Source organism: Microcystis aeruginosa NIES-4325, from assembly GCF_008974145.1.
GTDB classification, from domain to species: domain Bacteria; phylum Cyanobacteriota; class Cyanobacteriia; order Cyanobacteriales; family Microcystaceae; genus Microcystis; species Microcystis aeruginosa_G.
On record NZ_BJKP01000027.1, the window covers coordinates 1 to 48,730 of the forward strand.

Consider the following 48,730-nt stretch of genomic DNA (forward strand, 5'->3'; position numbering starts at 1 on the left):
CGCTTGCTTTGGTTTAACCTGAGCAGCTTAGCTTTTGCTGCGCTTTTTTCCGGCTTGAGATTTTGAGTTTTACGGCAACTGCTTGAGTTTTTTTGAATTACCCCTTGACAATCAAGACAGTCGCTACGTTCTTCATAATTCATAATTCATAATTCCCAGTTCCCACTTCCCAGTTCCCACTTCCCAGTTTTCTAGGGGTATTCGTGAGAGAGGAAGGGTAAAGGGATTAATTCTCCTGTTGCCTCGCCGATTTGTACTTTTAAACCCTCTCCCCCCGCTTTTGTTTTCATATAACCCAAGCCAAAATCCTCCAGCACACTGGTGAGTAAACCGACTTTTTGCGCTTCTAAAATAATCGGGGTATTACTAGGGACGGGTTGGCTGAGTTTTATGCCCCAAAGTCTTTGTTTTACGCCTTTATAGGTGTTGAGACGGGCGATAGTTTCTTGACCAATATAACAGCCCTTATCAAAGACAATCGCTCGCCATAAACCGGCCTCTAAAGGGTTATAATCTTCGGTTAATTCTCGATCGGCTGCTGGTCGGCCTTGATGGATTCTCAGGTATTCCCACACCTGCTCATCGGCGGGGGTAACGCCATTTTTAATTAAATTTTCCCAAAAGGGGCCTGCTTCGGCGGCGGCAACGATTAAAGTATATCCGGGTAGGTCTAAGCCGGTGCCGACGGCCACTCTCAGGGGGGGTTGAGAAAGGAGATAATGACTATGCTGCACCCCCGTTAAAATCTGCTCTGGAACGGCGATTTTTTGCAGGTATTGCCCGCTTTCAGTACCGATTAGGGTGAAAATGCCAAAATTATCGGTTAAGTCGCTAATTTCCACCTTATCGAAGGGGAAAATATAGCGATCGATCAATTCCAGTAAAAATTGACGACGTTGGGGAGAAACGAGGATGAGGAGGGAATCATCGCTGGCGTAAACTGTGACAAAATCGAGGGTACGACCGGTAGAGTTAAGGAAAATTGTCTCACAACCCTGACCCGGTTTCAGGCGATCGATAGCGTTACTGGTTTGATTGTGAAGAAAACGCAGTCGATCCTGGCCTTTTAATTCTAATAAACCCCAATCGGAGCGATCGATTAAAATTGTTTGGGATGCTAAACTTTGGGGATCATTGCTGTAATCTTTCAGAAAATTAGCGGCATACGCTGCCTTGATCGTTTCTAACGCTGCTTTCATCGAAAATTTTGGTTCTGAAACCCCGTCGTAGAACGACGGCTTTACTGTTAAATATTAGCGCATTTACGAAATATATGCTAAAATGTGAGACATGGAAAAAGCCTATTCGTTTCGATTTTACCCCACACCAACACAAGAGTCGCTATTGCTGCGCACATTGGGCTGTGTAAGATTAGTTTACAACAAAGCTCTCCATGCCAGAACACAAGCTTGGTACGAAAAGCAAGAAAGAGTAGGATATGCCCAAACTTCTTCAATGCTAACCGAGTGGAAAAAACAAGAAGAATTAGACTTTCTCAACGAGGTAAGCTGTGTACCTTTACAACAAGGGTTAAGACATTTACAAACAGCTTTTACTAACTTCTTTGCTGGTCGTACTAAGTATCCTAACTTTAAGAAAAAACATCAAGGAGGAAGTGCCGAATTTACCAAGTCTGCTTTTAAATTTAAAGACAGACAAATCTATTTAGCTAAATGCACAGAACCTTTACCTATTCGATGGTCACGACAAATCCCAGAAAGCTGTGAACCAAGCACAGTAACAGTCAGATTACATCCTTCTGGACGTTGGCATATCTCAATAAGATTTGATGACCCAACGATTAAGCCTTTACCAGTAACAGATAAAGCCATCGGAATTGACTTAGGAATTAGTAGCCTAGTAATTACCAGCGATGGCGATAAAGTATCTAATCCCAAGCATTTTAACAAGCATTATCGGAGACTGCGAAAGGCACAAAAAAATCTTTCTAGAAAACAGAAAGGCTCAAAGAATCGAGAAAAGGCAAGAATCAAAGTAGCCAGGATTCACGCTCAAGTCACCGATAGCAGAAAAGACCATTTACACAAGCTAACCACTCAATTAGTTCGGGAAAACCAAACAATTGTGGTTGAGAATTTAGCCGTCAAGAATATGGTCAAAAACCCGAAATTATCTCAGGCAATATCTGACGTTAGTTGGGGAGAAATCACTCGACAATTAGCCTATAAATGCCGTTGGTACGGCAGAAATTACATCGAAATAGATAGATGGTTTCCTAGTTCTAAAAGATGTAGTAATTGTGGGCATATTGCTGAGAAAATGCCGTTAAATGTTCGAGAGTGGGACTGTCCAGACTGTGGGACTCACCATGACCGAGATATTAACGCCAGTAAAAATATTTTGGCCGCAGGGCTTGCGGTGTCAGTCTGTAGAGCGACCATAAGACCAGAACAGAGTAAATCTGTTAAGGCAGGTGCGAAAAATCCTTCGGGAAAGAAGCAGAAACCGTTCGGCTGAGCTCACGGCCGAAGCCCAAATCGTGAGGCTTGGGAATCGCCGTCCGTTTTACGGCGGTGAGGATGTCAATGGGGTAAATTAGCGAATAATTGCTTAATAATGCGCTCGGTTTTCGTTTCCAAACTCTGCCAATCTAGTTCACCGGTGGGATCGAGGAGACTGGTATCGATGGTGACGCTCTCTCCTTCATCGGTGGGATAATCGAGAAAACAGACTTGAAAACAAAGTTCCCAAATATTTACAGTAACGGAGCGATCGAGATAAGTCAAACAGAGCAGATAACTGGGATAGGGATCTTGAATTTCTGTATAAGTTCCTTTCCAGAGGGAATTTTCTAACTGTTTACGCAGATTATCCAGCACCCGAATAAATGCCGGCTGCATTAATAATTGTGCCTGTTCCCAAGCAGTAATATCTTTAAATTTTGGATTCATCTTATCAGTTATCAGTTATCAGATTTGAGTATTAAGTGATAAAGGCATTAAAAGTGCTGTTTTTTCACTGTTCACTGTTTACTGGTTACTGATAACTGATAGCTGATTTAGGCTGTTACTAGGGTTGCTTCCTTAGCTGCCATCATTTTCATCAGGTCTAACATCCGGCAGGAGTAACCCCACTCGTTATCGTACCAAGAGACGACCTTAAAGAAATTGGCATTAAGTTGAATGCCAGCTTTAGCATCAAAGATACTGGAACGGGGGTCAGTGATAAAGTCACTCGATACCACTTCCTCATCGGTATAACCCAGGATACCTTTCATCGGTCCTTCGCTGGCGGCTTTCATAGCTGCGCAAATTTCCTCGTAACTGGTGGCTTTTTCGGTTTTAAAGGTCAAATCCACCGCCGAAACGTTGGGAGTTGGCACACGGAAGGCCATACCCGTTAATTTGCCTTTTAGGGAAGGAATAACTAGGGTTACTGCTTTGGCTGCTCCCGTGGAGGAGGGGATAATATTTTGACCAGCACCGCGACCACCGCGCCAATCTTTTTTCGATGGACCATCCACGGTGGGTTGAGTGGCGGTCATCGAGTGTACTGTGGTCATTAATCCTTCCGCTAGTCCAAAGTTATCATTAATAACTTTGGTGATCGGGGCTAAACAATTGGTGGTACAACTAGCGTTAGAGACAATCAGATCTTTAGCGGGATCGTACTCATTATCGTTAACACCTAGTACAATGGTACGAATCTTGTCGGGATCTTTGGTGGGTGCGGAAATAACCACCCGTTTGGCCCCAGCTTCTAGGTGTTTTCCTGCTCCTTCGGCGGTGGTAAATAAACCGGTGGACTCGACCACATAATCGGCCCCGGTTGCACCCCAGGGCAGTTGCGCGGGGTCTTTGATGGAGTAACAGGGGATAAACTTACCATCCACGACGATGCCATCTTCTTTTGCTTCTACCGTACCCTGAAAACGTCCGTGGGTGGAGTCGTATTTGAGCAGATAGGCAATATTATCGGGGGGGACAAGATCATTTATACCAACAAACTCGAAATCAGGATTTTGGATACCCGCCCTAAAAACGAGGCGACCAATACGACCAAATCCGTTGATAGCGACTCTTACTTTTGTCATGAAAAAAACTCCTTTGCAGCTGCGATAAGCTTAGGCACGATCAAGAAAAAACAATTCGAGAATTGATTAGCCTGTAGAGAATCACCTAATATGTTAATCAGCTTTTATCGATCGCTAGATGAAGTATAGAAAGATTTTAAGTTTCAGTACTTCCAAGATAAAAAATCATCAATTTGCTACCCCAGTCGTCCCCGCCACCGGCATCGAGAAAACCTGATTAGGCCTTTGCCGACAAACGAGAACGAGATCGTATAGCCTTTTGGGAAAAGTTGACATTAAAAAATAATGAAAAGATTTCTGAGAATTTATTGTTCCCTAAGTTAAGAAGAAATTAATATGCCTTTAAAAGCTATTTAAAAACCCCGCCAGACTGACATAAATTCCCCAAGCAGAATCAGTAAAATATAGCTTATTTTAATAGTTTTTTACGGATCAAAAGGTTAAACTCTTGATTATAGTTTGAAAACCAGCCGAGGGTTAACCCTCTCGATAATCTGGAGAAATTGTCTATCAACTCTCTTAATCTCATCGTTCATAGATATCGGAGAAATATTCATGGTATTCGCACCAGAAAGACCCTTAACAGAGCAAAATCCCCTTTCTCAAGACGAACTCTATAAAACCCATGCCTATTGGCGCGCCTGTAACTATTTAGCTGTAGGTATGATTTATCTGCGCGATAATCCCCTGCTCAAAGAACATCTTAAACCCGAACACGTTAAGTATCGTTTGCTTGGTCACTGGGGAGCAAGTCCGGCCTTAAGTTTTACCTACGTTCACCTCAACCGTTTAATCAAAAAATACGACCTCGATGTGATTTTTATGGCAGGTCCCGGCCATGGCGCGCCGGGGGTACTCGGTCCGGTTTATCTAGAAGGAACCTATTCGGAAATTTACCCCGATAAAAGTCAAGACGAGGAAGGATTACAAAAATTCTTTAAACAATTTTCTTTTCCCGGTCACATCGGTAGTCACGTCACCCCCGAAACCCCTGGTTCTATCCATGAGGGCGGCGAACTAGGTTATAGTGTTTCCCATGCCTACGGTTCTGTTTTTGACAATCCCGACCTAATTACGGCCGTGGTCGTTGGTGATGGGGAATCAGAAACCGGTCCCCTTGCTACCGCGTGGCACTCGAATAAATTCCTCAACCCGATTCGCGATGGTGCGGTACTGCCAATTTTAAACTTAAACGGTTATAAAATCGCTAATCCCACCATTCTCTCCCGTATTTCGACCCACGAGTTAGAAAGTCTCTTTGTCGGTTACGGTTACACTCCCTACATCGTCGAATGTAAGGAAGATGAAGACCTGCTGCACTGCCATCAAAAAATGGCCGCTACCCTAGAACACTGTGTCAATCAGATTCGCTCCTATCAACAGGAAGCTCGCAGCACGGGAGTGGCTAAACGTTACCCCTGGCCGATGATTATCCTGCGGTCTCCCAAGGGTTGGACGGGTCCGAAAAATGTTGATGGTCATAAAGTGGAAGGATTCTGGCGCGCTCACCAAGTCCCCATGGGTGCTATGCACGAAAACCCCGACCACTTGAGAAAATTAGAGGAGTGGATGAAAAGCTATAACCCGGAGGAATTATTTGACTATACCACGGGTCAATTTAAGCCGGAATTTAAAGAACTCGCTCCTATTGGTCATCGTCGCATGAGTGCTAATCCGCACGCTAACGGCGGTTTGCTGCGTAAAGACCTAAAAATGCCCGATTTTCGTCAGTATGCCGTAGATGTCACCCACCCGGGCCAAGTGGAAGCGGAAAACACGGGAGTGATGGGGGTATTTTTGCGGGATGTCATGCGAAATAATATGACTAATTTTCGCGTTTTTGGTCCAGATGAAACCGCTTCTAATCGTTTAGCGGCTCTCTATGAAGTGACTAAAAAAACTTGGTTAGCTGATACCTATCCAGAGGATTTAGATGGTAGTCAATTATCTCCCGATGGTCGTGTGATGGAGATGCTGAGTGAACATACTTTAGTCGGTTGGTTAGAGGGTTATTTATTATCCGGTCGTCACGGTTTATTTCACTCCTACGAAGCTTTTGCCCACGTTATCGATTCCATGTTCAACCAACACGCTAAATGGCTCGATATCTGCAAAAATCATGTGCCTTGGCGTGCTTCTGTTTCCTCTTGGAATCTGTTATTATCCTCGGTGGTTTGGCGGCAGGATCACAATGGTTTTAGTCACCAAGATCCTGGTTTTATCGATTTAGTAACCAATAAAAGTGCCGACGTGGTGCGTGTTTATCTTCCCCCCGATGGGAATTGTTTATTAAGTGTGGCTAATCACTGTCTCAAGAGCAAGGATTACACTAATATTATCGTTGCGGATAAACAGAAACACCTGCAATACTTGACCATTGAAGAAGCAATTAAACACTGCACCAAAGGTATCGGTATTTGGGATTGGGCAAGTAACGATGATGACGGAACTAATCCCGATAAACCGGATGTAATTATGGCTTGCTGTGGGGATATTGTCACTAAAGAATCTTTGGCAGCAACTGCAATTTTACGGGAGGAATTTCCTTACTTAAAAGTTCGCTTTATCAATGTGGTTGATCTGTTTAAATTACAGTCGGAAAGTGAACACACTCACGGTTTATCGGAACGGGATTTTGATAGTTTATTTACCCCTGATAAGCCAATTATCTTTAATTTTCACGGTTATCCTTGGCTGATTCATAAACTTACCTACCGTCGCAGTAATCAAGAACGTATTCATGTGCGCGGTTACAAAGAAGAAGGGAATATTAATACTCCCCTAGAATTAGCGATTCGTAACCAAGTTGATCGTTTTCATTTAGTAATTGATGTCATCGATCGCGTGCCGAAATTAGGTTCTGCTGCTGGTCATGTGAAAGAACGGATGAAAAATGCTATTATCGACAACCTCGATTATGCTTTTACCAATGGTATCGATAAGGACGAGATTACTAACTGGAAATGGCCTTATTAATTAGGCTAGAAAGTGGTTTAGGTGATGATATTTTATTAGTTTATTGATAAATTTCATCTTCCTATTCCACCTCAAGAAAATATTCTTTGAGCTTAATTAGGGTTTGCTGAAAAAGTTTGTTGGTGGGGTTAGGCTTCGGCCCTGAGCTCAGGCTTCGACGGTGAGCTCAGCCGAACCGCCGAACCGCCGAACGGAGTCAGGCTTCAGTAGTCGGTAGTCAGGAGTTTCAGGCCTTGTTGCCCTCCTTTTTAGTACCAGTGTGTGTACGACAAGAAGGATAATGGAAGACTTTTGAAGTTCCCAATCCTATGTTCTTGCACTAACATCGGATTTTAACTGGTCAAAAGCCTTATTTTAAAACCCATATTACCCACTTCAGTTTGAAGCATAAACAACTATAGGTCTTTTCAAAGAAAAAAATCTGAATAATCAAAAAAAAATACTCAACCAATCAGATATTGAAAAGAAATCGTCAAGTATCAAATATTTTTTCGGATCAAAGATTTAAACTAAGTCACAACAATTAGATGAGTAGCGACTCTCCTATAAGCAGATTACTCAATTGTTATCAACCTTGTTGCTTGGGGGAGCAGCCCATTTATGCCAGAATATAAAAGCGATCGCTAAAATTGATTATAGCGTTTCTTGTTAGTAAGAGGTACATCATCGATGTTGAAAATTTTAATCAGCAAAGGTTTAAGTGTGCCACACAGATGTGAGAACCGCTATAAATTGATTCAATATGGAGACAAGTAATTTAGCTTTACTCTCACCTCTAAGAAGAAATTAAGCCAGAGATTTAGTCAATTTGGTCAAGAATAATCGGTTAGAGGTGAGAAATCAGACCCCTAATTTCTTCCCTGCCTGAAATTTCTCAATTTCTCGGAATAAATTTGAGTACCAAAATCAGGGTAAATAGCCCAAATATAAACTTAATAAAGTTTTAATAGACATTTAAGCCCTAATAGATTAATGTTCCTTTTTTTAAAGCTGATATGCTGCCTCGCTAATCCTTTTCAGACTTGAAAACTGGCTATTCTGTCAGGGCTTGCCCGTGAGAGGGGTCAATTTTCAAGGATAATTTGTAACAGAGTGTTGAAAATTCCTTTAATCTTAGTCATGAGCGATCGCCCACCAGAACTAACTCTAGCCGACCAGGCCCCTGCCAACTACGAATGTCGCTCCTGCGGCTATGTTTACGACCCCAGCAAGGGAGATGGTAAAACCAACACTGCCGCTGGAACCCCCTTCGAGGAATTGCCAGAAACGTGGCGCTGTCCCGTGTGTGGTGTGCGTCGTTCCCAATTTATCAACATTGGAGCTAAAGATGCTCCTTCGGGATTCCAAGAAAATCTTAGCTATGGTTTTGGAGTCAACCGTCTCACTCCCGCACAAAAAAATATTTTGATTTTCGGGGCTTTAGCGCTAGGATTTGTTTTCTTTATTAGTTTATATGGTTTAAACTAACTCAAGCACTCATTATCTTTAATCCAACGGCTCTTATGAGCCTGTTACCCATCGGGTACAAACCTTAATCCCTCCCGATTCCTTGACCAATACCTCTGAACCATTGATGAGAAAACTGAAACAATTCGTAATAGTTCTAGCTGTAGCCTTTTTCTGCTTTAGCTGTAGTAGTGTGCCATCCCTGAGCAGTAGTCCTTGGCAAATCCTCACCCTCGACACTGACTCCACTTTTGCCGATATCTCCTTTACCGACGACCTGCAGCACGGTTGGTTAGTGGGAACCAAATCTACCCTCTTTGAAACCAGCGATGGGGGGAACAGTTGGCAGCAAAAAGTCCTCAACCTTGGCGACGAAAAAGTTAGCTTTAGCGCCGTCAGTTTCCACGACCAAGAGGGTTGGATTGTCGGTAAACCCTCGATTCTTCTCCATAGCGAAGACGGGGGCAGCAGCTGGTCCCGTATCCCCTTAAGTGAAAAATTACCCGGTTCTCCCTACGGAATTATCGCCCTCAACGACAAAACCGCCGAAATGGTCACGGATTTAGGTGCTATCTACCGTACCAAAGACGGGGGCAAAACTTGGCAAGCTTTAGTGGAAGGTGCTGTGGGTGTGGCCCGGACAATTGTTCGTTCCCATGATGGTAAATACGTGGCCGTTTCCGCACGCGGGAACTTTTATTCCACTTGGGAACCGGGGTCAACAGAATGGCAACCCCACAATCGTCTTTCTTCCCGCCGCTTACAAAAAGTCGGTTATGGTGAAAAAGGGGAACTGTGGGCCCTGGCCCGGGGTGGTCAACTACAATTTACTAGCCCCAATGATCTCGATACATGGGAAGATAAGGTATTCCCGGAGTTTTCCACCAGTTGGGGACTTTTAGACCTCAACTACCGCACTCCCGAAGAAATTTGGGTCGCTGGTGGTAGCGGCAATCTCTTGGTCAGTGATGACGGCGGCCAATCTTGGCAAAAAGATCGCGCGGTGGAAAGTGTCCCCTCCAATCTCTATCGAATTGTTTTTATCAATTCCGACAAGGGTTTTGTCTTGGGACAAAATGGGGTTTTACTGAAATATAATCCCCCTAGCGAACCGGCCTAAAACTTGTCTCAGGGTCAACAAAGTCTCTATTATAGAGATTGAATTTTTCAAGTCCTATCATTCCGAGGAGAACCGTCCATGTCAGGTAGTACCGGCGAACGTCCTTTTGGCGATATCGTTACCAGTATTCGTTACTGGATTATCCATAGCATCACCATCCCCATGCTCTTTATCGCAGGTTGGTTATTCGTGAGCACTGGTTTAGCTTACGATGTTTTTGGCACTCCCCGTCCCGATGAGTATTACACTCAAGAGCGTCAAGAATTGCCGATCGTTAATGATCGCTTTGAGGCCAAAAATCAAATCGAGCAGTTTAATCAGTAGTTTACTTTAATTAAGGATAAAAACAATGGCTAGTGGTAATCCCAATCAACCCATTTCTTACCCCATTTTCACCGTTCGCTGGTTGGCAGTTCATACCTTAGCTGTCCCCACTGTCTTCTTTATCGGTGCAATTGCGGCAATGCAGTTTATTCAACGCTAGGAGAACAATTATGGAAAGAACACCTAATCCGAATCGGCAAGCCGTCGAGTTAAATCGTACTTCTCTTTACCTAGGTTTACTCCTAGTTGCTGTCTTGGGAATTTTATTTTCCAGCTATTTCTTTAACTAATTAGTCCCGATTTATTGTCATCGCAATTAGGAGGTGTTATTCATGTTCGCAGAAGGTCGTATTCCTTTGTGGTTAGTCGCCACCATCGCCGGTCTAGGCGTTATAGCCGTGGTTGGTCTTTTCTTCTACGGAGCTTACGCTGGTTTAGGTTCCTCTCTGTAATTCCATTGCAGGTAATTTCCCCCGGCAAAAAGCCGCTAGTTATTTCTATAACTAGCGGTTTTTTCAATATTCGCTTAAAGGTAAAGCTCGATCGAACTTTAAAAACCCAATTCCCACTTTCCTGTACCCTTTAAACAGGATTTAGTCTCACGTTTGCAGGAGAACTAATAATTAAAAAAAGGAGTCAAAGACTTGACTCCTTTTTTTATATAGATGATTTAGCTAAAACTAAACTTCTTGTTTACGAGTGCTAAGATCACCCAATTTTTGGAATAAACCGAATTCCACTTGTTCTTCCAGATCTGGATCAACCCCGGCGAATACGTCGCGGTAGAGGGTACGAGAACCGTGCCAGATGTGACCAAAGAAGAATAGTAAAGCAAAGACAGCATGACCGAAAGTAAACCAACCTCTCGGAGAAGTGCGGAATACCCCGTCAGACTTAAGAGTTTCGGTGTCAAACTCGAAAGCTTCACCGAGTTGCGCTTTACGGGCAAATTTCTTCACATCAGCAGGATCGCTGAAGACCTGACCATCGAGAGCACCACCGTAGAAAGAAACGGTAACACCACTTTGTTCGATACTCAGTTTCGATTCCGCACGACGGAAAGGAATATCGGCGCGAACGATACCTTCCGAGTCAGTCAGGACAACGGGGAAGGTTTCAAAGAAGTTAGGCATCCGACGCACGCTCAGGACGCGACCTTCGCCATCTTTGAAAACAGGGTGTCCTAACCAAGATTTTGCGATACCGTCACCGCTATCCATGGCACCAGTACGGAATAAACCACCTTTAGCGGGGCTATTACCGACATAATCATAGAAAGCCAGTTTTTCGGGGATTGCTTGGTAAGCTTCAGCGATGGTGGCCCCATTGGCGATGCTGGCCTCCACACGACGCTCAATTTCTTCTTGGAAATAGCCCTTATCCCATTGGTAACGGGTCGGGCCAAAGAGTTCGATCGGGGTGGTAGCATTACCATACCACATGGTTCCAGCCACGACGAAAGCGGCAAAGAAAACGGCGGCGATACTGCTAGAAAGCACCGTTTCGATATTACCCATTCTCAGGGCTTTATAGAGTCTTTCGGGGGGACGAACGGTTAAATGGAATAAACCAGCGATAATCCCGACGATACCCGCAGCAATGTGGTGAGCTACCACACCTCCAGGGTTAAAGGGGTTAAAACCAGCCGGTCCCCATTCGGGAGCTACGGGCTGCACATGACCGGTTAAACCGTAGGCATCGGAAACCCACATCCCGGGACCCCAAAGGCCTGTTTGATGGAAAGCACCGAAACCAAAGCAAAGTAAACCGGATAAGAACAGGTGAATACCGAACATTTTCGGCAAATCGAGGGCAGATTCGCCCGTGCGGGGATCGACGAATAATTCTAAATCCCAGAAAACCCAGTGCCAAACGGCCGCTAGGAATAGCAGACCGGATAAGACGATATGAGCGGCGGCAACGCCTTCAAAAGACCAGAAACCGGGGTCAACACCAGTTTCGCCGGTGACGCTCCAGCCACCCCAAGAACCGGTGACACCTAAACGGGCCATGAAGGGCAGCACGAACATTCCCTGCCGCCACATCGGGTTTAATACGGGGTCACTGGGGTCAAAAATAGCAAGCTCATAGAGGGCCATGGAGCCAGCCCAACCCGCTACCAGTGCGGTGTGCATCAGGTGAACGGAAATTAAACGGCCCGGGTCGTTGAGAACGACTGTGTGTACTCGATACCAAGGTAGTCCCATTGACTACGCTCCTCCTATTGACAATTTAGTGTCCACTTAGACGCTTTTTATATTCAGGGTCAAAATATAAGCCCAACAATCTCGACTGTTAAGTGCAAGAGTTAGCCGACCTACATTATCCCTTGAAAAGTGTATCTATTCTAAAGAAGTGTAACTATTGTTAGAACAGATTTCAAGTCTTTGCGATCGATTTTCGGCCAGAAATCAGGGAGTGCCAGTGATGGGGTGATGGGGTGATGGGGTGATGGGGTGATGGGGTGTGGGGAGAATAAATAAAAATAATCTCCTGTCTCCTCTCTTCTGTCTCCTCTCTCCTGATTACTTCCTCAGCAATTCTTCGGCATTTTGCAGGATTTCGAGGACTTGTTCGGCACTAATCAAGCGTTTTAGCACCACTTGCCCGATGGTGGGGACAGTATCGGCAATTTCTGCACTCTTGGGGGCAACTTCTACCATAATCACAGCTTCTTCCACCTTATAAAGCCATAAAACCTGTTCTCCCTCTAAAATACCGATATTTAATCGCTCTATCTGCGGTGGTCGTCGCCAACTACTCGCATGGTCCCACAAACCGCCAAATTCCCACACTCGTCCTATTGTCCAACCTGCCGTTAAGAAAAAATATTTCACTTTGTTACTCAATCTAGAATCAATCTCTAGCTTTCTGGCTTAATTAGTTTTCAGCCGTCAAATTTTATCAAAAAACTGTTAACGTCCCGTTAATTTCACCACCCCAATGCCCCCAAAGTATAGACCCAAGACCGCCCCTGCTAACAGGGATTGAGTGAGAGGATCTGTGGAAGGGGTTAAAATCGCGCCCAAAATCACCGCCCCTAAAACCACGAAACGCCAACCCGATAACATCGTTTGCGAGGAAATAATGCCTAAAAAGCTCAAAATCAATTGAATAACGGGAATTTGAAAGGCGATGCCGGTACTAAACAGCAAAAGTAAGACAAATTCAAAATAGCGCTCGATCGACCAAGCTTGTTCGACCACTTCCGCCCCATAATTGACAAAAAAGTTTAAAGCGGCGGGAATCAGGGCAATATAGGCAAAAAATAAACCGGCAAAAAATAAAACACTCGATCCTAAGACTACCGGGACAATTAAACGCCGTTCGCGACGGGTTAACCCCGGCAGCACAAAGAGGATAATTTGCAAGAGAATGACCGGACTAGCCACCAGTATGCCGCTATATCCAGCTACTTTTAGGGAGACGAAAAAAAATTCTCCCGGAGCTAACTGCAAAAATTTTACCCCTTGGGCGGGAACTTCCAGCACTTGCACTAGGGGTTTAACGAAGATAAAACATCCCACCGCACCTACAGCCACGGCAATTAAACTATAAAAAATCCGGTGCCGCAACTCCTCCAAGTGGTCAAATAAGGACATTTCCACTTCTCCGGGCAACTCATCGAGGAATTCAGGGCTGTCTGGGGGTGGGGTTTTTACTTCTGTCGATGACATAGCTTTGGCTCGATCGTTCTCTACTCAAGCCTTTATCCTAGCATTGTTAACACTCCCGTTGCCTAAAGGCGTGGGGATTCTTGGGCTGAATCTTGCCTCTACTAGCAAAGCTATCGATCTTCTGGGACTCTGGGGGAGATAGAATTAATATATAGCGTTTCTGATTCACACGAGGTACATTCCCGATTCTGAACAGCTTAATCAGCAAAGGTTTAAGTGTGCCGCACAGATGCGAGAACCGCTATATATAGCCTGAAATCAACAGGTGGTATATGGTTAAGCCACGCCCAGCCGAACCAACGCTTAAATTCATTGATGACTACTGCGAAAACTATAGAGACTTATTTCCAGAAGTTAGAACTTTTGAATATTTCAAGTATCTACATCTGGGGCTAATTTCAGAGATAAAAAGGAAAACTTTACCAGCGATAGCCAAGGTAGTAGTATTGGAAGATGCCGAAGGATTAGATCACTTTTTAACCGAGACACCCTGATCAGTAGAAGAATTGAGAAATAGAAGATTGAAATTAATTCTCAATCTGATTAGGGGGGAAGAAATCATGGTAATTATCGACGAAACAGGAGATAAAAAGAAAGGTAAAACAACCGATTATGTCAAGATACAATATATTGGTAATCTCGGAAAGATTGAAAATGGAATTGTAGCAGTAACGGCTTATGGTTTATTTAGATTAATGACCTTTCCTCTAATAGCTAAAGTTTATATAGCGTTTCCTGTTCGCAAGAGGTACATTATCAATGTTGAAAAGCTTAATTATCAAAGGTTTAAGTGTGTCACACGGGCGTGAGAACCGCTATAAACCAAGAGAGAGATTAAAAGAAGGATATCAATATAAAACTAAGCCACAAATCGGGAGAGAACTAATCAAAAAACTGAAAGAAATGTGATTTAAAATCAAGCTGGTGCTGGCAGACAGTGAATATGGGGAAAGCAAGGAAAATTTGGTTAGTATCTTAAATAAAGAAAAGCTGAACTTTGTGCTTGCGATTCGGAGCAATCACGGAGTGTGGCCGCCATCAGGGCAAAGAGTAAGATACAATAAATGGCGAGAGTTTGACAGAATATTCTCAACAGGCAAGATAGAAAAAGGTAGATAAGGGAGATTATCTTTGGCAAGAAAAGAGAAATCAAATATTGACAAGTCACTAATAATAAAGAAAGCCTACCAGAGAAATCAACTTGGTACATTATGACGAAAGTACCGCAGATTAGGTATCAAGAGGTAGGCAACTTATACGGGTTAAGAAATTGGGTAGAGTACTGGTTAAAACAGAGTAAAAATGAATTGGGTTGGGCAGACTTTCGAGTAACTGACTATAGCCGAATTGAAAGATGGTGGGAAATGGTCATGAGTGCTTACTTAATGGTAAGCCTACAGTCAGAACAACTAAGTGAATCGAAAGAAGCTAATTTAGATTTGGCTAACCCAGCTAAGGAAGAAATTAAAAAACATCCTTAGTGTAATCAAGGTAAGGGGTGGAAAAATATCTTAAATAATCTACGATTATTTGTTCAACTTTTACGTTATTTCAATCTCTTAAAACCTTGGTTAGTCGTTGTTTTTAGTCCTCAAAACTTCGCTTGTTCTGTCGGTTATTTTCCCTGCTTAATAAATTAATAAATTCTCTTTTAGAGAAGGTTTTTCCACGCAATTCCTATTTCTCTTCTGCCTAGAGTTCCAGAAGAGCGGTAACTCGATCGAGGGAGAAAAGCCAAGAAGCTGCGAGAAAATTGCCGATTTCTCCCGTCCAATATTACTGCACACATCCCCCCAGATCAGGCCGTCAGTCATTCTTCAGCGAGAAACCACCTCGCTAGAGGATTCTGATTCTAGGGGGAGAGAGGGTTTAATTATCCCGTGTTTTGTCTCCTCTGGTGTCACTTGACGGATAACCTCCAAAGCTTCCTTGATCATTACCGCCATGGGAACCGCGACAATCACCCCCAGTAAACCGCCCACTCGCGCCCCCGTCAAGACCGAGACCAACACCCAAAAGGGATTTAACCCGGTAACACTGCCCAAAATCCGGGGAGCAATGCCGTTTTCGACAATTTGCTGCACCACTACAGCCACGGCTAAAACTTGCAGAGCTAAACCAATATCGCGCAAAGCTAGTAAAGCTGTCACCGTGACAATGCCTACGGTTCCCCCAAAAGGGATTAAGGCCATGGTACCAATCAAGAGGCCGAATAGGAGACCAAAAGGGACTTTAATCGATAAAAATGCCGTGACTAATCCCAGGGCCATGCAGGTAGCACAAATTACCTGGCCGACAAAGTAATTCTGAAAACTTAAGCGTAGGGTTAGGGAAAAGGGTTGTTGGACGGGTTTGGGCAACCATTGGATAATACTCCTCCAGATATCGGGACTGTGGAGAAGTAGATAAAAGGTGAGGATAATGGTTAGCAGCACATCAAGCACCCGCACCACGGTAAAAACGGTGAGATTAAGGGCTAAATTAACGCTTCTTCCCGCTAGAATCTGCAATTCTGCCCCTAAACGACTGTTAAACTGGGCGATAACACCATCGAAACTGATCGGAATTGGCAGATTCATCGTGTCGATTTTGGTATCTAGTTGCATCAGTTGGCGCTGTCCCGAGTCTAACCATTCTGGCAATCTGTTGACGAATTGCTGTGCTTGGGTGAAGACTAAAGGAACTAGGGTTATACCCACAGCCACAAAAATTAAAATCGTGATCAGGGAAACCACGATCGCAGCTAAACCCCGTTTTAATCCCTGACGTTCCAACCAAGTCACCGGATAACCCAAGAGAAAAGATAGAACGGCCGCTATCAGTAAAATAACAAATAAAGATTCAAAATAGCCAAAAATTGCCGATAATGCCCAGGCATTCAGAACTATAAGTGGTGCAGCTAGAGCAATTACCAGTAAGCGAGATAAGGAATTCAGGGATTGCCACCACGTCTGAACCCAATTGCGTTTCGGGGGAACGACTTTAACTTCCACCATGAAGCCTCTTAAAGGGTTTGTTTCAATACTTGTATTCTGACAGATCGAAGCCTAACCCGCTAACTCCAAAAGAGGAAGTGGGGTGATGGGGTGTGGGGTAGTGGAGCATTTGGCTGAAATTTCCCTAAACCCCTAAATCCCTATCACCCTATCTCCCGACTCCTAACTCCTGACTCCGCGAGAGATTAACTTGCTTGCGAGGAGACAAAACCCGATAACTCGCGAAAGCGGATCTCATCGCGGTGGGGATCGGCGCGACTAACTTGTACTTGAAAGCGATCGCCTAAAGATACCGATCGCTCAAAACGATGGGGTAATTCTAACCCCAATTCCTCCAATAAAATCAAGCCTAAATTTTCTTCTTCTCGTAGCCAGCGCAACACCAAAGCTTGCCAAACTTGATCTCCCTGTCGTCGCAAAAATTCCAAACTCCAATAACGATTAGTTTGTCGTTCCACCGAGGTGGCCTCTTGGGCCGAACTAGCGACACTATAGAGAATTTCTTGCATTCTATCCCGGGTAAAAGGCAGTTTATCGCCCCGGAGATGAGCTTTTAGTTGAAAATGGGTCAAAAGGTCAGTATAACGGCGAATTGGCGAAGTTACTTGGGAATAGGTATTCAATCCCAGACTAGCATGACGGTTAGGAATCGTCGTCATCTCACTGCGCGGCATACAGCGACGCAAGGCACAGGAACGCACGGGGCCGGCAGGTAGTAAGATTAACTCCTCATCGGGGGGTAATTCTGGTTGTGGTTGTCCGCGGAAAGGCACGGGTATCTCGTGTTGCTGACAGTAGCGACCGGCGATTTCTCCAGCTAAAATCATCATTTCCGCCACTAATTGCCGAGATGGGGATACCTCCTGCAATTCTATGATAATTTCGTCGTTATCCTTCACCTTAATCGATGATTCTGGCATTTGGATGTTAATCGATCCCTGAGATTTGCGCCATGCGTGGCGTTGTTTTGCCCAACGGTTGAGAATCCTCACTTCCGGTTCATGCTGCAGATCCAGATGTAACATTTCGTCCACATCTTCGTAGGTGAGGCGATAGGTGGGTTTAATTGTACTAGGATGGATCCGATAATCGGCGATCGCCCCCGTTTCATCGAGGATTACCCCAAAACTCAAGGCAGGACAAAGTTTACCCTGTACCAAACTCATCGGACCGGCGGCCAACTCTAGGGGAAACATGGGAACCATTCCCGTGGGAAGATAAAGACTGGTACTGCGACGACGCGCTTCTAGGTCTAATTCATCATCGGGAAGCACTAAACGGCTAGGATCGGCAATATGAATCCAGAGACGATGACCACCATCCGCGAGAATTTCTACCGATAATCCGTCATCGATTTCCTCGGTACTTTCATCGTCGATGGTATAAATTTTTTGGTGGGTTAAATCGAGACGATTGTTGACATCCGCATCCGCAGGGGGATTGAGTAAATTAAGACGCGCCACATCAAGTACCTTTTTCGAGAATTGAACAGGGTAGGAACTGCGTCGCAGGAAAAGGTTTTCGTGACTACTCCACCATTTCAAATCGACTAACAATTCAAAAGCGGCCTCGGGGGTTTGGGAACGGCCCAGCAGCGAGAGTATTTCCATGGCTGCTGGATATTTTTGTTCGGGTTGGAGGATAAATTTTTCTAGAGACTCCAGACGAATTCGATCGCTTTCTGACCATTCTACCGTTTCACCGGCCAGGGCCTGTTGGAGACGTTGGAGAAATTGGCTTTTTTCCCGTTGACGCTGTTGTTCTACCTCTAGCTGGTGTTTGATTTCCTCTACCTGATTTTCCGAGCGGGCTTCGTAACCATCCCCTTTATTTTTAAAATAAACTTTATCATCACTCAAGAGACAATGGGCTGCATAGCAAAACTGCGGACTGCGATCGGAAAAGAGAATCTCGGCCATGGTTTCGGGAGTGACTAACTGATTTTCCCCGGCTAATAATTCCCAGGCCACTTCTAAACCACTAGTATCTAGATAGGGTTGGACTTCCCGCAGAAAATTGCCAATCTCTTTATAGTTGGATGGACCTGCTTTGATAATGTAATCGAAGCGTTGGGGACGCAGTTTATGCGGGTTTCCCCCTTGATCGATGACGATCCAATCTTTTTTACCTTCTGGGCGATCGATCACCCCTAAGCGCCTTTCTCCTTGGACTCGAAATTCTACCAGCGTTCCCTTATCCACTGCTTCCCCTTACTGCCTATCTATTTTGTCTATTTTCTATCATCCTCGATCGATTACTCAATCGGCAAGAGCAATCATCAATCCCCACCCACTAGATAGGTATAACGTCGCAAACTGCGTTCATAATCCTGTAGTAGTAATTGGGATTCTTCTACAGTCATGCGATTTTCCTGCAAAGCTTGTTCACAACGAAGACGAATTCTTTCTAACAGGTCTTCCGCAGAATATTGTACATAACCTAATACTTCCGTGATCGTATCCCCTTTGACTAGATACTCGATATCGTATCCCTTGGGACTCATCTGAATATGTACCACGTTAGTATCGCCAAAAAGATTATGTAAATTGCCCATAATCTCTTGATAAGCACCCACCAGAAACATTCCTAGATAATAGGGTTCTGGAGAATGTTTACCGTTTTTGTACTCCAACGGATGCAATTCTAAAACAGATTTTACGTCCCCGCGCAAATCGATAAACTGGGCAATTTTCCCATCACTATCACAGGTTAAATCGGCGAGAATTCCTCTTTGGGTAGGTTCTCGATCGAGACGATGGATCGGCATAATTGGAAATAGTTGATCGATCGCCCAACTATCGGGAACTGACTGAAAAACCGAGAGATTGGCATAATAAATTGAGGCCATAATTTGCTCTAAGTCTTCCAAGTCATCGGGAACATAATCCTGTTGTCGGGCCACTTGCAGAATTTTGTGACAACAAGCCCAGTACAATTGTTCGGCTCTAGCTCGTTCTTTGAGACTGAGATAACCGAAATTAAACAGACTAATCGCCTCCTCTTTGAACTGTCCCGCATCGTGATAAGCTTCCTGATAATTGCGCTCATCGATACCCGTGTAGGTTTCCCAGAGATTACGGAGGATAAGATGTTCTTTCCCATTGCAGGGATCGGGGGGATTTTGGGGAACCTCACTACTTCCCAAGATATCAAAGACTAACACCGATTGATGAGAAGCGATCGCCCGGCCACTTTCACTGATGAGAATTGGGGGTGAAATCTGGGCATCTTCACAAGCTTCTTTGACCTCAGCCACGATATCATTAGCATAATTCTGCATATTGTAGTTTTTCGAGGCGTAGAAGTTAGTTTTTGAGCCATCGTAATCGACCCCTAAACCACCTCCCACATCGAGATAGGTCATATTTGCCCCTAATTTTGTTAATTCCACATAAATCTGACTAGCTTCGCGAATGGCATCCTTAATGACGCTAATAGCGGAGATTTGCGACCCGATATGATAGTGCAGCAGTTGCAGACAATCTAACATCCCCGCTTGTTCTAATTCCGTCACCACCGTTAGGATTTCCGGAACGGTTAAACCGAATTTTGCCCGGTCTCCCGTGGAACATCCCCAACGGCCCACCCCTTTTGTCCCCAGTTTCGCGCGCACTCCCAAATGAGGGGCAATTCCTAACTGACGACTGACGCGCAGGGTTAAATATAATTCTTCCAATTGTTCGATGACAATCAAAGGCCGATGACCGAGACGAGTGGTCAATAGGGCAGTTTCCAGGTATTCTTTGTCCTTATAGCCGTTACAAATTAGCAGTGGTTGTGTTTTGTCATTTTTGCCGTTTAAGGCAGGTTCTAGGGTAGCTAAAGCAATCATTAGCTCAGGTTTTGAACCAGCCTCCAGCCCAAATTGATAGGGTTTACCAAAACGCACTAAAGACTCGACGATGTGACGGTGTTGATTGCACTTGATCGGATAGACACCGCGATAGACATTGGGATAATTATAACGGGCGATCGCTCGGCTAAAACAGGCATTCAGGCGCTCGATCCGATCCTCGAGGATGTCACTAAACCGAATTAACAGGGGTAAACCGATATTCCGCCGCTTAATCGCCGAAACTAACTCGTATAAGTCCAAAGAACCGCCCCTTTCTCCTTGGGGCGAGACGGTAATATTTCCTGCGGCATTGATCGAGAAATAGGGTTCTCCCCAGCCTTGGATGCGATAGAGATTTTCGCTATCTTCGATCGACCAGTGTTTGACGGGGGCAACTTTTTCGAGGTTGTTACCGTCAGAAGGGGTCAGATCGACTGGAGATAATTGCTTTTCTTGTTTCTTAAGTTGAGTTTTACCTGCCATTGTCTATCGATCGCTCCGTGTGAGACTCCGATCTTCTATCTTAAGTCAGACTTCCTGTCTGCGACCAAGATTCCGATCATGATAGAATTTACTCCCTAGGTTCGATCTCTAGGAATAGTCATCTATATAAATTCAAGGCTATGCAGTTATTAGACTCAAAAGGACGTTTATTCGGTAAATTTAGCTTGCTTGATATCGGAGCGGCCTTAGTAATTTTATTGACAATTATCGGTATTTTTGTTGTACCAGGGACAAGTGGTAAAAGTACGATCGCTCAAGTTACCAAAGAACCCATAGAAGTGGATGTTATTGTCCGGGGTTTAAGTGTTCTCAATCCCAATGCTTTGATTAATCAATTCAATACCGAGAAGAAAACTAATATTGTTATTCGTAATCAACCGGCCGGTCAAGTGGATATAAAAAATGTTAAAGCTTTATCCAGAAATGTCTTAGTTCCGCAGCCGGATGGTAGTGTGAAAGTCCTACCCGATCCCCGCACGGAAAACTATTCTCAAGATATGATTATGACTCTCAGTGGTCAAGCGGAAGTTACCGATACTGGTGCGGTTGTGGGCGGTCAAAAGGTGAAAATTGGCACTTTAATCGAGTTAGAAGGAGATAACTATAATTTCAACACCAGTGTTATCGATGTCCGTTTACCAAAAAGGTCTTAAACAGTGATCAGTGATTCAGTAATCAGTGAACAGTGAGCAGTAAACAGTAAACAGTGAAAAGACAGTAGGAAACTTCTATTTAATAACACTGCTCACTTGAAAACTCAAATCTGATAACTGATAACTTACCCACTGATAACTGATAACTGATAACTGATAACTGATAAGAGGATTAACTGCTATTTATACACCGCCTTTAGCTCGTTTGATCGAGCAGTTACAAAAATTACCCGGAGTCGGACCAAAAAGCGCCCAACGTCTGGCCCTGTATATTCTCAAACGACCAGAACAAGATGCGATCGAATTGGCCCAAGCGATCGTAGCAGCCAAAAAACAAGTAGGATTATGTCAGGTTTGTTTTCATCTTTCGGCCGAACCGATTTGTGAAATTTGCCGCAATCCCAACCGAGAAACGGGGACTATCTGTGTGGTAGCTGACTCCAGAGATGTGATTGCTTTGGAGAAAACAAGGGAATATTCGGGCAAATATCATGTTTTAGGGGGTGTTATCTCACCTATGGATGGGATTGGACCAGATCAATTAAATATACAGTCTTTAGTCACCAGAGTCAGCCAGAAAAAAATTCAGGAAGTTATCTTGGCTGTCAGTCCCAGTGTCGAGGGGGAAACCACGACTTTGTATATCGCGGGTTTACTAAAACCCTTCACTAAAGTTACCCGTATCGCTTTCGGGTTGCCCATGGGCGGCGATCTAGAATACGCTGATGAAGTAACCTTAGCGAGAGCTTTAGAAGGTCGTCGGGAATTATAGAGCAGGATGTGGGGTTTTGATCAGGTTACTTTTTGGCGAATAATCGAGCATTTGTAGCCGGCGATACAGTTTTATAATGCGTATTATGGTTAGTCGCAGAATTTGTAGATGCAGAAATCTTTGGGGGGGAATCACGAGCAACTGCACGGGAGCAAGAGCAATCGCTTTTAAATGCTTTAAAGGCTGTTCTATAATCGCCATTTCGCCGAAACAGTCGCTGTTTCCCCAGATTTTCTAGGACAATTATTCAGCCCGACTACTCAAAGGGTTATTGAGATTGTTATTGGGAGGACGTTTAACACTATGGGATTGTAGGAGTGAGATCGCCTGTTGATACTGGGGATCATCCTTAGTTCCCAGCAAAGAAGGATCGTCGCGGAAGCGCAGCTGTTGTTCCCGGGTTAACTCGATCTGCACATCGGGTTTAATGCCTTTTTTGTAAATATTTTCGCCGTTGGGGGGATAATAACGGGCAATTGTCACCGCTAAACCAGAACCATCGGAGAGGGTGTGTACCGATTGGACGGTACTCTTGCCATAGGTCGATGTACCCACTAAAGTCGCCCGGCCATTTTCTTTCAGCGCCCCGGCGAGGATTTCGCTGGCACTCGCTGAACCTTTATTAACCAAGACTACTAGGGGTAAATCGGTAATAGCGGTGTTATTGGCACTAAATTGGCGATCTCCGCCCCGTCGATCGATGGTGCTAACGATTTTGCCCTGTTTCATCCACATGCGAGCGATATCGACACTAGCAAATAGTAACCCGCCGGGGTTGCCCCGCAGATCGAGAACATAGCCAGATACCTGTTGTTGACTTAATTCCTCGATCGCCTGTTTCATTTGTTCGGCTGCGTGGGAACTAAATTCATCTAGTTTAATATAACCAACTTTCACCCCACCTTCCTGTTTAAGGGTATAGCTAACCGACGGGATTTCGATATCTACCCGGGTCAAAGTCACTTCAAATACCCCTTGATCAGGACGGGCAAGCTGTAAACTAACGCTAGTACCCACTTCTCCCTGTAGTGCCTCCATTGCCTGTTCTAATGTCATTAAAGCGGTGGGTTTGCCGTTAATTCTAATCAGGCGATCGCCGCTTTTCACTCCCGCTTCCTTGGCGGGGGATTTTTTCACCGTATCGACAACGACCAGATCGCTAGTGCGTTTATCGAGAGCTAAACGTACCCCAATTCCCGATAATTCTCCGGAAGTTTGACTGGTGAGGACAGAAAATTCACTAGGAGTTAAAAAACGGGTATAAGTATCACCCAATTCCTTTAAAGCTTCGCGAATTGCTGTGTAAGCTTGTTGGGAATTAGTATAATTTCTGCTTAACAATTCTTGACGTTTTTTTTGCCAATCAATTTGATGAAAACTACGATCTACAAATTCATTGTTAACAATTTGCCAAACCTGGTCGATGACTGCTTTCGGGTTATCTTCTAAGGGTTTTTCCCCTTTGGCTGCGGGAGTGAGGACCATCAGGGAACTAACTGCTAGAGTAGCGATCGCACCTCCAGATAGGAGTTTCTGCACGGAAACGAACGAGGGACGCGACTGGTTCATAAAGACAAGGCCAAAATAAGATTGACGTTTCAATAAAGCCATTCAAAAAGCGAGAGCATTTTGCCTTCGAGGGAGGTGAGGAGCGGTGTTAACTACGACTTCCGTATAGATAAGGGAGTTCCTTGTCTGGCTCTAATATCCACTATAATTCTACTTCTAGAAAATCGAGTAATATCTGGCGATGAATTTTTCCTAAAGAACGAGTCTGATTAATCTTCTGGGAATAGTATTCCCCTTGACGGATGGCAGCTGGGGGTAATAAAGCTAAATCTTGCCCTTCCGTTTGCACTAATTTTTCTAATTCCAGGGTCAGGGGTACATGATAAAGATAACGGGAGAGATTATCATCGTTATAAGAGCGAAAATAGTGTAAACTAGGGACTTCGTAGTTAATTTCTTCTTTTAACTCTCGTTTTAACCCTATTTCTGGACTTTCACCCGCTTCTAAGTGACCACCAAATAAACCCCACACCCCCGGATAGAGAATCGTCGGGATGTCGTCGCGCAACTGCATTAAAAAGCGACCGTCCTGTTCTAAAATCGCCAAAGCAACAAATATCATCAGTTATCAGTTTTTTAGTTATTGGTTATCGGGAGACAGGAGATAGGAGACAGGAGATTATTTTTATTCTCTCCCCACTTCCCACTCCCCACTCCCCACTTCATAATTCATAATTCATAATTCCCACACCCACCCCCTAGTTATTTTTCCCTTTGTTTATGGGGTAAAAAGAAAGCATCGAGGGGATCTGGGATGGGTTTAACCACTGCGGGGGGTTGGGGTTTAACGGGGGTAAGGACGGGAGTTTCTGGGGGTTTTGTTGCGGTTGCGCTGGGAATTGTCACCTGTCGGGGATTTTCCAGGGGTTTAGTTGAAACTGGGGGAGAATTATTTTCTGGGGGTTTAACTTCTGAGGTGGGGGAAGGTTTAATTTCCGGGGACGGGGAAGGAGTGGGAACCGAATTAACCGCTACTGCATCCATCTGTTCTAATTCCACCACATACACTTCGTTGACGGTTTGGGAACCCTGGGGAATAGCCTCAAAGTCAATTTTGCCCTTAATGACGATTTCTTCGCCTTGACGGGGTAATTTATTGCTATTGGTGCGAATCCAAATCTTGCCGGAACCATCCCGCAAAAGATAGGCCCCTCCCGCTAAAAAAGGGGCATAATTGCTCACAGTTCCCCTAAGATAAACTAAAGCGCCTTTTGGTTTTTCCTGTAATTGCTCGATCGCTGTTAGGGGAGGATCACCGATGTAGGGAACGGCAATACCGAGGTCAGCAAGGGTACTACAACCGAATAACCCTAGCAATAATAATAGACTGCCGATGCGCCCTACACGAGTCTGAATAGACATTCTTGCTTTAACCTTAACGAGTGCTATTAGCCAATCTTTTTGACCATAGAATGGATCCGAAAGATTTTTGTTCTCGGTATTATCATAGAATGTCCGTAACTACTTGCCAAATTCTCGACGGGAAAGCCTTAGCTCAAAAAATCCAACTTGGTCTAGGAGAGCGCATCCAGACGCTAAAATCTTCAATGGGAAGACCTCCGGGGTTAGCGGTGTTGATGGTGGGGGATAATCCCGCTAGTGCTGTTTATGTCCGCAATAAGGAGAAAGCTTGTACTAAAATCGGCATGGCCTCTTTTGGTCGTCATTTTCCCACCGATACAAGTGAATCAGAAATTTTGGCGGAAATTGTCCGTCTTAATCAAGATGAGCGGGTGGACGGGATTTTAATTCAATTACCCTTACCTAAGCATTTAGATGCGGTTTCCCTTCTCTACCAAATTGACCCGAAAAAAGATGCTGATGGCTTACATCCTCTCAATTTAGGCGGTTTAGTGCGGGGTGAGGACTGTATCCGCAGTTGTACTCCTGCGGGGGTCATGGCACTGCTGAAAGAATATAATATTCCCATAGCTGGTAAGCACGCGGTGGTGCTGGGTCGCAGTATTCTAGTGGGGAAACCTTTAGCTTTAATGTTATTGGAGGAAAACGCTACGGTGACTATTGCTCACTCGCGCACAGAAAATCTGGCAGAAATAACCAGAAGTGCCGATATTTTAGTACCTGCTGTCGGTAAAGCCAATTTAATCACTAAAGATATGGTAAAACCAGGTGCGGTGGTGGTGGATGTGGGGATTAATCGCGTCGCTGACCGTTTGGTGGGCGATGTGGACTATGCTGGGGTTTTAGAAGTAGCTAGTTATCTTACTCCTGTCCCCGGGGGTGTCGGTCCGATGACGGTGGCAATGTTATTAAAAAATACGTTGTTAAGTTACGAACGCAAGTTATAAATCCTCAGCTACCAGCTATCAGCTATTCAGCGATTCTACCGATACAATTTTGTCAATCTAGCAAGTGGGGATTTTTACGGGGAAACTCTCTTTTAAAATTGGGCTTTACTTTTGATTTTATTACTCAATCCAAGCTTTTGGGGGGTTCTACCCCCCAAACCCCCCGCGCATTAGTTTTTCGGTGGGATGCTTACAGGCAGCCGCTGACGCATCTGTAATAATTTAAGCGTCACTGATAATTGCTGATTGTCGGTATTTCTGCAAATGTGAGATGCACCTACTTGATTTTTTTTAACTATGTTGGTAGAATTTTGCAAAACTGAATAGACTAGGAGCTTTTCGGTCATGATCTTTATTATCCCGATTATTCTCGGTGCGGCGGCCTTAGTTACTGCTGGCGTTGGTGTTAGTGCGGGTGCTAATGGTGTCTCCAAGCTACAAAAGGCGGAAAAAATTGGCAAAAGTGCCGAACAAAGATATAAAAAAGCCAATAAATCCCTAGAAAAAAAGTTTCAAGCTACCCAAAAATTCGCGGAAGAATACGGTCAACTGCAAATTAATGTCAAAATCAACACTATCGGCAGATTTGTTAAGTTTATTAGCAGAATTGATCAAAGAATTGGTCAAAGAATTGGTCAAAATTCTTCCCCATCCCATCAACGCTTCTTAGAAGGGTTTGAGGGATTTTCTGCCGAACAATTCAAGGAATATAAAGCAGAAGTGTTAGACGCGCAAAGTTTGGCTTTAGGGGGTTTAAAAGCAGTGAGAGGCGCCTCGGCAGCCAGTCAAGGAACCCTAGTATTAATTGGTCTTTTCGGTACTGCTAGTACAGGAACAGCAATTAGTGGACTTAGTGGGGCAGCCGCTTGGAATGCTACCCTAGCATGGTTAGGAGGTGGTTCTTTAGCTGCCGGTGGTGGTGGTATGGCTTTGGGAACAGTGGTTTTAGGAGGTATTACCGTCGGACCTGCTTTAATGATTGGTGGTTTTGTCTTAGGAGGAGAAGGGAAAAAGTCCCTAAGTAAAGCTATCGAATACGCCAAGGAAGTGGATAATAAAATAGCTCAATTAGATAAAAGTAAGGGTTTTTTAGGACAAGTTCAGCGCAGAATTAAGGAGTTACAATACCTCGTTAATAGTCTTAATAGTAGAGCTATTAATAGTTTAAATGAACTGGAGTCAGGAGCTAATTTTAATCCCCATTTAGAGGAAGATGTGGCCAAGTTTCGGGAGGTACTACTTTTAATTAAAGCCTCATCGGAAATCATGAAACTACCCATCCTAGACGAAAGGGGAAAATTAACCAAAGCAACGGAAAATCTCGAAGAAAAGTACCGCCATCTCTTAGAAAACTAATAGTAGGATGCCTGCCAGGAATAAAGAAAAACGCTCTAGAATTTAATTTAACAAATATTACCGAGTATTTCAATTAAAGTTAACTCTATTTCTGGAAAGGATTCAATAAAAATACTTTCACCTCGATAATATTTCTGAATATCCTGATAACTACCCTGCAGCGGATAGCGATAAACTTCTACACATTCTTCCTTGAGATTTATAATCCAAACCTCTTTAATATTTGCTTCTGCATAAAGAGGGATTTTAGTATAGCGATCATAATCGAGGGTAGAATCGGAAACTTCAGTAATTAAATAGATATCTTGAGGACAAGGATGGGCAGCAACATAAAAATCCGATCGAGGTATTAGTAAACTTAAATCTGGTTCTGGTTGAGAATTATTATTTAATCTAATCGGATTTTGCACCCTGAGAATAATTTTTTGTCCTAACTTTTGATAGAATAATTGTATTAATCTATCTACACTGGAAGCATGACGGGTTCCCATCGGTGACATTTTGATGATTTCTCCTCGAATTAATTCCACTTTTTCATCGGGTTTGATTATTCCCTCGGTTGCCATTTTTTCGTATTCTTCCACCGTAAATTTACGGGTAATCAGTGATAAAGACATTTTAACTAAACTCCTGCTTTTTCTTTATTCTATCTGGACAGCTTGCCAAGGGGTGACTTATCGGTATTTAAACCATTAATCGGGGGGAATAAACTAACTTTTTGGGGACTTGTACTGATTTTTTGGGAAAAATCAGCGCTTGCCATAGCGACAAAACCGCTAAATCTAACGTCTAGAAAGCTGGGGTCGGATCGAAACTGCCCCAAAAAAGCTACTATAGGTCAGTTGTCGATGTAAAAAAAAATAGCCGTTCCCATCTGGAACATTAAGTCGAGAAATTTTATGGTTAAGCGAAAACAGCCTTATAGTTTAATTTATCTGTTCAGTCTGGCGATCGGTTTAGTGATTGCGATCGCACCTAACGGACAAGCACAAACCCCCGACTCTAACAATCCCGCCAGCGATCCTAACGAATTAAAGCCCTTAAATCAAGCCGATAGTGTCCTGAGTCTTCAGGGGGGACAACGTTTAGTGGAAGAAGCGAACACTGCTATTAATGCCGCTAAATACGATGTCGCTGTGGACAAACTCAATCAAGCGCGCCGGATTTTTAACCAACTATCTAACTATCATCTGCAATTAGCTAATAGTTTCTCAGGAATTGACCCGAAAGTATTCGATTCTCAGCGTCAAAGTGCTTTAAACACGGGACAAATGCGGGATGAAGCCACCTATAAGCTTGCTTTAGTCCATAGGGCGCAAAATCAGCCAGAATTGGCGGTTCCTTTGTTAATTCAGGTGATTCAATCCCAAAACCCCACCAGTGAATTAGGACAAAAAAGCTATCAACAACTCTACGAGATGGGATTTGTCAGCACACCCATCTCCGCACCGACTCCCACATCGGCAACTCCTAGCAATCCCCCGCCAAGGCAGTAAATTTTGTCCCCATTGACGAGCTTTCGGTAACAATGGGATCAGAGTATCTTTAAATTGTTTTGAGGAGTTACGATGGTTGACTTTCGCCAAGTAGAAGCGATGATTCAAGAACAAATCCCCGATGCACAGGTGATGGTTCGGGATTTAACGGGAGGTGGCGATCATTTGGAAGCTGTGGTTATTTCTGGCGAATTTGCCGGCAAAACCCGCGTTAAACAGCATCAAATGGTTTATGGGGCTTTACAATCGGCACTGGCTACCGAAGCCATCCATGCTTTGGCATTAAAAACCTACACTCCCGAAAGTTGGGCAGCAGAAAAATAACAGTTATTAATTATCAGTTGTCAGTTGTCAGTTAATTTTTTGGCTCTCTTAGGTTTGGTGGGTAAAATGTATTCTAAGATACAGTCCTGCTGGCGGTCGCAACGCGCTCGCTACGCGAGACCGAGTGGAAGGAACCACTCCAGACACAGAGGACACAAAGATTGATCGATCCTATCTAAGTTAAACTGATCACACAAAGAATAAGAGAGCCGAAATCGGTGATCGGGGGGGTGAAGCGAAATCTAGGTAAAATCAGGGTTTTACCTACTATGAACTCAAACATATATCGGAAGCGAAAGAAGCAATTCTTCAAGCGCGGAAATTATTTCAAGCATTGGGGTTAGCCGGGTATGTTCAAAATTGCGATCAGGCAATTCGGCAATTGTAATTACACGGTCACGATCGAGTAAAAATTTGTTGCTTACCCCTTGACTTTTGCTTGTTTTAATGATAACAATTACCAGACTTGATTGCTTATCTCACCCAGTTTTAAGCCAAAAATCCTTAAAAACCGCCATAACGTTCCTCTAACCAGGGATCACCTCGTCGATGGTAGCCATTAAGTTCCCAGAAACCCAATTGCTCTCGATCGAGAAATTCTAGGCCATTAATCCATTTAGAACTTTTCCAAGCGTAGAGATGGGGGACAACTAAGCGCAGCGGCCCCCCGTGGTCGGGGGGTAAAGGTTGACCAAACAGTTGAAAAGCGAAAAAATTATCCTCGTGCAGGAATTCCTCTAGAGTGAGGTTAGTGGTATAACCCCCGTAACAGTGTTGCATGACGTGGGTAGCTTCCGGCAACAGGTCAATTAAGGTGATAAAATCCGATACCTTAACTCCCGTCCAAGTCACATCTAATTTTGACCAACGGGTGACACAGTGAAAATCCTTGGTAAATTCCGACTGCGGTAGGGCCATAAAATCCGACCAGTTAAAAGTTTTAGTCGTGCCCACCTTTCCCCAAACCTTGAATAACCATTCCTCGGTGTTGATTTGGGGAGTATCTCCGTAGGTAAGCACAGGAAAACCACTAGCGAGATATTGGCCCGGAGGAACTCTGTCCTGATCGGGAGATTCTGGTTTTTTAAAGAATTTGCCTAACATTATTTGAGACTCACGACGAACACCCTAAACAAATCTTAAAATATTAGGGAGCGAAAAGGTTTTCTCTACCTCACTCCCCACCATCAAGTTATTCCTCGTCTTCCCCTTCTTCCTCCTCTTTAGTGGGATAGACAAAGCTGTTAGAACGACCAGAAAGAACAGATTTACCCAAAGATAAGGCTTTTTGCGCTTCCCGAGCCGCTTGCTTTCTCCAGTGCGCTCTCCGTTGGTCGCGCTTGGCATTTGAGGTTTTCTTCTTGGGACAAGCCATAGTATTTTAACGATAGTTATAGACTCACAACCTTTCTATTCTACTCCCTATTTCCCTAATCGGCTCGCTCACTTGTCTGATTCCCTCGCTCACTACTAACCAAAATATTGATAAAACTTAATATTTATCATTGGCTTACCTATTTATGTTTAAAATCCTATATAGCTATGTAGTCAAGTAATTTCCATCATGGTAACTACCGTCGAACCTCCCTCCCAGAAAAAAGCTGTTCTGCGCGAAACTATCCTCACCCCGCGTTTTTATACCACCGATTTTGAGGCTGCCGCTAATTTTGACCTTTCTTTGCAAGAAACCGAAATCAAAGCCATGTTAGAGGAGATGCGGACCGATTACAACCGGCATCACTTTGAACGTCAGCAAGAATTTGAGAACTATCAAGACAATCTCGATGAAACAACGAGAAATGCCTTTATAGATTACCTAGAACGCTCCTGTATCTCCGAATTTTCTGGCTTTTTGTTATTTAAGGAACTGTCACGACAACTAAAAAGCCGTAATCCCTTGTTAGGGGAGATATTTCATCTTATGGCTAGAGATGAGGCGCGCCATGCAGGATTTCTCAATAAAGCCATGGCTGATTTTAATATTTCCCTCGATCTAGCCAAAATTACTAAAACCCGTACCTACACCTTTTTCCCCCTTGAATGGGTGTTATATACGGTCTATCTCTCCGAAAAAATCGGTTATTGGCGTTATATCCTCATTTATCGTCATTTAGAAGAACATCCAGAGTATAAATTTAATCCTCTCTTTAATTACTTCGAGAGTTGGTGTCAGGACGAAAATCGCCACGGAGATATCTTTAAAACCTTGCTGCGCGCTAAACCGCAATTGTGGAATAATTGGCGATCGAGATTATGGAGTCGTTTTTTCCTGCTTTCCGTCTTTGCTACCCATAGTTTAACTGTACGGGAGCGCTCAGACTTTTATGATGCTTTGGGAATGGATGCGATCGCTTTTGATCAAGAGGTAATTCGTCAGACTAATAATACCTCCGCCCGCGCTTTTCCCACCATTTTAAATGTGGACCATCCCCAATTTTTCCCCCGTTTAAACCGTTGTGCGGAACGTAATTTACAATTAAAAGCGATCGATGAAAGTAGCGCTCCTCAATGGCTAAAAACAGTCCGTAAGTTACCCTTACAGCTAGGTATCGTCGGGGATCTATTGCGATTGTATCTGATTAAACCCATAGATGCAGAAGCCACCAGAGAAATGGTACTTTAATCAGTTATCAGTTATCAGATTTGGGTTTTAAGTTGACAAGGGACGAATCTAAAACCTAAGAAGCAATAAACAATACATCAGTACAAATTCTCGGTTGGTTTCGTCGTGAGAAGTCAAATAACTGACTCTGGCGAAAATATTCGGGTTTATACCCGTTTTTGGTCTTTGATTAGCGGTTTTGGCCTATTAGTCTCCAGTTTAATTATCGCAGTAACATTTTAAGAAGGGGAAAAAACTGCTGCTTCATCCCTTTTCTAGTTTTAGGTACTTGCTTGGATAGTACCAGATATTTGAGCGGCAATCCCTAAAATCCTCAAGTCTCAGACCATGAAAACCGTTAATAATTAAGATATAGCGTTTCCTAAGCTAGTGAGGTACACCGATTTTTCTTCCCTTTTGCCTAAAACCCATAACTTTTGTACCTCAGCAGACTGAAAAACGCTATAGTCGCCAGATAAGTCTAGGAGTTTAGCAAAATGTCTGACGAAACCGTCACCTATTCCCTTGAATCCGTCCTTAAAGAAATTAAAGACAGCATCAAGGAAGTCAACCAGAAAATCGATAACTTGCAACAGGAAGTCAACCAGAAAATCGATACCTTGCAAAGAGATGTGAATGATTTAAAGGTAGGACAAGCTAAACTAACCGAGAAAGTCGAGGGGATGGATAAAAGACTAGAAAAAGTAGAAAATGAGCAATACACTCTAGTTAAGGCTATTTCTGACCTACAGGGTTTTCGAGGTCTGATTGTCCCTATCCTTATCGGTGCCATGAGTGCCGCTATTGGTGCAATTATCACCGTTGCTATCCGAATCCTTTTCTTCGGTAACAATCCCTAAAATCCTTAAATTTTAGCAAAATCTCATACTCTAAAAACTATTGATAACTCTAGGAGTTTAGCAAAATGTCTGACGAAACCGTCACCTATTCCCTTGAATCCGTCCTGACAAGGATTGAGAGTAAAATCGACTCCCTGGAAAAACCGATGAATGAGAAAATCGACTCCCTGGAAAAACGGATGGATGAGAGATTTGACAAGGTTGACGAGAGATTTGACAAGGTAGAAGACCGGTTGACGAAACTGGAGATAGGCCAAGCTGATTTAAAAGGAGATATTAAAGTATTAGATGAGAAAATCGAGGGTTTAACTGTACGGGTTGCTTATCAGGAGTTCACCAACCGGGGGATTCTCATCGCTTTGGTGGTCGCTGTCTTAGGAGGTGCTGCTAAACTTTTTGGTTTTTTCCCCAATCCCTAGAAGTGGCCCCTAAAAACGGCCCCCCAACTCCCCAAAAAAAATTTTTGCCAAGGGTGATAGGTTTCCTGAAACAGGTGGGTAAGTTGTTTGTAGGAAAGACAAACCACACCTACCCACCACAAGGATACTCCTATGAACTCTACTTTTAAATTCAAACTCATCCAAGCTCTCAACAAAAAGAACGGTAACAAAGGTTTCACCCTCATCGAACTCTTAGTTGTGGTTATCATCATCGGTGTACTCGCCGCTATTGCTCTCCCCAACCTCCTCGGTCAGGTAGCCAAAGGCAGACAAGCGGAAGCCCGCAACAACTTAGGTACCGTTAACCGCGCTCAACAAGCTAACCGCTTAGAAAACGCCACCTTTACCGCAGTTACTAACTTACCTGTTGTAACCACTGGTACTTACTATGGTACTGCCGCTACTGCTGGCGTTGTTGGTGGTTCTGCCAGCCAAGTTGGTACTAACCACGCCGCTATCCCTAACAGCACTTACACTAATGACATCCTAGAATACGAATCTGCTGTAGGTCAAACCGACGCTGGCGTTTATTCTGCTGTTATCTGTGAACAAACCACTAACCCTAGTAGCCCAGCCATCAGTGGGGCTGGTACTTGGTCTACTCCTGGTACTGCGGCTGCAACCGCAACTTGTCTTGGTCGTACTATACAGTAATCCCAGTCTCGAAAAGTATGCGGGTTGTGCTTGCATACTTCTCTGATAATGGCAATTTCACAACTCAACTTAATCATAACTTTAGCGGAAGGTGGCAGGGAAATATTCTCTTGCAAACCTTGCGCTTTTGGTTTTTTTGGGGAAGTGGGGAAGTGGGGAAGTGGGCAAGTGGGGGAATGGGGGAATTTCAACTGACACCCTAGCACCTTAACACCCCAACACGGAAAACATATAGGGTTTCTCACATCAATGTACCTTTTGGGAACAGGAAACGCTATAGTCAATATTGCTAGGGACTAATTATGGAATACTTTCTTTTTTTAGCAATCAAATCACCAAGAAAAAAAGCGAGAGGTTTTACCTTAATAGAATTGTTAGTAGTGGTGATTTTATTGGGAATTTTTGCTGCCCTTGCCATACCATCACTATTAGGACAAATCGTCAAAGGTAAGCAAGCAGAAGCTCGCTCAGTACTGGGAGCAATTAATCGCGCCCAACAGGGTTATCGCCTAGAAAATGCCACTTTTACCACTTTGGAGCAATTACCTGTTGCGATTAACGATGCTAAATTTTATACTTTTGTCGATAATTCTAGCGTTACTCCCAGTCCTTTTGGAGCCGCCTATCAAGCGAATGCTGTGACTGAATTTGATGACGAGATTAAAAATTATGCAGGAGCAGCCGGACAAACGGCAGCGGGGGTCTATACTGGGATTATTTGTGAGGATGAAACTCCTTTGGAAGATAATGTTTCTACCAGTAATTCCGCTGGCATTCTTAGCTGTGTTGATGGCATTAGAATTAATTAAGTAGCTGTGCAAAATTAATTTCTTGGTTAGGATAGGCAACAGGCAATAGGCAATAGGCAAAAGTAAGAAAATAAAGGAGTTTTTAAGGCAAGAGGCAACAGGCAAAAGTAAGAAAATAAAGGAGTTTTAAATGTCTGAAATCAAAGATTTTAAAGACTTAATAATCTGGCAAAAAGGAATGGATATTGCTGAAAAGTGCTATTATTTGACTAAATCTTTTTTCAGGGAAGAACTCTATGGTATGGTTCAACAGATTAGAAAAGCATCCGCATCTATTCCCGCCAACATTTCCGAAGGTTATGGGAGGCGAAGTTCAGGAGACTATGCGAGATTTCTCAACATCTCTCAAGGCTCAATTAATGAGCTTCAGACACATTTAATTCTTTGTCAAAGAGTAGGGCTTTGCGAGGAAAAACATATTAAATCAATCATTTCTCTGCTCCTAGAAGAAACCAGAATGATTTCTTCTCTTCTTAAAAAACTAAATTCTTAAAATATTTTGCCCCTTGCCCCTTGCCCCTTGCCCCTTGCCTCTTGCCTCTTGTCTCTTGCCCCTTGCCTTTTGCCTCTTGCCCATTCCCAACTTTTATTTTTCATAAAGTTATTGACTTTTGTTTAAATCTATGCTAGGCGCAAAAAAGTCTCTCAATCTATCCTTACTTAAAACTCTTGGTTTAGTCGCCATTATCGGTGGACTAATCATGGCTATTGTGGAAATGCAACAGGAAAAGGTGAAAACCTTGACCAAAGAAAAGTTATTAGAGAGGAATTATGCTCAAGAATCTCGCCTAGAAAATGCTCAGGTTGAGTTATTAAAAAATATACCTTCCTTTGGCTTTGACAATATGTTAGCCAATTGGTCAATGTTACAGTTTATACAATACTATGGAGATGTGGATGCTCGCCGGGAAACTGGTTACGGTTTAAGTCCCGATTTTATGGAGATTGTCACCAAAAATGACCCGAAATTTGTCCGCGCCTATTTGATGATGTCCGTGGCTTCTTCCGTGAATGCTGGCAAACCCGAAAGAACCATTGAAGTGATGAATAAGGGTTTATCAAAACTCACTCCTGATGTCACCGATGCCTATTTTATTTGGTTATATAAAGGAGTGGATGAACTATTATTTTTAGGTGATATTCCCGCAGCAAAAAAATCTAATCAAATGGCCGCTGATTGGGCGAAAATTGCCGGTAATGAATTTATCGAAAAATCCGCTAGGGGAACAGTAAAATTTTTAGAAACTAATCCCGATAGTCGCGCCCCTAGAGTCGGTGCCTGGATGTTAGTCTGGCTGAATAGCAAAGAAGCAGAAACCCGCAGGTTAGCTAAGGAAAATATCGAAAAATTGGGTGGTAAATTGGTTGTGATTAATGATAATCAAGTGATGGCAATTCCCCCCAAAGATTAGGGTTTGACCTATTTTTACTCCTCCCAAAACTTATGATTTAATAAGCCATCAATATCCTTAGTAAAGGGACAAACATCGGGAAAATTAGAGTCTGGATAATCCTCTTTCACCGCTTCTAAAGCTTCTCGATAACATTCCTCTAAAATCTCTATCATAAACCTTTTCAAACTAGGAGAATACTTAAATTCCTTCTTCAACTCCTTGCGAAAATTTCTAATTTCAATTTCCCACCCCCGATAACAATCGGGAAGAGCCACATAACAACGTTTTAATAAATGTTCTAATAAACGAGTTAAAAAATTATCGACCGCTTTGCGTTGACTTTTTCCCAAAGATTCCACCTCCTCGATCAAATTATCTAAATCAACCCGGGATAAATCCCCAGATTTTAATTGCTTGACCGTTTCCTCTATCCACAAAGCAAAATCTTGATCATACAGATTTTTTACCTTGGCTACAGTCATAATTTTGACCTCCTCTGTTGACTAATTACCTTCATTTTACCGAAACTTCACCAACTCAGACTAAATCTGGTTATTAAAAACTGATTATTTATTCCCCTTTTTGCATGAGTGCATGAGTAGAAAACGGGTTTCTCGGAGAAACCCGTTTTCTGTGCGTTACTCAACGGATTTATAGCGGTTCTCGCATCTGTGCGGTACAGCTAAACCTTTGCTGATTAAGCTGTTCAGGATTGTAAATGTACCTTTTGTGAATTAGAAACGCTATAGTATGATTACCTATTCTCCCTATCCCAAGAGTGCCTCTCCTCAACGGATTTAGTATCAAAGTTTAACTTTCCCAAAACTTATGATTTAATAAGCCATCAATATCCTTAGTAAAGGGACAAACATCGGGAAAATTAGCATCATATTTAATTCGCATATTTTCCACTGCTTCCTGATAACAATCATTGCAAATATCGGTTAAAAAACTGCATAAGCTAGGAGAATCTTTAAGAATATCTTTTAACTTAAATTGACAGCGTTTAATTGTTACTTCCCAACCTCGATAACATTCGGACAAAGGAAGATAACGCCGTTTTAAAGCGTGTTCAAATAATGTAATTAAACGGTTTTTCAGTTCTCTTTTGTCCCGTCTTCCCAAAGATTCCACCTCCTCGATCAAATTCTCTAAATCAACCCGGGATAAATCCCCAGATTTTAATTGTTTGACTGTCTTCTCTATCCACAAAGCAAAATCTTGATCATACAGATTTTTTACCTTGGCTACAGTCATAATTTTGACCTCCTCTGTTGACTAATTACCTTCATTTTACCGAAACTTCGCCAATTCATACTAAATCTGGTTATTAAAAACTGATTATTTATTACCCTTTTTGCATGAGTGCATGAGTAGAAAACGGGTTTCTGGGAGAAACCCGTTTTCTGTGCGTTACTCAACGGATTTATGGGATGCACCCAAAACCCGACAACTAACAAGCGACAAACTGCACCGATCGAGGGATAATGTAACCTTGATATTGACAATGGCGACTATGAAAATTTTAATTATGGGTGGAACCCGATTTATCGGTGTTTCTTTGACTAAAGTATTAGTAGAACAGGGTCATGAGGTGGTATTATTCAATCGTGGCAATAAACCCGCTCCGGTTGCTGGAGTACGACAGATTTATGGCGATCGCACTGACCCAGTGCAACTGAAAGAAAAGCTTAAAAATGAAGATTTTGAGGCAATTTTCGATAATAATGGCAGAGAATTAAGGGATACTCTGCCCCTCGTCGAGATTTTTGGCGACAGAATCGGGCATTTTATCTATGTTAGCTCGGCGGGGGTTTATTTAAAATCTGACCAAATGCCCCATAAGGAAGGGGATAAACTAGATCCCAAAAGTCGCCACAAGGGAAAATACGAAACAGAAAACTATTTAAGCGAGATGGGTTTACCCTGGACTTCCATCCGTCCGGTTTATATCTACGGACCGGGCAACTATAATGACCTAGAAGCTTGGTTTTTTGACCGTTTGGTTCGTAATCGTCCTATTCCTATACCTGGTCATGGGGAACATTTTACCCAATTTGGTCACGTTGTCGATCTAGCTAAGTCTATGGCCGCAGTATTGGGTAATTCTCAGGCTATTGGTCAAGTGTATAATATCTCAGGCGATCGCTATGTAACTTTTAACGGTTTAGCGAAAGCTTGCGCGGCAGCGATGGGAAAAAATGCCGATGAAATCGAGATTGTTAACTATAACCCCAAAAAATTTGACTTCGGCAAAAAGAAACCTTTCCCCCTGCGGGTTCAACATTTCTACGCTGATATTAATAAAGCCATCCGTGAGTTAAACTGGCAGCCCGAATATGATCTGGTCAGTGGTTTAACAGACTCCTTCCAGAATGATTATCTCGCTTCCGGTCGCGATCAGCAAGAAATAGACTTGGCGATCGATGACCAGATCTTGGCAAATCAGTAGAATTAGTTTTCCGGTGGGGAAGTGGCTCGTGGCAAGTGGGCAATGGGATTAAATTTAGTGAACGGGGTAGCAGTTTTAAAGTCCGTTTACCTGTCCAGAAAGATCGATAATAGAAAAAATACCTTCTGCCGAGCGGTCACTGTTAATGGCTTCTAATTGGGATATCTTGTTAATGCAAGCGGCGCGTCAGGGCAATCTGGCGCGAGTTCAAGCTTTACTAAGTCAGGGGGCAAATGTCAACGCCACTGATGCCCAAAATAGTACGGCTTTAATCTATGCCGTGCAGGGGGGTCATAGGGAAATTGTGGCAATTTTGCGAGAATTTGGGGCTGATATCGACAAAAGTAAACAACCCCAAGGTTTAAGCCCCCTTATGTTAGCGGCTGCCCTTAATCACAGTGAAATCCTCGCTCAATTAATCGCCGCCGGTGCTAATATCAATCAGGTCAATCAAGATGGTACACCGGCACTAATGATCGCCACTTATAAGGGTTATACAGCGATCGCGGAACAGTTATTAATCGCCGGCGCTCGGGTCAATATGCGCGATCGGGATGGAGATACGGCTTTATCTGTAGCGATTAGCCAAAATTACGCCCCAATGGTCCGTTTACTGCTCGATCGTGGTGTAGATCAAGAAATCCGTCAAGAAGCTTGGTTACAGGCTCTCGTCGCCAATCGCCCAGAAATCCTCGAATTGTTGATTAGCTGTGGTATGCCCCTCAATGCTGCCACTTTATCCGGGGAAACTCCCCTAATTTTGGCTGTAGAGAAGGGAAATCTCGGCAGTGTGCAAACTTTACTGCAAGCGGGAGCCAATCCGAATATTAGCACGGAGGAGGGAGAAACTGCCCTAATGATCGCCGCTGCTGAGGGATATTTCCATATTGTCCGAATTTTACTCGCTCAGGGGGCCAGTGTTGACAATCAAAATCAGGCTGGAGAAACGGCCCTGCATTTAGCCACGATCGAAGGACATCTAGAGATCGTCCAGGCCCTACTACAAGCCGGCGCTTTTGTCAATCACCGTAACCATTTTGGGGATACACCCCTGATCATCGCCACTGTGCAAGGGTACGAAGCGATCGTTTTAGAATTGTTAAAACAGGGGGCGGAGCCTAACCTAACTCAGCAGGGAGAAACACCGTTAACTCTAGCTCTACAGCGCCAATTTAAGGGAATCTGCCGTTATCTCCTTGACTACGGAGCTAATGCCAACGCCGTTTATCCTGATGGAAAAACCGTCCTCATAAAAGCTTGTGAGGGCAATAATAGTCAATTGGTGCGCCAGTTAATCGATATCGGTGCTGATGTCAATAAACTCGATTTTAGCGGTGCCTCCCCTTTAATGTGGGCGAGTTATCACGGTTGTCTCGACACGGTTAAAGTTTTGTTAGACGGGGGAAAAGTGAACTTAAATCAGAAAAATCACGGGGGAATGACTGCTTTAATGTTAGCTAAGTTTAATCACCATCAGGCGATCGTTTCTTTATTACAACAAGCGGGTGCGATCGAGTAGGAGTAGAAGTATAGCGATCTGCGATCGCTATTTCCTCTCATACTAAATCCGGTTATTAAAAACTGATTATTTATTCTCCCTCTTGCCTTTTGCCTTTTGCCTCTCCTCATAACTGGCCTGTACTCAACGGATTTAGTATCAATTCTGCGTTACCATGACCACGGTGATATTATCGGAACCGCCAGCTTTTTTGGCCGCTGCCACTAAATTCTCGACAATTTGCTGACAATCGGCGCCGGTTTGCAAATAATTGCTAATTTCCTCGTCGGACACTTCTTCCGTCAAACCATCACTACAGAGAATAAAGCTATCGCCGGATTGTACATCCAGGGGAGATACCTTCACTGGGGGCAAATTGCGACGACCAAGACATTGAAATAAAACGTGCCGCCAAGGGTGGTTTTTCGCCTCTTCTTCGGACAGATCGCCCATTCTCAGGGCCCTAGCTACCCAAGTATGATCTTCCGTCACCTGTTCTAATTTTTGCCCACGAAAGCGATAGAGACGGGAATCACCAATATGGGTGTACCAAGAGCCATCACCTCGGAAGATAGTCATGACTAGGGTTGTCCCCATGTCCTGTCTTTGCGGATTTTTTAGCTGATCTTCAATAATCTGCTCGTTAGCGGCAGTAATTGCCGCCTGCAGCAATTCCCCAGCAGTCAGGGGAGAATTCCAGTGTTCTTCTAGATGAGCTTGGATAGTTTTAGTGGCGATTTGACTGGCTTCCTCCCCCCCCGCATGACCCCCCATACCATCAGCAACGATAAAAAAGCGCCGATCGGGGTCGATATAATAACTATCCTGATTAACCGATCGCACTACACCACGATCGGTCATTCCTCCAAAAGAAAGATTGTTCATGGAAATTTCTGCCTCTAACACAATATTTATTATCCCGCGATCGATTACATCATGCGATCCTGACGTTCAATTTTTTGCCAAAGTCTCACAAGAGCTATCCCCGGCAGCAGGGAAATCGCCATCGGTACTAAAGTTAACCAACCAAAACCACTGACAAAGAGAAGCGTCGCCGAGATCAGCAAAGCACTGATCAGTAAGGTATAGTTGGTTCCCATTTGAATCATACCCAATCGCCGCAAAAGTCGATCGGATTCGCTGGAACGTACCCGGACACGGATATCACCCCGTTCTAATTTTTCGATCGTATCATCGATGCGTCGGGGTAAACTCAGGGCGGTGCTGCTCACTTGGGCTGCTTGTCGTCCTAACTCATCGAGGATATTACTGCCATTATTTCCTGTCATATCATTTACTAATTGCAGGGCAAAAGGTTGGGCTACTTCCATAAAGTTAAAATCGGGATCGAGTCCTTTGCCTACCCCTTCCAAGGTAGAAAATGCCCGCATGACGAAGGTAAAGGTAGCGGGAAAGCGAAAAGGCTGATCGTAGGCGATTTCATAGAGATCATCGCTGATAGAGGCCACGGATTGCTCCTCAAAGGGTTTATCCATGAAGTTATCGAGCATATACTGGATCGATCGCCGCACTGCTCCCATATCACCATTAGCAGTTAATGCTCCTAAATCTACCAGAGAAGTGACCACGCGTTCGGCATCTTTTTGGGCAATTCCCAAGAGAGTCTGCATTAATTTTTCGCGCACGTTGGTTTTTATTTGTCCCATCATGCCGAAATCGTAGAAAATTAGGGAGCCGTCACTATCAACGGCAATATTGCCGGGGTGAGGATCCGCGTGAAAAAAGCCGTTATTGAGTAGTTGAATTAGATAGGCTTTTGCCCCTAGTTTAGCCAACAATTTGCGATCGAGTCCAGCCGCTTCTAGGGCTTCATAATGACTGATTTTGATGCCGGGTAGGTATTCTAGGGTTAAAACCCGGGGAGAGGTGTAGCGCCAATAGACTTTCGGTACTTTGACCCAATCTTCCCCGCGAAAATTACGGCGAAAAGTGTCAGCGTTACGACCTTCATTGAGATAATCGGTTTCTTCCCAGAGAATTTTACAGCATTCTTCATAAATACCCGTCCAATCGCGACCTTTACCCCATTTGGGATGATTTTGGAAGTATTGGGCTATTTTTTTTAGGATAGCCAGATCGATACTAAATAATTTTTTCAATCCGGGCCGTTGGACTTTGACCACCACATCTTCCCCGGTCTTCAGTTGGGCCCGGTGAACTTGTCCTAAACTAGCGGCTGCTAGGGGGATGGGATCGAAGCTTTTAAAGAGTTTATTCAGGGGTTTACCGAGGGATACCTCGATAATTTTGCTGGCCTGTTCGTAGGTAAATGCGGGAACCTGATCCTGTAGTTTCGAGAGTTCTTCCACATATTCGAGGGGAAAAAGATCGGCGCGAGTGGAGAACAGTTGACCGACTTTAATAAAAGTCGGACCCAATTCTAGCATGGTTTCCCGAATCCAAGCGGCCTGTTTTCTGCGTCTGCTGGCGAGTTTTTCCTCGCTATAGCCGCCGTTATAGCTCCATTTTTTACCGTTGAGCCAGAATTGATAAAGTACAGTCAGGACGAATCGCCAAATATCTAGACGACGACGATTGATGGAATAGTTTTCTCGATTCCAACGATAGCTATTTTTGGCGACTTGGAGGGCCGGCATTGCTGGGTTTAACTCTGGGGTAACGGGGACAGGTAGAAGGGCTGACACGCAATTTTTGGGGCTTTAAAGCGACTAAAAGAGGGTTTTTGGTTAATTACGGTAGTTTTTTAGTTCTGATCGCAATTGGGCGATTTCGGCCCGCATTTCGTCGATGTTTTCCTGCACATCGGCACTGGAGGAATCACTGGAGTCTGTCTCAGTAAATACTCCCTTTTCCATGGCTCGATCGGCTCTCATTTGCACTTCTTCGACGAATTGCCGCAGGTTTTCCCGTTGTTCGGCATCAAATTTGCCTAATTCGCTGAAAGCGTTGGTCAACGCATCTTCTAGCTGTTCACCGATCACTTCAGCGATCGCTCGCCCGAGGAAAAAGGCGTGAATAACGGGGTTAGTCATAATCTTAAATGGATGTTTTCGCTTGCTGGAGTTTGTGGACGGGAAGGGCGATATATAAATTCCCTAACTACTAGGTTAGGCGACAGAACCAGAAAAGGCAAATCGTTTTTCTGAAAACGGAGGTGAGACGGGGCGGTTAATCGACAAAATTAGGGGGAAGAAAGGGTGCTAAGGGAGCAAAATCCGATTCGATCGCGTCGAGAATTATCGCTGAAATCAACCCAATTAGCTAAATAATAGTGTCATCGACAATATCAGTCCCGTGGAGAGTTAAGATGCTCAAAAAACGTTTATTAATACCCTTAATACTATCCCTAGTCACTTTTGGTCTAGTGGTAGCCTGTAATTCCAGCACTCCCACCGGTCAAACTAACCCCAGTCCCGCCGAAAACGCCGCCACTGCTGCTATTCCCATCGGTGCAGCTTTAGCTCAAACCAGCAATCTCGCCCTATTGGGACAGGAACAGGTGATCGGTGTCAAGATGGCTGAAACATATTTTAATAAAAAGGGCGGAGTCAATGGAACACCGATTAAAGTTATTGTGCAGGATGTGGCCGGGGATGAACAGGGCGCGATCAACGCCATTAATACCCTAATCACTCAAGATAAGGTGGTGGCTATTCTCGGTCCGTCTCTGTCCCAGCAAGCTTTTGCCGCTAGTCCGATCGCCGATCGAGCCAAAGTTCCCATTCTCGGCCCGTCTAACACGGCTAAAGGTATCCCCCAGATCGGTGAATATGTGGGTAGGGTGTCTGCTCCTGTGGCTGTGGTCGCTCCCAATGCGGTTAAAACCGCTTTAAAAATCGATCCCAAGATTAAAAAAGTGGCTGTCTTTTTTGCCCAAAATGATGCTTTTAGTAAATCGGAAACGGAAACTTTTCAAGAAACCCTAAAGAGTTTAAATCTTGATATTGTCACCGTGCAGAAATTCCAAACCACCGATACAGATTTTCAAAATCAAGCCACCGCCGCTATTAATATTAAACCGGATTTAGTGATTATTTCTGGTTTGGTTGCTGACGGGGGCAATTTGGTCAAACAGTTGCGACAATTAGGCTATCAGGGGTTAATTATTGGTGGCAATGGTTTAAATACTTCTAATATTTTCCCGGTTTGTCAAGCTCAATGTGATGGTATTCTCATCGCTCAAGCTTATAACCCGGAATTAGATAATCCTATTAATCGGGATTTTGTCGCCGCTTATACAGCAGAAAATAAAAAAGCACCGCCCCAATTTACCGCTCAAGCTTTTACGGGAATTCAAGTTTTTGTCGAGGCCTTAAAACGAGTAGATGATAAAAATAAACTCAGTACACTTTCCCTCGAACAAATTCGCCAACAATTAAATCAGGAAATTTTAGCGGGTAAGTATTTCACTGTCCTGGGAGATATCGCTTTTACTCCCGAAGGAGAAATCATTCAGGATAAATTCTCCGTGGCACAAATTAAAATGGATGCCGATGGTAAAAATGGTAAATTTACTTTTGTGGAAAATTAATCAGTAAGTGGTTCTTCTCGTTTCCACCTCGTTGCAAGGATATCCCTTGCAACGCACTTCCAGATGTTCTACCTCTTGTGTAATACTAAATCCTGTTTAAAGTGTTCAAGACTGTTAAAGTCGGGTCCAAAATCAACATAATCCTGTTCTGACTTGCAATGTTCTATTCAATTATTTTCTCATCAAAGAAAAATGTAGGTTGGTTTTCACTTTCTTCAGAAATTCTTCTTAAGTTTTCCTGTACCCTAATTCCTGCTCTGAGCTAGTTCAGGAATTTCTGGCGATTATTAGTAGTGAAACTTACAGGAAATGATCACAATTTCTTGATCAGACACGCTATAAACTAGGGGATGTTCTTTTGTAATGCGTCGTGACCATAATCCTGATAGTTCATGTTTTAATGCTTCTGGTTTTCCTAATCCAGAAAAAGGCTCTCTTTGAACATCTTTAATAAGGCTGACAATTTTAGCGTAAACTTTTTTGTCTGCGATCGCCCATTGGTTAAACTCATCAAAACTTCGGGTTAGAAAGGCGACTTTCCTGATAAGTTAGCAGCATCTACATAAATATAACTATCAGGATTTTTCAGAGATTCTATTGCCTCTTGGAGATGTTGACGGTTAGCTTCTGTGGAAAGCAGATAGTCGGTTTCATCCATTTCAGCAGCTTCTTTAATCAATAAAATCGCTTCGACAACTGTTCCTTCTGGTAAGTCGAGGGGAGGTAAGCTAAGTTGACCATTTTTGATGATTGTTTGGTATTTTAGTGCATTCATATAATTTTACTATTCTTGAGATTTTATTCATTATATAGCGTTTCTGATTCACACGAGGTACATTCCCGATCCTGAACAACTTAATCAGCAAAGGTTTAAGTGTGCCGCACAGATACGAGAACCGCTATAGCAGTTTCAAAGATAACTTGGCTCTTCTCATTTCTACCTCGTTGCCAGGGTATCCCTTGTAACACATTTCCAGAGGTTCTAGTTCTTGTGTAACCCATTAGGGAAGGGAGGGAGACTCTGCCTTCCCTGATGGGAAAGTGGAACCTTGGCAGGAGACAAAGCGCTGATGATCACAGAAAGTCGAGAAGAGTAGAAAGAACCCTGTAGATCCGCAAGGAACCTACAACCTGCGCCTGATCTCGTTGACTTATTTTTTAATGCATTCAATAATACAAATATCCTCTTGAGTCCGAATAATTCGATTTAATTTTAATCCCGCTTGACTCAACAATTCCTCAAATTCTTCTGCGGTTCTTTCTTTACCTCCCGGACACATAACCAACATATTCAGGTCTAACATTTTAGCCGCAGAAGGATTATTACCCGAAGGAACAACCATTTCCAAGATTAATACTTTACCGTCACTATCTAAGGCTTGACAACAGTTTTTCAAAATAGCAATCGCCCGTCGATCATCCCAATCATGAATAATATGTTTTAATAAATAGCCATCTCCTCCCGACGGTACGGATTCAAAAAAACTACCGCCAACGGTTTGACAACGATGGAGAATGCCGTGTTTTTCTAAAGTGGGTTGACAATGGGAAATTACATATTCTTCATCAAAAAGAATCCCTTTTAGCTGGGGATATTGCTCTAAGATTGTTCCCAACATTTCACCGTATCCACCACCCACATCTACTAAGGTTTGAAATTCCGAGAAATTATACACAGCCAAAATAGCCTTTTCCTCCGACAAAGAAAAACTATTCATCGACTGTTCAAAAATCTCTGCATCCAGCGGATGGGTTTGAAAATATTCAAAGACTCCCATCCCAAAGACATCATCAAAAGATGGTTGTCCCGTTTTAATACTATGTAACACATTTCCCCAGGCTTGATAATGGGGGGCTTCTCCTAACATAATCGCTGTCGCTTTTACTGACCGGGGATGGTCACTAGATAAATGTTCGGCTAAAGGAGTTAGTATAAACTGTTGAGATTCAGTTTCTTGAAAAATTCCTACACTAGCTAATGCTCTCATCAGTCGGTATAAAGCAGCAGGGTTAGTCTCAGTTAGGGATGCTAAATCTTGACAAGATTTCCCTCCCGTGCTTAAATGTTCGGCTAGACTTAATTTAGCCGCAGCATAGATGGCTTGAGATAGCCAGTAACCAGAAACCATTTGGGTTAATTGAAGATGAAGAGGGAGTTCAGGTAACGACATAATCAACTTTTGCGGGAATAAAATTAAACATTACCATATAGGATAAGCTGCCCGCGCATTTAAATCGTCTGTTGAGATGAGGCACTCTTGCAAGAGTCAACAGGAAAGGGATTGGGGGAGATTCAGCTAATTTCTAAGCGCGAGTAGAGAGGGAAATAGTGCCAAAATTTTGCCCCTGACCAGGGGGATGTGGCTCTCTTATTCTTTGTGTGATAAGTTTAACTTATATAGGAGCGATCAATCTTCGTGTCCTTTGTGTCTTTGTGGTTCCTTCCACCAGTGTAAAAGAAATAAATGCCTGATCACTTGTTCAAGTAAGCTACTGACTCGGTTTTTATCTCTTTTACTCAAGTTTTCTAATTCCTCAATTCAATGGATTACATCTAATTCATCTAAGCGATTTTCCTTGAGTAGTTTTATTGTTTCCTCTAACCAAAGATGTTGATCAATTTCGTCAAGTAGGGACAGGGTGTCTCCTCCCTCTACTTGTAAGGGATTCTGATTTAAAGTTTCATTTCGTTGTTGGATGAGTTTGTTCTATGGTTTTAAGCTTCAGATTGAGGCAGTGGAAGGCGGCACTGTTACGATTGAAGCCTTAAAGTAGCATAAGGTGATCGGTGAGGCTTGTTCTAACAACGCCCATGTAACCGACCTTTGAGAGATTATCTGTTTGGATCGAGAGGCTCCCGCCAGGTGATGCGGGTCGTTGGATCGCTTTAATTTTGGGGTAATAGTTGCTCAGGTCCGCTAACTTCACTGGTGAACCCACATAGGGAGAGGTTTTTGATCGCTAAAAAATTCTTTCTTCTCGATAAAGACAATAAAATCTCTATTCTGGAAGCATAAAGAGGCTTTAGTCGGGTTTAAAGGCACATTTAAGGGTTCTAAATCGAATATTTCTAGTTTTTTGAGTCAATAAAGCCATTAATAGCTTGATTTCTTTGCATCTAACCCAAATAAGAGCGTATATTTTTTCTTCATTGTATTGAAATTGTTTTTTGTTTCGTATAGAATACAATTCCAGAGAAAATACCTAGCAATCTCCCATACATAAACAAAGGAGCCGATGACATCGTGATCCATGAATCTAGACCCGAAAAACCGAAAACCCTCTTACCTTTTATTTCTCTAGCTACGGCTGCCGTCGTCACAACGGGAATTGGACTAGCTTCTAGTCCCCTATCGGCATCGGGGAATCTGCTGGCAGGTCCGGATAAACAGCAAGCTAAACAAAACACTGTGGAAATCACCCTAGTTTCCTACGCGGTGACTCAATCGGCCTACTCAAAAATCATTCCTTTATTCGTCAACAAATGGAAAAGAGAGAAAAAACAGGATGTAGTGATTAAACAGAGTTATGGCGGCTCTGGTTCCCAAACCCGCGCTGTTATCGACGGATTAGATGCAGATGTGGTAAATTTGGCTATCGGTTCCGATGTGGAACGCTTGCAAAAAGCGGGTTTAGTTAACCCCGGTTGGCAGAAAGAATTACCCAATAACGCCATCGCCACTCGTTCCGTGGTAGCTTTAGTTACTCGTCAGGGCAATCCCAAAGGAATCCGCAACTGGCCAGATCTAGCCAAATCGGGGATTAAAGTCATTACTGCCAATCCGAAAACCTCTGGGGTGGCCCGGTGGAATTTTCTGGCTTTGTGGGGATCGGTAACTCGGAACGGAGGCAACGAACAACAAGCGACCAATTTCGTCCGTAATGTCTATAAAAACGTGCCTGTACTACCCAAAGATGCCCGGGAAGCCAGCGATGTCTTCTTTAAACAGGATCAGGGGGATGTGCTGCTTATAGTTATTTCAAATAAGAACGAGACACTAGGCGACACAATAAGTACGAATAATTTCATCAAGGGGTGTCCCCACAGGAGCATACATTCTTGCCCTCTTTAATGCACTAAAATCATGTTCGATATC

Annotated in this window: 48 protein-coding genes and 5 pseudogenes; 27 read left to right on the forward strand and 26 right to left on the reverse strand. The window is 43.5% G+C overall.

What is annotated here, in order from left to right:
- Positions 1–191: 191 nt before the first annotated feature.
- Complete coding sequence (gene ygfZ, locus MiAbW_RS14135; RefSeq protein WP_151696628.1) at positions 192–1,199, reverse strand: CAF17-like 4Fe-4S cluster assembly/insertion protein YgfZ; 1,008 nt, start codon at positions 1,197–1,199, stop codon at positions 192–194.
- 91 nt (positions 1,200–1,290) lie between these two features.
- On the opposite strand from ygfZ, the gene MiAbW_RS14140 reads away from it, so the two are divergent.
- Positions 1,291–2,478, forward strand: coding sequence for an RNA-guided endonuclease InsQ/TnpB family protein (locus MiAbW_RS14140; protein WP_151696629.1), 1,188 nt, complete (start codon positions 1,291–1,293; stop codon positions 2,476–2,478).
- A 65-nt stretch (positions 2,479–2,543) separates the two neighbouring features.
- Here the strand turns inward: MiAbW_RS14140 and MiAbW_RS14145 are convergent, their stop codons facing one another.
- Positions 2,544–2,912 carry a hypothetical protein gene (locus MiAbW_RS14145; RefSeq protein WP_151696630.1) on the reverse strand — a complete coding sequence of 123 codons (369 nt, stop codon included), beginning with the start codon at positions 2,910–2,912 and terminating at the stop codon, positions 2,544–2,546.
- A 107-nt stretch (positions 2,913–3,019) separates the two neighbouring features.
- Positions 3,020–4,054, reverse strand: coding sequence for a type I glyceraldehyde-3-phosphate dehydrogenase (gene gap / locus MiAbW_RS14150; protein ID WP_002793129.1), 1,035 nt, complete (start codon positions 4,052–4,054; stop codon positions 3,020–3,022).
- A gap of 555 nt (positions 4,055–4,609) precedes the next feature.
- Here gap and MiAbW_RS14155 point away from each other — a divergent pair.
- The 7 genes from MiAbW_RS14155 to MiAbW_RS14190 all read left to right on the forward strand — a co-directional run bounded on the left by MiAbW_RS14155 (position 4,610) and on the right by MiAbW_RS14190 (position 10,372).
- The gene (locus MiAbW_RS14155) at positions 4,610–7,030 is read left to right on the forward strand and encodes a phosphoketolase family protein (RefSeq protein ID WP_151696631.1); all 2,421 of its coding nucleotides are present in this window, start codon (positions 4,610–4,612) and stop codon (positions 7,028–7,030) included.
- 1,119 nt (positions 7,031–8,149) lie between these two features.
- Positions 8,150–8,497, forward strand: a complete 348-nt coding sequence (locus MiAbW_RS14165; RefSeq protein ID WP_151696666.1) for a rubredoxin — start codon at positions 8,150–8,152, stop codon at positions 8,495–8,497.
- Positions 8,498–8,603: 106 nt separating this feature from the next.
- Positions 8,604–9,596 carry a photosynthesis system II assembly factor Ycf48 gene (locus MiAbW_RS14170; protein ID WP_151696632.1) on the forward strand — a complete coding sequence of 331 codons (993 nt, stop codon included), beginning with the start codon at positions 8,604–8,606 and terminating at the stop codon, positions 9,594–9,596.
- A 78-nt stretch (positions 9,597–9,674) separates the two neighbouring features.
- A complete protein-coding gene (gene psbE, locus MiAbW_RS14175) occupies positions 9,675–9,920 on the forward strand; it encodes a cytochrome b559 subunit alpha (protein WP_151696633.1) in 246 nt (81 codons plus the stop codon).
- Positions 9,921–9,945: 25 nt separating this feature from the next.
- Entirely contained in the window at positions 9,946–10,080 is a 135-nt protein-coding gene (gene psbF / locus MiAbW_RS14180) for a cytochrome b559 subunit beta (RefSeq protein ID WP_002736175.1), read from the forward strand.
- 10 nt (positions 10,081–10,090) lie between these two features.
- Positions 10,091–10,210 carry a photosystem II reaction center protein L gene (locus MiAbW_RS14185; RefSeq protein WP_002735805.1) on the forward strand — a complete coding sequence of 40 codons (120 nt, stop codon included), beginning with the start codon at positions 10,091–10,093 and terminating at the stop codon, positions 10,208–10,210.
- 42 nt (positions 10,211–10,252) lie between these two features.
- Entirely contained in the window at positions 10,253–10,372 is a 120-nt protein-coding gene (locus tag MiAbW_RS14190; protein WP_045362404.1) for a photosystem II reaction center protein J, read from the forward strand.
- Positions 10,373–10,600: 228 nt separating this feature from the next.
- Here MiAbW_RS14190 and psbB read toward each other — a convergent pair whose 3' ends face one another.
- The 3 genes from psbB to tatC form a co-directional block, all read right to left on the reverse strand.
- A complete protein-coding gene (gene psbB, locus MiAbW_RS14195; protein ID WP_151696634.1) occupies positions 10,601–12,127 on the reverse strand; it encodes a photosystem II chlorophyll-binding protein CP47 in 1,527 nt (508 codons plus the stop codon).
- Between the two features lie 318 nt (positions 12,128–12,445).
- Positions 12,446–12,757: a hypothetical protein gene (locus tag MiAbW_RS14200; RefSeq protein WP_002749272.1), complete on the reverse strand. Its 312-nt coding sequence runs from the start codon at positions 12,755–12,757 to the stop codon at positions 12,446–12,448.
- 78 nt (positions 12,758–12,835) lie between these two features.
- On the reverse strand, positions 12,836–13,597 hold the full coding sequence (gene tatC / locus MiAbW_RS14205; protein WP_151696635.1) for a twin-arginine translocase subunit TatC: 762 nt from the start codon (positions 13,595–13,597) through the stop codon (positions 12,836–12,838).
- 311 nt (positions 13,598–13,908) lie between these two features.
- Here tatC and MiAbW_RS20170 point away from each other — a divergent pair.
- Positions 13,909–15,078: pseudogene (locus MiAbW_RS20170) on the forward strand (IS701 family transposase).
- 336 nt (positions 15,079–15,414) lie between these two features.
- Here MiAbW_RS20170 and MiAbW_RS14215 read toward each other — a convergent pair.
- The 3 genes from MiAbW_RS14215 to speA form a co-directional block, all read right to left on the reverse strand.
- Positions 15,415–16,593 (reverse strand): AI-2E family transporter, encoded by a 1,179-nt coding sequence (locus tag MiAbW_RS14215; RefSeq protein WP_151696636.1) that lies wholly within the window; start codon positions 16,591–16,593, stop codon positions 15,415–15,417.
- Between the two features lie 185 nt (positions 16,594–16,778).
- Entirely contained in the window at positions 16,779–18,794 is a 2,016-nt protein-coding gene (locus MiAbW_RS14220; RefSeq protein WP_151696637.1) for a ribonuclease catalytic domain-containing protein, read from the reverse strand.
- 77 nt (positions 18,795–18,871) lie between these two features.
- A complete protein-coding gene (gene speA / locus MiAbW_RS14225; RefSeq protein WP_151696638.1) occupies positions 18,872–20,911 on the reverse strand; it encodes a biosynthetic arginine decarboxylase in 2,040 nt (679 codons plus the stop codon).
- A 140-nt stretch (positions 20,912–21,051) separates the two neighbouring features.
- On the opposite strand from speA, the gene MiAbW_RS14230 reads away from it, so the two are divergent.
- Together MiAbW_RS14230 and recR are read left to right on the forward strand one after the other, a co-directional pair.
- Positions 21,052–21,585, forward strand: coding sequence for a DUF4330 domain-containing protein (locus tag MiAbW_RS14230; protein ID WP_004160799.1), 534 nt, complete (start codon positions 21,052–21,054; stop codon positions 21,583–21,585).
- A gap of 181 nt (positions 21,586–21,766) precedes the next feature.
- The gene (gene recR, locus MiAbW_RS14235; protein WP_151696639.1) at positions 21,767–22,357 is read left to right on the forward strand and encodes a recombination mediator RecR; all 591 of its coding nucleotides are present in this window, start codon (positions 21,767–21,769) and stop codon (positions 22,355–22,357) included.
- Here recR and MiAbW_RS20175 read toward each other — a convergent pair.
- The 4 genes from MiAbW_RS20175 to MiAbW_RS14255 all read right to left on the reverse strand — a co-directional run bounded on the left by MiAbW_RS20175 (position 22,352) and on the right by MiAbW_RS14255 (position 25,288).
- Complete coding sequence (locus MiAbW_RS20175; protein WP_151696640.1) at positions 22,352–22,558, reverse strand: hypothetical protein; 207 nt, start codon at positions 22,556–22,558, stop codon at positions 22,352–22,354. The genes recR and MiAbW_RS20175 overlap by 6 nt on opposite strands.
- Before the next feature lie 42 nt (positions 22,559–22,600).
- Positions 22,601–23,926, reverse strand: a complete 1,326-nt coding sequence (gene ctpB / locus MiAbW_RS14245; RefSeq protein ID WP_373996362.1) for a carboxyl-terminal processing protease CtpB — start codon at positions 23,924–23,926, stop codon at positions 22,601–22,603.
- A 142-nt stretch (positions 23,927–24,068) separates the two neighbouring features.
- Positions 24,069–24,488, reverse strand: coding sequence for an NUDIX hydrolase (locus tag MiAbW_RS14250; RefSeq protein ID WP_151696642.1), 420 nt, complete (start codon positions 24,486–24,488; stop codon positions 24,069–24,071).
- 140 nt (positions 24,489–24,628) lie between these two features.
- Positions 24,629–25,288, reverse strand: coding sequence for an OB-fold nucleic acid binding domain protein (locus MiAbW_RS14255; RefSeq protein WP_151696643.1), 660 nt, complete (start codon positions 25,286–25,288; stop codon positions 24,629–24,631).
- An 89-nt stretch (positions 25,289–25,377) separates the two neighbouring features.
- Between MiAbW_RS14255 and folD the strand changes: the two genes are divergently transcribed.
- Both folD and MiAbW_RS14265 read left to right on the forward strand, forming a co-directional pair.
- Positions 25,378–26,235: a bifunctional methylenetetrahydrofolate dehydrogenase/methenyltetrahydrofolate cyclohydrolase FolD gene (gene folD, locus MiAbW_RS14260; RefSeq protein WP_151696644.1), complete on the forward strand. Its 858-nt coding sequence runs from the start codon at positions 25,378–25,380 to the stop codon at positions 26,233–26,235.
- A gap of 345 nt (positions 26,236–26,580) precedes the next feature.
- A complete protein-coding gene (locus MiAbW_RS14265) occupies positions 26,581–27,591 on the forward strand; it encodes a hypothetical protein (RefSeq protein ID WP_151696645.1) in 1,011 nt (336 codons plus the stop codon).
- Positions 27,592–27,638: 47 nt separating this feature from the next.
- On the opposite strand, the gene MiAbW_RS14270 is transcribed toward MiAbW_RS14265, so the two are convergent.
- A complete protein-coding gene (locus MiAbW_RS14270; protein ID WP_151696646.1) occupies positions 27,639–28,208 on the reverse strand; it encodes a Uma2 family endonuclease in 570 nt (189 codons plus the stop codon).
- 282 nt (positions 28,209–28,490) lie between these two features.
- Here MiAbW_RS14270 and MiAbW_RS14275 point away from each other — a divergent pair, with 282 nt between their 5' ends.
- From MiAbW_RS14275 to MiAbW_RS20180, 3 genes and pseudogenes are all read left to right on the forward strand, one after another.
- The gene (locus MiAbW_RS14275; RefSeq protein ID WP_151696647.1) at positions 28,491–29,087 is read left to right on the forward strand and encodes a hypothetical protein; all 597 of its coding nucleotides are present in this window, start codon (positions 28,491–28,493) and stop codon (positions 29,085–29,087) included.
- Between the two features lie 72 nt (positions 29,088–29,159).
- Positions 29,160–29,411, forward strand: coding sequence for a BolA family protein (locus MiAbW_RS14280; protein ID WP_151696648.1), 252 nt, complete (start codon positions 29,160–29,162; stop codon positions 29,409–29,411).
- Positions 29,412–29,661: 250 nt separating this feature from the next.
- A pseudogene (locus MiAbW_RS20180) lies at positions 29,662–29,799 on the forward strand (tetratricopeptide repeat protein); the annotation flags it as partial.
- A gap of 116 nt (positions 29,800–29,915) precedes the next feature.
- Here the strand turns inward: MiAbW_RS20180 and MiAbW_RS14290 are convergent.
- Positions 29,916–30,515, reverse strand: coding sequence for a sulfite oxidase-like oxidoreductase (locus MiAbW_RS14290; RefSeq protein WP_151696649.1), 600 nt, complete (start codon positions 30,513–30,515; stop codon positions 29,916–29,918).
- An 88-nt stretch (positions 30,516–30,603) separates the two neighbouring features.
- A complete protein-coding gene (gene rpmF, locus MiAbW_RS14295; RefSeq protein WP_002742494.1) occupies positions 30,604–30,786 on the reverse strand; it encodes a 50S ribosomal protein L32 in 183 nt (60 codons plus the stop codon).
- Between the two features lie 189 nt (positions 30,787–30,975).
- Between rpmF and acsF the strand changes: the two genes are divergently transcribed.
- From acsF to MiAbW_RS14335, 7 genes are all read left to right on the forward strand, one after another.
- Positions 30,976–32,034 carry a magnesium-protoporphyrin IX monomethyl ester (oxidative) cyclase gene (acsF, locus tag MiAbW_RS14300; protein WP_151696650.1) on the forward strand — a complete coding sequence of 353 codons (1,059 nt, stop codon included), beginning with the start codon at positions 30,976–30,978 and terminating at the stop codon, positions 32,032–32,034.
- A 476-nt stretch (positions 32,035–32,510) separates the two neighbouring features.
- Positions 32,511–32,873, forward strand: a complete 363-nt coding sequence (locus MiAbW_RS14310) for a shikimate dehydrogenase (protein ID WP_151696652.1) — start codon at positions 32,511–32,513, stop codon at positions 32,871–32,873.
- A gap of 65 nt (positions 32,874–32,938) precedes the next feature.
- The gene (locus MiAbW_RS14315; protein WP_151696653.1) at positions 32,939–33,292 is read left to right on the forward strand and encodes a DUF4164 family protein; all 354 of its coding nucleotides are present in this window, start codon (positions 32,939–32,941) and stop codon (positions 33,290–33,292) included.
- 132 nt (positions 33,293–33,424) lie between these two features.
- Complete coding sequence (locus MiAbW_RS14320) at positions 33,425–33,967, forward strand: type IV pilin-like G/H family protein (protein ID WP_151696654.1); 543 nt, start codon at positions 33,425–33,427, stop codon at positions 33,965–33,967.
- A gap of 302 nt (positions 33,968–34,269) precedes the next feature.
- Positions 34,270–34,776, forward strand: a complete 507-nt coding sequence (locus MiAbW_RS14325) for a type IV pilin protein (RefSeq protein ID WP_151696655.1) — start codon at positions 34,270–34,272, stop codon at positions 34,774–34,776.
- Positions 34,777–34,906: 130 nt separating this feature from the next.
- Positions 34,907–35,269 carry a four helix bundle protein gene (locus tag MiAbW_RS14330; protein WP_151696656.1) on the forward strand — a complete coding sequence of 121 codons (363 nt, stop codon included), beginning with the start codon at positions 34,907–34,909 and terminating at the stop codon, positions 35,267–35,269.
- Between the two features lie 130 nt (positions 35,270–35,399).
- The gene (locus tag MiAbW_RS14335; RefSeq protein WP_151696657.1) at positions 35,400–36,188 is read left to right on the forward strand and encodes a hypothetical protein; all 789 of its coding nucleotides are present in this window, start codon (positions 35,400–35,402) and stop codon (positions 36,186–36,188) included.
- Positions 36,189–36,202: 14 nt separating this feature from the next.
- Here the strand turns inward: MiAbW_RS14335 and MiAbW_RS14340 are convergent, their stop codons facing one another.
- Together MiAbW_RS14340 and MiAbW_RS14345 are read right to left on the reverse strand one after the other, a co-directional pair.
- Positions 36,203–36,652, reverse strand: a complete 450-nt coding sequence (locus tag MiAbW_RS14340) for a DUF29 domain-containing protein (RefSeq protein WP_151696658.1) — start codon at positions 36,650–36,652, stop codon at positions 36,203–36,205.
- A gap of 328 nt (positions 36,653–36,980) precedes the next feature.
- Complete coding sequence (locus MiAbW_RS14345) at positions 36,981–37,427, reverse strand: DUF29 domain-containing protein (protein WP_151696659.1); 447 nt, start codon at positions 37,425–37,427, stop codon at positions 36,981–36,983.
- Positions 37,428–37,686: 259 nt separating this feature from the next.
- On the opposite strand from MiAbW_RS14345, the gene MiAbW_RS14350 reads away from it, so the two are divergent.
- Positions 37,687–38,622: an NAD-dependent epimerase/dehydratase family protein gene (locus MiAbW_RS14350; RefSeq protein WP_151696660.1), complete on the forward strand. Its 936-nt coding sequence runs from the start codon at positions 37,687–37,689 to the stop codon at positions 38,620–38,622.
- Positions 38,623–38,767: 145 nt separating this feature from the next.
- A complete protein-coding gene (locus tag MiAbW_RS14355; protein ID WP_151696661.1) occupies positions 38,768–40,141 on the forward strand; it encodes an ankyrin repeat domain-containing protein in 1,374 nt (457 codons plus the stop codon).
- Positions 40,142–40,279: 138 nt separating this feature from the next.
- Here MiAbW_RS14355 and MiAbW_RS14360 read toward each other — a convergent pair whose 3' ends face one another.
- The 3 genes from MiAbW_RS14360 to MiAbW_RS14370 all read right to left on the reverse strand — a co-directional run bounded on the left by MiAbW_RS14360 (position 40,280) and on the right by MiAbW_RS14370 (position 43,134).
- On the reverse strand, positions 40,280–41,005 hold the full coding sequence (locus tag MiAbW_RS14360) for a Stp1/IreP family PP2C-type Ser/Thr phosphatase (RefSeq protein WP_151696667.1): 726 nt from the start codon (positions 41,003–41,005) through the stop codon (positions 40,280–40,282).
- 44 nt (positions 41,006–41,049) lie between these two features.
- Complete coding sequence (locus MiAbW_RS14365) at positions 41,050–42,738, reverse strand: ABC1 kinase family protein (RefSeq protein ID WP_151696668.1); 1,689 nt, start codon at positions 42,736–42,738, stop codon at positions 41,050–41,052.
- Positions 42,739–42,828: 90 nt separating this feature from the next.
- Positions 42,829–43,134 carry a DUF6825 family protein gene (locus tag MiAbW_RS14370; protein WP_151696662.1) on the reverse strand — a complete coding sequence of 102 codons (306 nt, stop codon included), beginning with the start codon at positions 43,132–43,134 and terminating at the stop codon, positions 42,829–42,831.
- 275 nt (positions 43,135–43,409) lie between these two features.
- On the opposite strand from MiAbW_RS14370, the gene MiAbW_RS14375 reads away from it, so the two are divergent.
- Complete coding sequence (locus MiAbW_RS14375) at positions 43,410–44,633, forward strand: ABC transporter substrate-binding protein (RefSeq protein WP_151696663.1); 1,224 nt, start codon at positions 43,410–43,412, stop codon at positions 44,631–44,633.
- 287 nt (positions 44,634–44,920) lie between these two features.
- Here MiAbW_RS14375 and MiAbW_RS14385 read toward each other — a convergent pair whose 3' ends face one another.
- The 4 genes and pseudogenes from MiAbW_RS14385 to MiAbW_RS14400 form a co-directional block, all read right to left on the reverse strand.
- Positions 44,921–45,178 carry a Txe/YoeB family addiction module toxin gene (locus MiAbW_RS14385; RefSeq protein WP_151696669.1) on the reverse strand — a complete coding sequence of 86 codons (258 nt, stop codon included), beginning with the start codon at positions 45,176–45,178 and terminating at the stop codon, positions 44,921–44,923.
- Entirely contained in the window at positions 45,157–45,408 is a 252-nt protein-coding gene (locus MiAbW_RS14390) for a hypothetical protein (protein WP_151696664.1), read from the reverse strand. Before MiAbW_RS14390 ends, MiAbW_RS14385 begins: the two co-directional genes overlap by 22 nt.
- Positions 45,409–45,784: 376 nt before the next feature.
- Positions 45,785–46,804, reverse strand: a complete 1,020-nt coding sequence (locus MiAbW_RS14395; protein ID WP_151696665.1) for a methyltransferase — start codon at positions 46,802–46,804, stop codon at positions 45,785–45,787.
- Positions 46,805–47,077: 273 nt separating this feature from the next.
- Positions 47,078–47,332 (reverse strand): annotated as a pseudogene (locus MiAbW_RS14400) (DUF29 family protein); the annotation flags it as partial.
- Between the two features lie 546 nt (positions 47,333–47,878).
- Here MiAbW_RS14400 and MiAbW_RS14410 point away from each other — a divergent pair.
- Positions 47,879–48,631: pseudogene (locus tag MiAbW_RS14410) on the forward strand (sulfate ABC transporter substrate-binding protein); the annotation flags it as partial.
- Here MiAbW_RS14410 and MiAbW_RS14415 read toward each other — a convergent pair.
- A pseudogene (locus MiAbW_RS14415) lies at positions 48,632–48,730 on the reverse strand (IS630 family transposase); the annotation flags it as partial. It abuts the pseudogene before it with no gap.

Bases quoted from the DNA above. Each gene is read 5' to 3' on its own strand.
- ygfZ (WP_151696628.1), bottom strand. From the start codon at position 1,199: ATGAAAGCAGCGTTAGAAACGATCAAGGCAGCGTATGCCGCTAATTTT.
- MiAbW_RS14140 (WP_151696629.1), top strand. From the start codon at position 1,291: ATGGAAAAAGCCTATTCGTTTCGATTTTACCCCACACCAACACAAGAG.
- MiAbW_RS14145 (WP_151696630.1), bottom strand. From the start codon at position 2,912: ATGAATCCAAAATTTAAAGATATTACTGCTTGGGAACAGGCACAATTA.
- gap (WP_002793129.1), bottom strand. From the start codon at position 4,054: ATGACAAAAGTAAGAGTCGCTATCAACGGATTTGGTCGTATTGGTCGC.
- MiAbW_RS14155 (WP_151696631.1), top strand. From the start codon at position 4,610: ATGGTATTCGCACCAGAAAGACCCTTAACAGAGCAAAATCCCCTTTCT.
- MiAbW_RS14165 (WP_151696666.1), top strand. From the start codon at position 8,150: ATGAGCGATCGCCCACCAGAACTAACTCTAGCCGACCAGGCCCCTGCC.
- MiAbW_RS14170 (WP_151696632.1), top strand. From the start codon at position 8,604: ATGAGAAAACTGAAACAATTCGTAATAGTTCTAGCTGTAGCCTTTTTC.
- psbE (WP_151696633.1), top strand. From the start codon at position 9,675: ATGTCAGGTAGTACCGGCGAACGTCCTTTTGGCGATATCGTTACCAGT.
- psbF (WP_002736175.1), top strand. From the start codon at position 9,946: ATGGCTAGTGGTAATCCCAATCAACCCATTTCTTACCCCATTTTCACC.
- MiAbW_RS14185 (WP_002735805.1), top strand. From the start codon at position 10,091: ATGGAAAGAACACCTAATCCGAATCGGCAAGCCGTCGAGTTAAATCGT.
- MiAbW_RS14190 (WP_045362404.1), top strand. From the start codon at position 10,253: ATGTTCGCAGAAGGTCGTATTCCTTTGTGGTTAGTCGCCACCATCGCC.
- psbB (WP_151696634.1), bottom strand. From the start codon at position 12,127: ATGGGACTACCTTGGTATCGAGTACACACAGTCGTTCTCAACGACCCG.
- tatC (WP_151696635.1), bottom strand. From the start codon at position 13,597: ATGTCATCGACAGAAGTAAAAACCCCACCCCCAGACAGCCCTGAATTC.
- MiAbW_RS14215 (WP_151696636.1), bottom strand. From the start codon at position 16,593: ATGGTGGAAGTTAAAGTCGTTCCCCCGAAACGCAATTGGGTTCAGACG.
- speA (WP_151696638.1), bottom strand. From the start codon at position 20,911: ATGGCAGGTAAAACTCAACTTAAGAAACAAGAAAAGCAATTATCTCCA.
- MiAbW_RS14230 (WP_004160799.1), top strand. From the start codon at position 21,052: ATGCAGTTATTAGACTCAAAAGGACGTTTATTCGGTAAATTTAGCTTG.
- MiAbW_RS20175 (WP_151696640.1), bottom strand. From the start codon at position 22,558: ATGGCGATTATAGAACAGCCTTTAAAGCATTTAAAAGCGATTGCTCTT.
- ctpB (WP_373996362.1), bottom strand. From the start codon at position 23,926: ATGAACCAGTCGCGTCCCTCGTTCGTTTCCGTGCAGAAACTCCTATCT.
- MiAbW_RS14250 (WP_151696642.1), bottom strand. From the start codon at position 24,488: ATGATATTTGTTGCTTTGGCGATTTTAGAACAGGACGGTCGCTTTTTA.
- MiAbW_RS14255 (WP_151696643.1), bottom strand. From the start codon at position 25,288: ATGTCTATTCAGACTCGTGTAGGGCGCATCGGCAGTCTATTATTATTG.
- folD (WP_151696644.1), top strand. From the start codon at position 25,378: ATGTCCGTAACTACTTGCCAAATTCTCGACGGGAAAGCCTTAGCTCAA.
- MiAbW_RS14265 (WP_151696645.1), top strand. From the start codon at position 26,581: ATGATCTTTATTATCCCGATTATTCTCGGTGCGGCGGCCTTAGTTACT.
- MiAbW_RS14270 (WP_151696646.1), bottom strand. From the start codon at position 28,208: ATGTCTTTATCACTGATTACCCGTAAATTTACGGTGGAAGAATACGAA.
- MiAbW_RS14275 (WP_151696647.1), top strand. From the start codon at position 28,491: ATGGTTAAGCGAAAACAGCCTTATAGTTTAATTTATCTGTTCAGTCTG.
- MiAbW_RS14280 (WP_151696648.1), top strand. From the start codon at position 29,160: ATGGTTGACTTTCGCCAAGTAGAAGCGATGATTCAAGAACAAATCCCC.
- MiAbW_RS14290 (WP_151696649.1), bottom strand. From the start codon at position 30,515: ATGTTAGGCAAATTCTTTAAAAAACCAGAATCTCCCGATCAGGACAGA.
- rpmF (WP_002742494.1), bottom strand. From the start codon at position 30,786: ATGGCTTGTCCCAAGAAGAAAACCTCAAATGCCAAGCGCGACCAACGG.
- acsF (WP_151696650.1), top strand. From the start codon at position 30,976: ATGGTAACTACCGTCGAACCTCCCTCCCAGAAAAAAGCTGTTCTGCGC.
- MiAbW_RS14310 (WP_151696652.1), top strand. From the start codon at position 32,511: ATGTCTGACGAAACCGTCACCTATTCCCTTGAATCCGTCCTTAAAGAA.
- MiAbW_RS14315 (WP_151696653.1), top strand. From the start codon at position 32,939: ATGTCTGACGAAACCGTCACCTATTCCCTTGAATCCGTCCTGACAAGG.
- MiAbW_RS14320 (WP_151696654.1), top strand. From the start codon at position 33,425: ATGAACTCTACTTTTAAATTCAAACTCATCCAAGCTCTCAACAAAAAG.
- MiAbW_RS14325 (WP_151696655.1), top strand. From the start codon at position 34,270: ATGGAATACTTTCTTTTTTTAGCAATCAAATCACCAAGAAAAAAAGCG.
- MiAbW_RS14330 (WP_151696656.1), top strand. From the start codon at position 34,907: ATGTCTGAAATCAAAGATTTTAAAGACTTAATAATCTGGCAAAAAGGA.
- MiAbW_RS14335 (WP_151696657.1), top strand. From the start codon at position 35,400: ATGCTAGGCGCAAAAAAGTCTCTCAATCTATCCTTACTTAAAACTCTT.
- MiAbW_RS14340 (WP_151696658.1), bottom strand. From the start codon at position 36,652: ATGACTGTAGCCAAGGTAAAAAATCTGTATGATCAAGATTTTGCTTTG.
- MiAbW_RS14345 (WP_151696659.1), bottom strand. From the start codon at position 37,427: ATGACTGTAGCCAAGGTAAAAAATCTGTATGATCAAGATTTTGCTTTG.
- MiAbW_RS14350 (WP_151696660.1), top strand. From the start codon at position 37,687: ATGAAAATTTTAATTATGGGTGGAACCCGATTTATCGGTGTTTCTTTG.
- MiAbW_RS14355 (WP_151696661.1), top strand. From the start codon at position 38,768: ATGGCTTCTAATTGGGATATCTTGTTAATGCAAGCGGCGCGTCAGGGC.
- MiAbW_RS14360 (WP_151696667.1), bottom strand. From the start codon at position 41,005: ATGAACAATCTTTCTTTTGGAGGAATGACCGATCGTGGTGTAGTGCGA.
- MiAbW_RS14365 (WP_151696668.1), bottom strand. From the start codon at position 42,738: ATGCCGGCCCTCCAAGTCGCCAAAAATAGCTATCGTTGGAATCGAGAA.
- MiAbW_RS14370 (WP_151696662.1), bottom strand. From the start codon at position 43,134: ATGACTAACCCCGTTATTCACGCCTTTTTCCTCGGGCGAGCGATCGCT.
- MiAbW_RS14375 (WP_151696663.1), top strand. From the start codon at position 43,410: ATGCTCAAAAAACGTTTATTAATACCCTTAATACTATCCCTAGTCACT.
- MiAbW_RS14390 (WP_151696664.1), bottom strand. From the start codon at position 45,408: ATGAATGCACTAAAATACCAAACAATCATCAAAAATGGTCAACTTAGC.
- MiAbW_RS14395 (WP_151696665.1), bottom strand. From the start codon at position 46,804: ATGTCGTTACCTGAACTCCCTCTTCATCTTCAATTAACCCAAATGGTT.